The organism is Vibrio sp. 10N.222.55.C6 (genome assembly GCF_041473395.1).
GTDB lineage: Bacteria > Pseudomonadota > Gammaproteobacteria > Enterobacterales > Vibrionaceae > Vibrio > Vibrio crassostreae_C.
In genome coordinates this window covers 1-45,336 of the sequence record NZ_JBFRSD010000017.1, presented here as the reverse complement: position 1 = coordinate 45,336, position 45,336 = coordinate 1, and the positions used below count along the sequence as shown (strand labels likewise).

Sequence of the window (45,336 nt, the reverse complement as noted above, 5' to 3'; positions counted from 1 at the left end):
GTAGAAAATGACGGGAGAAACACCGGTTTTGTCCAAAACCTTCACAGGCTGAATTTTTACCTATGGCACTTTCTAACTCGAAAGTGCCCTTTTCTGCGTTAACGTAATTACTCAGTAGCAGATCACGCTACTGAAATCACCGTACTTTTTCTTATATGCCAAAAGTGTTAAAAAGATAAGAGAACATCGAATGATGCTCTCTTAAATATCGGGGAGAGTACAGCTAAATAGTAAACACATTTCAGACGCGAATGAGTGTATACAAAAAGGCCGCAATCAGCGGCCTAGTTTAAAATCTACTAATTCAAAGTTAAAGCATCAATTTGAAGCTCTTTAAGTGTGAGATGAAGCTTGGGAGTCTCTGCTTTTGTAAGCAAGCTAAGAACTCATCTTGGCTCATTGGTGGCCTTTTTAATGAAGCTCTTTGTTGCTGAGCAGCCTTAACGCATGCGCTACTGTCCAATTCGAACATATCACACAGGAACTCGTCTGGATGTATTGCTGTTAGACCTAAAGGCTCGAGTTCGCAAGAAGGAAAGTCTTTTAGGTTGAACGTAATGATAGACTCAGCCTGACCTTTAATGGCGGCAGCTACAACATGTCTATCATCAACATCGGGTAAAGTAAGGCCATCAATTAAAGACTCATACCCTTCAATCAAGCAGTCTGGAACATTTGCGTTCATTAACTGTCGAGTTCTTTGCAGTTGTTCTGCATTTAGCTCTGGCCTATTTTTCAGTAGATTTCGAGTCCATTCATCATGTATCTGTTCTGTCCATCGCGCTCTAAACAGGCCAGTATTGGCCAAGTACATTAGGTAGCTTCGGAGTGGAGCTGGGTACATTACACATGCGTCTAGAATTACCGTATATGACGCCATTAATATCCCATATCCATTTCTTGGTCTAATGCAGATAGTTCAGCAAGAGCAGCTAGTCTGTTCTCTTCTAGGCAGTTCTTGTACTCCATAAGATCAGTATAAGCTACCTTTCTACGGTTGCCAGTACGGCTAAACGGAATATCACCTGAATCAAGAAGCTTAATGAAAGTAGGACGAGACATGTTTAGCATATCAGCACCTTCTTGCGTTGTGAGTTCCGCATGAATAGGTGTGATGCTAACAGAGTTGCCTTGACCTAATTGAGTAAGCATCTCGATCATCATATTTAATGCGCTTGCTGGAATAGTTACTTCGTGAGTCTTACCAGACTTATCGACAACGTTAATCCTTTGAGCTTCACCATTAATTTCTATAACGGCTGACAACTCTTGGCTACCAAGCTTAGCCAGTGCCATTTCTTCAGCGCTTGGCAATTTTGTAGCAGTATTCATCGTGTTTCTCTCTAGTTTTTAGTTTCTGATGTCATGGTATACAAATCTTCTCACCATGACATTATCCGAAATATTCGAAAAAAGTCAACATTCGAAATATTCGAAAGAAAGAGAGTGTCACATTATCGTTGGACTTAGTGCTCATAGGCGGCCTAGTTCAAGGTCTATCAACGCATGCTTAACTATCTTTAATCATAGTACTTCAATATGTAGTGTATGAGAGGAATTGGTCAGCCAGATGTAGGCTAGCTGAATGATTATAATATTAGAAGTAATTCGAAAGGTCAGAGTGTTCTATGATTCATAACTCGGAATTGTCCGAAGATTAGTTTCAGTTATATCTGTCATGTTAAAGCATGCGGCAATCGTTTACGCCTCGTTATTCATTCGTAACTTGCCATCTTTCTTGTTGTGCCTGTGAAGTTGTCTGATACTTCGATACGTTTCATTTCGATGTTCATGGTGGGTTCGATTTTTTTAAGACGTGCTATATCACTGGCGATTCGTTTACAGCCTAAAAACAAGATGCCATCGAGTGGTGTTATGACATCTCCAGCCTTGAGGCAATCAACGAGGGAGGTGGCAGAGAGTGGTGTTTTTGTCCCAGCAACGTAGCGGGTTGCCACAAACTCATTCGTATAGTGGATTTCTCTTGGTAACATTTGTTCGCTTTTGGCGTAAATCATTCCGCTTTGTTTACCATTAATAACTCGATGCTCTTTATACACTCGTGTTTCCTCGCCTATGGTGGCCATAGCTTGTGGTGCGCGTGTGATGAATAAGCGAAAAGGTAGATCTTCACTTGTGATGTAATCGACAAGGTTAAACGCTAATCTTGCTCTCGCGATCTCTCCGAGTGGTTTGTCACGACAGATTTGTAGAACCTGATCCCATTGGCTGGTCAGTCGAGTGCTTTCTTTATCGCTTCTAACTTTAACCTTGAGAATATCGTAGTGAATTATCTTTTCCATGGTTAATTTGGCCTTCCGTTTTGCTTGCTTCGTTAAATTCCAACCTAACATTATTTTTTATAACAAATTAAAGCAGTTATCCACAAAGTTGGGGCGTAACCTGTCTAAAACCTTCGTCGGTTGAGTTTATGCTCATGGTACCAAATAGATCGAAATCACCTAAAAATGCCGATAATTGTTTTCAAATTGAAGTAAAAAGCGCCAATTATAAAACTTATCGCGACACTAAGAGGCGGGTATATTCGTTGACTTCTAAAAGAGCCCAATGATGGTTACTTTGCAATTGGAGTAGATTACCGCCAGTGCTCCTTGAATCGAAAATTAGAGCAACTGCCATTGATTTCTTGAGAGGTCATGGGGGTTGGTTAATCTCTGCACCCTCGTTAGGGTACCAATAGGCGGATACCTACTTATAAGCTCTCATCCTATCCAAATTCACGAGTTGTGATCTGATTTAACTTTTTGGTGAAATTACCTCTGTTAATCCCTAAAACCCTAGCAGCCTTAGACTGATTACCGCGCGTATGAGTTATCAACTCAGTAAACAATATTTCAAACACAGCAGGAGTCACCCAAGACATATCAGGGCTAACTGATTGTTTATCAAACCATGTCGGTTCCAGTTCTGCTCGGATAAGTTTTTTTAAATGGTCTTTGTTGATTGGGGTTAGTTGGTCATTCATAGAAGTTGAAGGTCATTAAGGAACTTTATCATTCTGACAAATTTACCATGAAATCGCCTTGAAATCAGCCGACGCGGGAAAATACGAATACGATGGATAACTGTCCAGCGCAATAAGCAACGAGGACATTTTTAATCATAAGCTCAAAGCCATTCGTTTCTAAAAACACTCGACCAATCCCTGTCCGGTGATGCCCATCATCAACATAAAGCTCACCATCTCTATTACACAGAGACCAATTTCGCTTTTCTTCTTAAAAAGAGTAATCAGGATTGCTTTGAAGGTTTCGAGCATAACGCTGACCACATTCGAGACCGTGAGGATTATCAGCGCAAGGAAATAAACCACCCAAGTTTTGCCAGCATGTCGGGGCTCTAGACCCCCACCCCGTCGGAGAGGTGAACATCCGTGACTTACCTTCGGCATGCGTAAATTTTTTTCATATCAGAGCCCTACACCGCAATACCATTAGCCAACAACCGTTCAATTGTTGGCCAGCTCATCTGCATACGCAGGTAATTACCTAAAAAAGCACTGCATTTCACTCTCAAGGAACCACGATGCCTAGACCTAAACGCGCGTCCGGCAACCACTTTACCCGTGGCGGACAAATTACTTTTCACTCCATTCGGATGTTCTTTCAAGTCAACAATACCTTAGTCTACGCCGCCATTTGGTCGGTGATAGCGCTCACTGGCGTTCTTACCTGGCTACGCGCGCCCGATAACGCCTTTTGGTCTGTGTTCTACTACTGGCGCAATCATATCTATGCCAGCTTTGGGCACAATCTTAACAGCGAAGTCACGACGTTCTGGAGTGGAAAACGCTACGTTGGCACGCTCGCCTCCCAACTGGAAAATACCCAACTCATCAGCCTTTATGATGACGTCATTCGCCAAGCACAAATCAACTTCTTAATTGCCATCTGTATTGCCTTCGCTATTTTGATGCTCGCCATGAGTTTCTTTAAACGACAAGGCGAAAAGCAAAGTGAAGATTTCCACGTTCGAGGCTTTCAATACGCAGAACCCAAAGTGCTCACAAATGATTTGAAAAAACGGGCAAAGAAACTCAAAAGACAGGGTGTAGGCAACGGACGGATTTCTGATTTCAAAGTGGATGGGCTGGCCTTGTTTAAGCGTGAGTTTGAAGTTCAGCATATGCTCATCGACGGCACCACAGGGGCAGGTAAATCCGTCATGCTTCGTAAACTCCTGCGCTGGATACGTAAACGTGGGGATAAAGCCATTATTTATGATAAAGGCTGCACCTTTACCAGTAAGTTCTTTGACCCTAGCCAAGATACCTTACTCAACCCCTTCGATGAACGCTGCGCCAATTGGGATGTCTGGTGTGATGCTAAGGATGCCCCTGATTTTGAAAACATTGCGAACGCGCTTATCCCGCAACATGGTGAAGGTGATCCGTTCTGGGTTGATTCCGCACGGACTATCTTTTCTAGTGCGGCGTATCGCATGAGTAAAGATAATAAGCCCTGCTCGACCGCTCGATTGCTCAGCCTAATTTTAACCTCAGAGCTCGAAGCGTTGGGTAACTTCCTGCAAGGCACAGAGTCTGCTTCCCTAGTCTCCAAGGACATCAAAAAGACCGCCATCTCGATTAAGTCCGTTTTGGCCACTTACATTAAGAGTCTGCGCTTTTTAGATGGACTGGATGAAAAAGACGGTCAAGGTCAACCCAAACGCAAGCCGTTTTCCATCACCGCTTGGGTACAAGATGATAAACAAAAAGGCTTTTTATTCTTATCCAGTAACGCGCAGCAACACGCTTCACTGCGTCCTTTAATTTCAACTTGGCTTGCCATTGCCTCTAACGCTATTTTGGGACTCAAAGCCGATGAAGACCGCCGTATCTGGGTGATTATGGATGAGATGCCTAGTCTGCATAAACTGCCTGAGCTGGATAACATCATTTCAGAAGTGCGTAAGTTTGGGGGCTGTTATGTGATTGGTCTCCAGTCTTATGCGCAGCTCGTGAAAACCTACGGAAAAAATACCGCGGACGTTATTTTTGATTTACTCAACTCTCGCTTTTACTTTCGCGCCCCATCAGCGCAGATGGCGCAAATCTCATCCAAAGATTTGGGTGAGCAAGAGGTGGACGTCTCAAGAGAGAACATTTCTTACGGTGCAAATGCGTTGCGTGATGGGGTATCGATTGGTCACCAAACCGTCACCCGCCCTGTTGTCTCTAGCAGTGAAATCCAAGCCATGGATGATTTACAATGTTACCTTCGCGTACCAGGAAGCAGCTTTATCACTCAATTAGAGTTGCACTTTGATAAGATGCGAGATGTGACACCAGCCTTTATCAAACGTGAACACACCCTATCTCCAGCGATGATTAAAGCATACCAAGAAGCCGTTTACTGTGAGTGTGTTGCTCCAGGGCTTTTCCTTAGTGAAGAAGAGCGTAATGCTCTCTCAACCCGCCAATCAGAGCAATTTGACACTGCAGAAGAGATGAAGCTCGAGACAGCCCAAATCAAAGAAGCCACGCAAAGCAAAACGGTCAAAAATCTTGTCAATGATGATGCAGAAAATCTCAAATCAGACGGTCACTATCAAAAGCGCGCTCAACAAGATCTCGAAGAGTCGGCGATATCTCAAGATATCGGGATGGACGATATATCTGAATGATGAAAGGGAAAATAGCTAAATATTACCATGAGATGATAGAAGAGCAATTTATATAAATAATGAATAATTTAATATATAAGATTATTTTTAAGGCGTCTACTAAATAGGGGTAATTATATTTTCTATAAATCATAAACCACCTTAAATCTAACCTCAGTCAGAGTACAGGGTAAATTATAGAGAGGTCTTTATATGGAAAAGCAAAGAGAACGACGTCAATGGGGAACTTGGATAAAGAGTGTTTTCATCTTTTTTATCGGAGGGTTAATTTTTAGTTCACAAACCTATGCCCAAGGGAAAAAAACCTACACTTGGTTTATCAATAAGCCAAATAATGCAACCTCGTCAGCTCCTTCCTTGAAGGATCTAACTGTAAATGACATCTTGAGTGATGAAGATTACTTGAGTAAAAATACGAAAGAAAGACAGACTGGTATTCTCGTTGATGGGGTTATTCAACCTTGGGTTTATCATTGGGCTAGAATAGAAGATCGTCTAGATCCAGATACTGCCTTAAACAAGCTAAATCATCGTTATACCGCCCTAGTCCGTCCTAGGGCTACATTAGAAAGAATTCCTGACGCTATCACTAGCCCTGACCGTGTTCGATTTGATTATTGGGATTATCTTGAAGGAATGGTCTTTTGGGGAGGAAGCTCTCAAGAAGGCACAATTTTAGCCCCTGACCCTCAATGGATTGAAGAAGCTCATGTGAAAGGAGTCAAGATTTATGGCAGCGTCTTTTTGCCTAGTCTCTCCCATGGAGGAAATTTTCAAGATTGTCGAGATTTAGGGACAGTCAGTTTGATGACAAAGCTCATTGAATTGGCTGACGGACTGAATTTTGAAGGATGGTTTTTAAATGTTGAAAGTTTTTCTGGGGAGCAACAGCGAGAAACCTGTATTAATCAAATTGATTCAGCGCTAAGTGACAGTAGGATTACTACATTACAACAAGAAAAAAATATAGAATTTATAAAATATATTGGTTCAGAGGGCTATAGTGGTTGGATATCAGACGCCGATATTACTCCAAATGGCTTTATAGAACCAAGAATGAAAGCATCTCCTCATAGTAATGAAGTCGATTATTATCTCATTAGTGAATATGGTGCAGAAGCTTTAAACGAGATCAGAAATCCTGCTAAGTTCAATTCAAATAAGCAATATCTTATGTTTCCCAATGCTTCTTATTGGGGGCAGTTAGATCAGACAACTAAGTATACTATAAAAGTAGGTGCCCGAAACAATGCGGAACAAGTCGCCAAGCAATATTGGGAAGGAATGTTGGGTAACGATGAGCGTAAAGAATCAGAGGAGTATAATTGGAATGGTGTTTCTCAATATACTAAGAAGCGGAGTACAGATGCCCAGCTAGAACGTTTTCCTGTTCTTGCCTATCAGGATATTAATTTTCAAGGATCCTTGACCCATCTTAATTACGGAAGGTCTTCTGCTGAAGAGATAAATGCTATAGGAGAGATTTCGTCGATTAAGGTAGGGCCAAAAAGTTACGTTCGCTTATGTAAAAGTACTGATTATTCAAATTGTTTGACTGTATGGGGGCTGGATCTTGATTTTGTGGGCGAAGAAATGAACGATTCTATTGTCCATCTTGAGGTTGGTCCGCTTGAACTATACCCAGAAAATGTTGTTTTCTATACTGATCAGTACTTTCAAGGCCAAAAGTTGACTCTTGATCGAACTAACGCATTCTATGATACAACTGACATTTACGACAGGGCATTCTATCGATCAATTTCATCTTTGGTTGTGCCTCCAGGGAAAAAAGTACTCCTTTGTAATACAAGGACGGAAGACAGTTGTCAATTTCCCTATACTGGTACGGTAAAACTCGTAGCTGCCTCTGACAATGACGTCACACGTGGGGTTAAGATAATTGACCAACCGCAATTAACTTTAGCGACACTCTTTGCTCATCGAGACCAACAGCCTCCATTGTTTGAAATGCTCCAGCTTAACCATGTTTACAATGCTTCAGAGCTAGGGGATGTAGGTATTACTAGTTCTTCTCTTAGGTTGCACGATAAACAATATCAAGTGAAAGCTTGCCTTCAATCTAACCTAGGGGGCACATGTGATATCTACTATGCTGATAGTAATTATTTTGGTGATTTAAGAAATGACTCTTATCGCTCTTTTGTTATTGAAAAGCGTGATTTGAATAATGTTATAGGCCTCGCTTACATGGACCTTCAGTTACATGGACCTCAATATCCTTTGCTGACAGGGACGAATGAGAACTTCCCTGATATTTTTAGGGGAGGGATCTCTTCAATAAAGCTGCTCCTACCCGGCTATGAGTTTTCTTATTGCCTTACCGATAATCAACAAAATTTGGAATGTACTGGTTATAGGAGCAATGATTCTCTTGGTTTATCATCTGATTATGATGATAACAGAACCTTATCTATACGTATTCGTGAATAATTTTTTTAGGGTCAAGAAGGACTTTAAATTGAAATTTAAGGGATCCCAATAAGGTTAGCAATTTCGCCTTATATCCTCGCTCGATCGGGCGGGGATATAAGGCGTCAGTCGCGATAGCGGCTTAATCTGGTGTTAGGTGTTATTGGCTTTCTACATATGCTTTAAGAGTTTCTATTGTTGCCCCTCCTGCTGTACAAGCAAAGTAATATCGCGACCATAAGCAGCGCTTTTGCTTTGCCTTGTTAGGTGGGTATCCTGCAATCTAAGCATTCTTGATGATATGGATTTGAGGTTATTCACCATCACGCTAATTGACAACTTTGGCGGATATGATAACAAGACTAATAGGGAAAATTTGCAGAATGGAACGATCAAAACACTGCATTTTAATAACTTAAATTTCCAACGCTAGTACTACTTGGAGAGCCTCACCCACTCTTGCCTCACGTTGTTTCCCTCAATGGAGAGCACCAATGAAACCAAGATTCCGACACAAACGTCAACACAGTGCGCGATTAAAAAACTAAAACACCCACCATGATATGTCCCCTGAAAAACAACCCGAATCACTCTTTGTTCTCGATATGCTCGACGGCAACGACTGGTGACCCCTTGTACTCACTAATCCAGCTTACGCAACATAGAGGTTACACCCTAGAGCCTTATCATCACGATTAATCACTCAACCCCCGTCCCAAGCCTTGCCATTGCAAGGCTTTTTTACGTTCATTTATCAAGGAATTACCATGTCAAGTAAGACCATCTTGAATTCTGACCATTTACCGATATTAAAAAAACAATTACACACTATTCTCAATCAACTTACCGATGCTGAAATTATTTCAAACAGCCCAATTAAAAAAAACACATGGTTATCGATTTGTGCTCAAGCGATAGGTTATAGCGACTGGGACGACTTAAAAGCGCAGACAGTAACGCACCACGTCTCAGCCCATAACATTGTATTTAACCAAGTGTCCATTATCCCTTTTATTCAGAGCGTGAGGGTAAGTCTAGGAGAGCACATCGACAACATTGAAGGATTTGCCTGTGTCATTCTAAGGAACTTAACTCCCGAAGAGCGAAACGCCATGAACGGCAAGGAAGGTGATCTTCCACCCTTACCCAAAGCCCCGACGTCCTATACATTAGAACTAGGTCCCAATACTGTTTATGCTTCCGACCTTTTAGATTGGCTCTGGCCTACCACCAAAAATCACCAAGTGGCCCCTATAAATAATCACTATTTAGAGCACGTGAAAGAAAAGCGAATTAACTTGAGTAAGCCACAAGTAAAAAAGCGCTCATTAGATGTTTACCCGCGCTCTGGCATGTTAGTAAGGGACATCTTAGGACAACTGGTTTCAGAGGGGTATCTAGAATTCAACGACACGCAAACATGCGTATCTTTTACACAAAAAGGTTTCAATTATTTAAATGGAAAAATGACCAACGAATATGACTCTGAATGGAAAGGATGGTTTAAGGCGTTTGTAGCTCATATCAAAAAAATCCCATACCGATACATCAAAATAGATTGGACACCCTATATCTATTTATATTCACGTGGAATGTCCCCCATTGAGGCGGCAAAAAATCTTGAATGGTCAGAATGCTACACTCAAGCGCACTCTGAGATCCGCTCCGCTCTTAAACACCAACTCAACATCAACTTACCTCTGTATCCCAAAGAACGATACCTGCAATTTACGCCCAGAATATTTCTGACACCTGAGCTTACCAGCAACAAGGTAACAGACATTCATTTTGAATTTATAGGACCCGACTGGGCTAAACCAAACGGCAATCCAAAAACAAAGCGCTTTTGGCCAAACAAACGCTACGTGTCTGTTTATTTAGATACCTCCCCCAAAAGTCGAGGTTGGTATGCCGTCATTCCCGATGAGGTTGATTGCTTTCAAGTGAGCTACAAATGGACAAGCCGGTCCCATTCTTTTTCAAGCGTCACCCATCATATGACTTACCAGTTAGAGCCAAATATAGAGTGTGCTCAAGATTGGCTGTATGGCAATGAGTGCATGAAGCATTCTGATTCTTCGAAACCAGCAATGGCCGCCGATGAATATAGCTTTAACCGTCTAGAATGCCTGACTCATGGCAAGCATTTAACCAAGGAAGAAATAATAGCGTTAGACCGATTTAAAGCGGGCATTACGTCCATTCACATTGATGAAAATGGCGTCACCATTCACGAAGAAAGAACGTTAACCGCTAGCAATTCATTTGCTTGTGTTGGGATCATTTTGTAACCGCAGTAACAGCACCCACCACTCAATTCATCGCCATCATTGGTGATTGGCATTACACAAGGGAACACCGTCATGCTTTCTATCAGCCCTCTTAAATCCGCTTCTGGCGCTGCAAAGTACTACCTAAGCGAAGAAACCCCCAAAGACCTACCTGACGTCTCTTTAGAAAAAGATGCCGGTGATAACTATTACCTCAAAGAAAAAGACCAAGAAGAAAACACCTTCTGGCATGGCAAGCTGGCCATCGAAGCGGGACTGGCTGGCAAACCCGTAGAGCAAGCCACCTTAGAATCGGTCCTCTCAGGCAGTCTTGGTGATGAAACTATTAAAGGGAAAAGGGGGAAACACAAATCAGGCTTCGACCTGACGTTTTCTGCGCCTAAATCCATCAGTGTTCTCGCGCTTATTGGCGGGGACACCCGCCTAATAGAAGCGCATAACAACGCAGTGAAGTTCGCCTTAACAGAGCTTGAAAAAGACGTTGCACAAGTCAAAGTCACTCATAAGAAAGGCGTTCAAGAATACGAAAATACGGATTCGATGATATTTGCGGTCGTGCGCCACAAGACCAGCCGTGAAAACGACATGCAAGTGCACTCGCACGCTCTCGCAGCTAACATGACTCGAGACCAAGAAGGGGATTTACGCGCTTTATCAACCAGCTTAAAACAAAAAGGGGGCGTCATTAACGGCACAGGCGAGCGCATCTACAACTTCCAAAAATACTACGGTATCTTGTACCAGAGCCAATTAGCTAAGGAGGCAGAAACCCTCGGTTATTCCACGCGAGGCGTCGGCAACGGTCAGTTCGAAATCAGCGGTGTCCCTCAGCCTATTCTTGATGCATCGTCCACTCGCAAACAGCAAATTGATCAACGCACACTCGATTTAGGCTTTGACTCTCGCGCCGCGCGAGATGTCGCGACCCTCGACACTCGTAAAAGCAAAACCCACCAGAGTAACGACAACCTCAACAAACAGTGGCAAAGCACCGTAAAAGACCAAGGGTATGAACCCGCAGAGCTTGTCACCATGGCGCAACAAGTAAAAGAAGCGCAAAACACCCCACCACTTGGTGAAACCAAAGCCGCCATCAGCAGAGCCATTGACCATCTAGGGCAATACAGCACCGCGTTACACCTTGAAAAAATCATTGAACTCACCGCCTCAGAGTTCACCAAAGGCGGCGTGCAACTCAACGCCCTTGATATCAAAAAAGTCGCGGATGAAATGATTAAGCAGGGCGACTTGATAGGACTCAGTCACAAAGGGCAATACACCACCAAAGGCTTAATTGATAACGAACAAGCGCTTATCGACAGCACCCAAGGTCGTGCGCATCACATGCGCACCCACGTTGAATCCAGCACGCTCAACAAGCTCGCTATCTCTGAAAACCAGCAGCGTATACTGACCGACCTGTACCACTCCACCAAACAGTTCCACGTGGTCAATGTGCATGGCTCATCACAAGATATTGCGCAGCAACTACTCAATGTAGGTAATCACAGCGGTAAACGTGTCCAATTGGTCTCCCAAAGCGTGAAAGCCAAGGCTGATAGCATGGAGAGCGTACAGCGCAAAAGTCAAACACTCAGCGCTTGGGTTGGTCAGCTCTTTTCAGAAGAGCAGCGCCACACCACCCACAGCTTATTGCAAAGCGATACGCCGCTGACCAATAAAGATGTCTTGCTCATCGATGACGCCAATAAGATGAGCGCCAATGAATTGTTGGCCCTCACCGATAAAGCCAAACAATCGAGCAGTAAAGTGGTGATGCTTAACCGCGTATCAAGCCGTCAGGGATTTAAAGCCAATAACGCTATCTCGCTGTATCAAAAAGGCAATGTGGAGAGTCATTCTTGGGTTGGCAAGCGAGCCAGCAACACCAACGTAAAACTGCATGACAATGATACCGATAGGATAGCGCGGGTGTACGCCGACCTCCCCGATAAAGCCAACACGCAAGTGATTGCCACTTCCAGCGTCGAGCAGCGGCGGTTAACCGAAGCGATACGGGGCCAGCTCAAAAATACCGGCGCCCTCGCCAGACACGAAACCACCCTATTCACTCAAACCCCTCACCACCTCTCTAAAGCGCAACAACCCCTCGTTCAACACTACAAACCAGGCATGACACTCACCCATTGGGAGAAAAACAAACCTCAGAGTTTTGTCATCGCCAGTATCGACAAAGAGAGCAACACCATGACCGCACTCAGCAAACGCGATGGACAATCACACACCTTTGACCCGTCCAGTCGCGCCTTTAAGCACATGAAGATGCAAATCAATAAACCGCAAAGTCTCAATATCGCCCAAGGCGAACGCCTTCAAACGCTAGGCAAACACTTCCCTGCTGGCTTGGACGCGAACCAAAGCTACCTTGTCACTCACATTGACAAAGAAAGCCTCACGCTTGAGAGCAAAGGGGAAACGCAGCGCGTCAACTTAGAGAGCCTAAAAGACGCGCCGCTGCAATACGACTACGTTCATAGCGCCCACCATATTGAGCCAAAAGCCCATACTTTACTGTCAGGCAAAGCATTTACCCTATCTAAGCCCCTGATAAGCGACCTGACTGAAAAAATAGAGCGCCTTGATATCTTCACCGACAAACCAGACAAAGCCCAAAGCGCACTTGAAAAAGAGCAGGTCTCCCCGTCAGCCATTGAGCGTGTACTGCAGACGCAAAACGTCAACGACCGCTACCTAAACGACGCCACCCAAGATTTGCTAAAGCAGGATGTCAGTCAGGCACTGTCAGCACTAGCCAAAGCGCAAAACGCCCCACTCATCGAAAAAGCGGTCAGCTTTGCCCTGAACCACCTCTCAGAGCGAGAAGCGGCTTTTAGCCAAAAAGCCTTAGTAGTGGAAGCGGTGCGTTACGCCTTTGAAGAAGCCGGAGGCTCTATTACCAAAGAGCAGGTTGAAACAGAGCTGAATAAACGCAGCAACACCCTCTCTGCAGAGTACAGTGACGGCACACGCTGGACGACGCAAGCCGCGCTGGAGACTGAAAAGCGCATCTTACAAAACATCGATGATGGTAAAGGCCAACATCAACCTTTTGCAACGCCTAAGCAGGTGCAAGACTTTTTCGATACCAAGCCTCGCTTAACCCAAGGGCAAAAGGACGCCATCACCCTTATCTCAACCACCAAGGACAGCTTTGTGGCCATCCAAGGGTTAGCCGGTACAGGTAAGTCCACCATGCTTGAATCCAATATTGAACTTATCCAGTTAGTCAAAGAAGCCAGCCAGCAGCCAGAGCAAAGCGTCATCGGTCTTGCGCCCACTCACGCAGCGGTAGCAGAGCTCGAAAGCAAAGGCGTGAAAGCGCAAACCCTGGAAAGCTTGCTCTCTGACATCCGACAAGGCAATCGAGAAGCCAGTGACTATCAACACACCTTGTTCTTTCTCGATGAAAGCTCCATGGTCAGCAACAAGCAAGCCGATGAGTTCACAAAGCTGGTCAATGACAGTCAGTCCAAAACAGCCAAATTGGGCGATAAAGAGCAGCTTTTATCACTCAGTGCCGGTAAACCCTTTGAGCTGGCCATAAGCCAAGGCCGCATCGATACCGCTTACATGACCGATATGGTACGTCCACAAAATGACACCCTGCACAATGCACAGCAAAACACCATTGATAAACAGCCACTCAGCGCCCTAGATAAACTCCAGCAGCAAGCCCCTGATACTCAAAGCAACAGTCAACATGTCATTTCCACGTTGGATGAAAACGACAAAGACCGACGCAGAGCGCAGCTCACCGCCACAGAGAAGCTGCCCTACATGGTCGCCAAAGACTATTTAGAGCGCACCCCCGAAACGCGAGACAACACACTGATTATCGCGTACACCAACCAGGAGCGAGACACCATCACCGAACACATCCGTGTCGGTTTGATGAAACAGAGTGAGTTAGGCAAAGAGAACGTCGTCGCAACCCGGCTACGCTCAATCGGCGCCACGGGTGAAGAGCTCACTACCATGATGCCGTATCAAAAAGGCTTGATATTGAGCACCAGACCCGGTGAGTACGCGACAATCACTCACGTTGACTCAGAGCATGGCGTGGTGACACTTCAAGACGCAGCGACAGGTAAGACTAGGCCATTCTTACCGCGCAACCGTGACCACCGCTTCACCACCCTGTTCTCTACGTCAGAAAAACCACTCTCAACGGGCGATAAAATCATCACCCGTTTTACCGATAAAGAGCGCAGTATCAAAGCCAACGTGGAGTACCGCATCACGCAAGCGACTACAGACCGTGTTATCGCTCAATCTAAGACAGGACAAACACTCAACCTTAACCCTAATGCGCTTAAAGACGGGCACTGGGACTACGCTTACAGTCGAACCGCAGACATGGCGCAAGGGTCCACCTATCAACACGTCATTAGCGCGATACAAAGCAAAGGCGCACTGACCAACTTAAGACGCGCCGGTATCGATGTGACTCGTGCCAGTCAGCACATTCGGCTCTATACCGACAACACAAAACAATTGGTCAAAAGCTGGCTTTCTAAAGAGAGCCATAAAGCCAGTGCGATAGAAACCCTCAACCAAATTCCACCCAAAGACACCACCTACTTTAACCGTAATGCACTCCCTCATGAGGACGTCCGGTTCCAAAATAAAAGCGGTGACTTTGACTACAACACATTTAGGGAGCACATCAATACGCAGCTACCAAAATACACCGAAAGCCTCGCCATTCAGTTATTAGGCCAGCCGAATCAATCCAAATCAGACCGGGATTATTTAACCTTTGGTATTGGAAAATCGGCCATTAAAGTCACCTTAACTGGAGAGCATCGCGGGTATTTCAAAGACTACACCACAGGCGAAAAAGGCGCATTGATTAACCTAATCATGAGTCATAAGGAAATGAATTATAAAGCCGCGATGAATGAAGCGCACAAGATGATCAACGAACCGGAAAAATATCAACTGGAGGAAAACAGTAAACACGACAAATTACTGAGCACCACCCCAAGGCATATTGCGCAGTTTGAAGAACGGGCTAAGGATTATATCAATCAAAGCTTACCGATGGATAACACACTGGCCCAAACGTACTTAAACAAGCTCGGTGTCAATAACATTGAAAACAACCATGTAAAATTCCACCCGGCGGTCTATTCATCCGAAGATAGATCCCTTCACCCTGCAATGCTAACCAACATCCACAATAAAGAAGGCGAAACCAAAGCCATTGAAGTGACCTATTTAGACACTCAAGGAAATAAAGATACCTCCCTAGACATTAACCCAAGAACCCTAGGGACGAAATCCAAACAATTAACAAGATTCCATCAAGGGGAGAATTTAAACACCACCATCATCAGCACATCGATTGAACAATCGTTTCTAATTCGAGACCAAACCCAAGGACAGATTGATATTATTAACCTCAATCATAAGAACGACATTCAAAACATCTCTACCGATGAACTAAGACAGAACATCATTATTGTATTAAATCATGGCAATCACGATTTAAACCCGAACAACATTGAAAAAATCGTCGAGAACTTTAATGGCCGAGACATCCAATTCATGTCAAATGATAACCTTAAAGAGGACATCAAATCGTGCATTGATAAACTAGAGCGAGATAACAGTGCACATAACCTTGAATTAAGTGAGCCGCACACGTCTCATCAGGAGAGGGAATTAGACACCTTCAACTATAATGAGAAAACAGAACTCGACAGCCAATCATTCGACCACTTTGAGCCAAAAGAATATTCACCTCAACAAGAGATGGAATTTAATCAATCAGAGAAAGAGAGACATTGGGAAGACAGAGAAATCGACAGAGAGTTAGAGCGATAATAAGAGGGTAGCTGCTGCTACCCTTTTTTTTCGCCTGCAAGATAAGCATCCACTTTTTTATCCACATCAGCGGAAACCAAATTACGCATTTCTACTGCATCTTTTTTATTTTCATGGAACGCGACACCATCAAAACTTTGTGTGTGGGTTAAATTACCCGTCCCTTGGATCATCCTGATCCGTCGATACATCTCTTCCATCAACTCGCGGTTAGACGGCCGCTCATCTTCCTTATCGTTCAGTTTGATCCTCAATGCCAGCGTGAGAAGTTGCCTGACGGCTTCCGCATCACCTAACTTTTCTCTGTCTCTGAACACCTTAAAATCTTGCTCCAATTCACCCCGAATGTAACTCTGTACAGAAAAAGCTTTCGCCATAATCCCACCATCCTTTCTTAGATTTCCCTCTAAACAACACTTTACCTACATTACAATTAAATCACATGCTTGCAAAAAAGCTCACTATTTATCATTAAAAACATCGAGTTAATTGCTAATAAATCACTAGTACATCACTTCCACTTTAAACAAGCTCTCAGACCTTTCTCGAAAAGGGATTAAGTACAATTGATGCATTTATGATGTAAATCTACATTGGATTTCAGCGGCTAATTAGTTGAAATTTTGAAAATTTCCCCCCCAAAATATTCACTCTTCTATTTATATCATAAGTTATTGATTGTATTGTCTTTATGTTTAAAGCAGACAACCATTTAAATCGTTTTCGATTTAGCGTGGTGTGTGGTCACCAACTCAACTAACCAACAACTCAGAACGAATGATCTGAGTCCCTAATCAAAGCGACGGGAAAAACTGACAGCGAAAGACAAAAGCCGACCAGGTGGCGAATGAATCTGACGAACGAGGGATGCGGGGGATCTGGAAATTGAAGGAAGAAAGCAAGAGGAAAAGCTGAAGGCCTCGCACCATTATGGTGCAAGGCCTTTTATTGAACGTTCATCTTAAAATAAACCGATTGGACTTTTTGGATGTATATTTTTCTGGCGTTCTCGGTGCGTTTGGAAAAACCCGCATTATACGCGCCGACGCTGTTCCAGTTATAACCATGACTAGAAAAATTAGAACTTAATACCCACGCGCCAAGATGAACATTAAAGCAAGGATTATAGATGTTTGTTTCATTCACATTAAATTCGGATAGTCGATCAAACCAATGGGAATTAATTTGCATCAATCCAAAGTCACGACTAACCACCTCACCGACTCTATTTTTATTTTCATTGTACGCGTTCGGTTTTAAGCTGCTCTCTACCGTTGCAATGGATTTTAAAAGCTGTGGATCGACATTATAAAATCGCCCTGCCTCATCAAAGCAAAAAGCCCAACTGAAACACGGAGATAACAACGAAAGATAAAGTAATGGTTTCATCATAAAAAAGAGCCCTAATAATAGGACTCTCATTTTATGCCATCCCATTAAGATATCAATATTCACAAGGTAATAAAATTGTGGTCACGCTGCGGTCACGTTCAGTTATTATCCAAACCGATTGATCACAAATCGTATAATTCGATATCACTCTCTCGCCTGTTTTGGTTGCTTCGTCATTGGTGATTTTATCTTCAATGCAAGTCTCTCCCCAATCTCCACTTTGGTGACGCTGCAAATAAATCGACAAGTTAGCACCGACATGACTATCTAATAACTGCTCAATACCTTGCGTATAGACCACTTTACCCAACGAAAACGGCACGGCCGTACAAAAGTAATATTTTGCTTTCGTTTCTTCTCTATCTTGTGTAGCATTCAGAATGTTCATTAAATCTAACTCCGATGTAATTGAACATGCCTTGATATTTGAGACAGCAAATATCAAGGCGCTTTAATTTTCACGCTTAATAAACGTCTTCCGTTTTACGAATATGATTAAACACTTCATGAATTTCATCGTAAGTGATGCCATACCCTTCGAGCTTTTCCACACAATCACAAATATCATTGGTGTAGAAACACTCATGATTAAATAACTCACGACGAATGATCGCCTTTTTCCCGTTCTCTTTGATATCTTCGGCGATCCCTTCTTGAGCGATAGAATCCAAACGGATCATTAATTGCTTCGCGTTATCGGTGGGGCAAATTAACCCCATACCTAGCGACGCGTATTTCACGCCCTCTTTTTTTTCCTCATCGAACTGTTGATTAGAAAAAGCAAAGAACGCCCCTGCCTCATTAAAAGCCTGAGTTTGTTTGTCTTGAATATAGTGTGAGAGATATTTCATTATTTAAGTCTCCATTTTATAACTAAGGGGTATCAAGTCTTTATACTTCGATATATTGATGGCTATCTGTCACCCACCCCATGACGACAGCACGACTATTCAGCCCTACTTTATTCGTCTCAGTAATCACATGACCTCTCGCAATGCCTTGCCCCCAGTACGGCTTATTGAGTTCTGTTTCTGGGAATAAAACCGTCAGTTCTAGCCAAACACTGGAATGCCTGGCTCTTGCTTTTACATGAGCGGCAATCACGATAATATTTTCCACAGAGGTTGTTCCTGATAGGACAACATCACGACTTAGCCCTACTGGGTGCACGCGCTTAGAGATATCATTTTTTGGTGAGCTTTCGTGCTCCAGCGGCGAAACGCTGGTCACTGAATTTGAATTAGAGAGAGTTAGGTTTGAATTTTGTTGCGCCATGAGGATTTTCCTTTTGTTTGAGTATCACTTTTCGGAGCCGCTTGGCTGTCCGCTCTCTCACCATCGTTCTGCTTTGCAAGGGCGCGCAGCGTTCATTTACCCTTGCAAATCAGGTTGTGGGGAGAGACGGTTAACAGCCTGCGAGCCCGTAAATGATGCGAGTGAAAGGAAATCGGCGCATAAGAAAACAAGCCTTACTCGAACTTATTCAAAGGTAGGGAAAGCAACGAGGAGGTACGACGAGGCGTAGCGAACGCAGTGAGAGGAGTGCGTTCAGGATTGCAGCGATATCCTTTTAGATAGGGGCTGTAGAGAGGCACATCCTGGGGCGGCACGCAGTGACTCACCAGGGTGATGTCACTCTTAGGCCATAGATAAAAGATACAAGCGAAAAGCCTTGCCCGAAGGGTAACGCCCAAGTTAAGCCCTTATCACGACGCTGTGCTTCAAATCCGCTTTAAACTATCATCATAAAAAACTCGTCAATTAAGCCCTATCAGCCACGCAACCACAAATTGACATCAATACACTGCAATACAATCAAGCATCGAGTCAATGGGCCTACAGTCCTCCTGAGAGCCAGCTAGACGACCGCTTGCGGTCGAGCCTTTGGCTCAACTTCTTTTAGCGCGACCACAGCGTTCAAGGAAATCACCAAGGAAACTAAGGCCTCCAGGCTAAGAGGCATCTCATTCGGTTTTAATCGAATAAAGTAATGAGTCTTTTTGTCACAAAGACCGCGTTGGGCGTCAGTTTACGCACCCACGCTTTAGAGTATCGTGACCATTTAAAACCGTTACTTTTTAATTTTTTGCGCACCTCTTCGGCTGGAATACCGTCAAATGAAAACTTAATGCGGCCCTCTTCTTCGTACAGCTCCCAAGCCGTCCCCATTGCCTCGCCGTTACCCTGTAATGGCGCTTCGTTGTGCAACGCTTCCAAGTGCTCTAAACGCTTTCTAGTTGTTCGGATATTGGCATTACTATTCTGTAGTGCGTATGCATCAAAGCCAAACTTTCCAAAAAACTCACACGGGCGTAATAATTTTTTTGCTCTTTCTTCTGTCTGTCCGTGTGTATTAACCAAATATTCGATCTTGTCTTCCTCGGTCATATGACTAGAGCGAACGATCTTATTAACGGCTTTCATGAGTTCATGACTTTTAATCAAACCCTCGAGCTTTTTCTTCAATTTTTCAACCGCTTCTGGGTCGTCTGACGCGATACCGGCAGAGCCTACACTATCAGCGCGACGGCTCAGATATTCCGCTTTATCCTGAGCCTCTACGCTTTTACGCATGTTGGTATTGATGCTCTCCGCGTGTTTACGGTGCTTCGCTTCTGAATGGTGACCAACCAGGATTGGCTGACCGAACGGTAACATTTTCCCTAATGTACTCGCGGTATTAAATCGCTCATTAGAGACCGCTTCAGCTTTAGCGGCACGCTCTTCTAATCTATCGCGCTTCGCTTCTTGTCGCTCTTGATAGTCTCCCAGCGCTACCACTTTTCGGGTGTTATCTTGTGGTGGCGGTGTTGGCTTTTTCTCATCACTGTTAAGCGGGGAAAGATAACCGTCAATCAATGCCTTTGTCACTTGCTCAAACGTAAAGCGCACTTTAGACAAGCCCATCAATTTTGTCTCAGTCACAGCAGCGTAATAGTGGTTCAGCGTTGGGTGATCCGCATCAATATCATGTCTAAATCGCTCCAAGTCACCATTATCAAACTCGATATACATCATCGTCTTGGTGTAACCGTTATTGCGGCCCACTTCCATAGCTTCTTGACTTGCTTTTTTGTTGTAATCATCAAGGGTGTACGCATTGCCATCAGATAATAAATTGGATTCACTCCAATCAATAATCACTTGCTTCACAACGGCGGTCTTTTCCAGGTGTACGTATTGGTCGAACGGGGCAAGCTGCACCGGCTCTTTCACTTCTTCGGTGCCCTCCACTTCTGAGCATTCCCCCTCAATAATCGTGCTTTGCGGTTCCTCTCCATCCAAAGAGAATGTCATCACCACATCATTAGAAAAATGATAGATACAATCACAGACCTGCACTTTCACTAGAGCGCCTTCACGGATGGTTAATAAAATAACCATGTCGCTGTAGTTCTTTTCGTACCAATCCCAAAATTCGGATTTATCCATCGTGACAAGCTCATTACTTCTAAAGCAATCATCCATCCCCATTGACTGAGTTTTTAAGATCAACGTGTCAGCATATTCCAACAGCTTCGTAATTTTAGCCTTCGCATTTTTACGCAACTTATGACCAGAGAAGCGCTTCAAAAATTCATTCTTGGATGAGCCTGACGGCTCAAACGGGGATACGTTTGTCGCGGATTGAACGTTAGAAGCTGTTGATGGATTAAGGATTGAGTCTGTCATAAGTTTTTCCTTTGATTAATTTTCATTCCCGTTGTCGCCTGACTGCTCGACCCAAAATCACGGTTCATCAAAACAAGGGCGCGAAGCGTTCATATACCCTTGTTTTGGGGGTTCTGATTTGGGACGTTAAGCAGGAAGACCGCGACACGGTAATGAGAAATCAAAGGAAAAAGGACAGGCGAAAAACAAAATCCATCTTACAGATTCTTTCGTTCAGTCAGTGAAAGGAGTGAGGAGGCACGACGAGCGGCAACGAGGAAGAATGACGAGGCGCAGGCGTTCAGGATTGCAGCGATATCCTTTTAGATAGGGGCTGTAGAGAGGCACATCCTGGGGCGGCACGCAGTGACTCACCAAGGTGATGCCACTCTTAGGCCATAGATAAAAGATACAAGCGGAGAGCCTTTCCCGAAGGGTAACGCCCAACTCAAGCCCATATCACAACGCAACCTTAAATCTATTTCATCAAGAATGTTGAGGCTGAAAAATACGCACCTTACAAGGCAAAGTAAAAGCGCGGCCTTATGGTCTCGTTCTTACTTTGCTTGTACGGCTGGCGGTGCGACAATTGAAACGTTAAAGGCTTATGTAGAAAGTCCGGCGATATCAAGTTAAAGCTCTTCGAGCTTTACGCCTTATACCCCCGCCCGATCGGCAAGGGTTTACGGCAAAATGGCTAAATGCCATTAAGCTCTTTAGATTGAGAGGCTTCTGCAGCACTAGAATCCTCCCCCTTCTTTGCGTTGTTAAAGGATAAATTCAATCTTGGTCATTTTTTCGCTCTTACTTACTTCTAAGAGCGACGGATAGAGATTCACGCTCTCTTTCTGATAGAGACAAATCACTTTGTAATTGGGAGATCTGTCTTTGCAACTCAACCAACTGCCCTTGCGCGGAAGCTAATTGTTTACTGTCAGATTTAATCTCGTTCAACTCGCCAGTTAAGCGCTCTATTTCTGATTGACGGTTTTCTTCTTGAGTGCGTAACTGAACGACCGTTGTTCGCTCATTAGCCAGTTGGTTTAGCGTTTCAGTATGCTGCTCTTGTGTTTTTTCATGTTGAGCTTGCTCTATTTCTCTTTTCGCTTGATCGACAGTGAGTAGCTTAACCTGCTCTCGCAAACTTGCGCTTTCTTGCTCCGCTTTATCCGCTCGACGGTTAGCCGCGCCCACAAGACTCTCAGCTTCACTTTTTGCGTTAGTCACTAAAAGATCACATTTCTGCTCATTATCAGACATTGATTTGTCGGCTTCTTTCTTTACTTCTTCGCTCAATGCTATAGCTTCAGTTGCTTTTTGTTCGGCACTGTCCACACGCTCTAATGCTTTAGCCGCTTTATCATTGGCTTCATTAATGAGTTGAGCGGCTCTGGCCTCTGCCATTTCAATACGGTGCTGACTGTCTTTTTCTTTTTCTTCTAGTAGCTCTATAGCTTCATCTAACTGGGCTTTTTGGTCGGAAATCATTTGCTGAAGGCTCGCGGTTTTTCGCTCGACAACGCTTTGCATTTCATCCGCGAGCAATTCAGCGATCTTACTGCTGCCTAGCTCATCAGCCATTTTAATGACTTCTGCATTACGCTTGTCGTGAAAGTCACGTAGAAGCTTAGAGACGGTTTCTGTTTTACCACCGGTTACCTGCATAACATTACGAACTGAGGGTTTAGTACCTTGAGTTAGCATTGCTGTAGCAGCTTTTGATACTTGTTCAAAGGTCACGCCAGATTGTTCCGCCATTGTTCAACACTCCAAATAAACTTAACTGTACAAATTATAGCCCAACAGGAAACGGGTAACAACCGTTTCCATAAAATAACGTTTCCCATTTATACCTAAACAAATAACCAACTAGGCGTTTAATTCAGAATCACTTTTCCCTCTTACCTTAACGAGTTGATACTCTCTCACTAAAGCTATCATTCATTCCCATCGACTGAGTTTTTAAGATCAATGTGCCGGCATACTCCAACAACTTCGAGATTTGAGCCTTCGTTTTTTACGCAGTTGATAACCAGAGAAGCCTTTCAAATATTCATTTCGTTCAGTCAGTGAAAGGAGTGAGAAGGCACGACGAGCGGCAACGAGGAAGAATGACGAGGCGCAGGCGTTCAGGATTGCAGCGATATCCTTTTAGATAGGGGCTGTAGAGAGGCACATTTTGGGGCGGCACGCAGTGACTCACCAGGGTGATGCCACTCTTAGGCCATAGATGAAAGATACAAGCGGAGAGCCCAGCCCGAAAGGTAACGCCCAACTCAGGCCCCTATCACAACGCAGCACTTAAAATCAGCTTTAAACCGTCATAATAAAAAAACCGCCTATCAAACCCTATAAGGAAAAAATCCACAAAATGACACCATGACAAAGCATTAGAATCAAACACAGAGCAAATGGGCGTACTGTGGTACTAAGAGCCGGTTTGACGACCGCTTGCGGTCGAGCCTTTGGCTCAACCTCTTTTAGCGCAGAAACCCAAGCGTACACAGCAATCACGAGGTAAAAAAAATGCCTCTAGGATAAGAGGCATTTCAGAAAACATATTTGAACATTAAACGTTGATATGACTACCAACCCAAAACGCCGCACCGGCTACAGTCGCAATCATAGCGAAGGCAGTAACAATAATGAGGTTTTTAAGGGAACTCACTTCATTACGAACCCCCAGGACCTCATTCCGTACCCCTTGAATATCAGATTTCAGCTCATTACGAACCGCTTCAATTTTATCTGAAAGGTCATGACGAACCGCTTCGATCTTCTGATCGAGTTCTTTACGCGTATCATTTAACTGCTCTTGAGTGGCAGCATGAGCGGTTAGGTTGATCAGCTCTTCAACGCTTAATGTGACTTTGCTTGATTCAGACATAATAGAAACCTTATTTAATTGTCTTTAGTTTACTGCATTACGTTACCGAAGTCATTCACGCCAGAATAGGCGTGAATGAGAAACATTTTTCACTAACTAATGGCTATATCCAACCACGCTCCGCAAATGACACCACGTCTTCAAAAGACACCACGAAGTGATCGAGTACTCTAATATCAACCAAGGCTAACGCGTCGGTCAGTCGTCGAGTAATACGTCGATCGGCTTGACTGGGTGTGGCATCACCGCTGGGATGGTTATGATAAAAAATGACCGCGCTTGCATTTGTGGCCAGTGACTCCTTGACCACTTCACGCGGGTAAACGGATGCGGCGTCAATGGTGCCGTTAAAGGGGTCACACGACGATTCGGAAAATATTGTACGCTAAGAGCGTAACTTATTATTTTTATGGGAAAAAATCAGTTCATGTCCTTCTTTATTACAAAGTAAAGTCCTTATCGGACTGCTCCAGCTTTTTTGACCTTTGCGATCGTTGACCGACTACAGCCTAAAAGGTGTTGAATTTGAGACCAGCTTTTTCCCTCACTAAGTAAAAGTGCCACATTTTCTCGCAGTTGGAGGTCTGGTTTTCTTCCTTGATATTTACCCAAAGCTTTAGCTTTCTGTATTCCTTGTGCCTGTCTTTTACGTCGAGTTTCATAATCATCCCTGGCCATTGCCGCAGCGAGATCAATCATGAATTCAGTCAGCACTTTTGAAATCATCGAATTTTCCAAGTCACCGCTGAGAGCGGGATGAGTCATAGGTTGGTCAAGAACGACAATATGTAGACCAGCATCAATTAATTGATGCTTGAGCAGCTTCCACTGTTCGTATGGTAATCTAGACAGCCTGTCTACCTTTTCGATAAGCAAGACATCATTTTTATGTGAGTCATCTATTAGTCGTGAAAGTTCAGCTCTTTCTAGCTTTGAACCCGACTGGTTCTCAGTATAAAAGCTAGCGATACGAACACCTTTTTGTTCTGCAAATAGCTCCAAGTCGGCTTTTGCACGATTAGCATCCTGTTCATCTGTTGATGCTCTGAGGTAACCACGTATGAACACTTTCGTAATTCTAGTCTGTTATAGGTATGGTATTTGATAATAGTTCGCGTAGGGTGCAAAAACAATAATAAGCGAACCAACTTTGAAGATACATCACATGGTTTGCATAAGGTATACTCTATTAGAACCATTTATTGGTAAAATTTTAATATAGATTGCACTCTATATAGATTGCAGTCTATAATTTCTTCAAATATAAATTAAGCGTCAATTATGTGGACAATACTCAACCGACCACTCTTTGTTGATTGGTTTAAAACGTTAGATAGTAAAGACAAGGTTAGTGTCAGGGCATCCCTTGGATTACTACAAGAAAGAGGCCCTACTCTACCTCGACCATACGCTGACACTTTGGAAGGCTCCAAAATCAGCAACCTTAAAGAGTTACGTGTGCAAAGTAGTGGGAAGCCTATCCGGGTTTTCTTTGCTTTTGACCCTGAACGCCAGTGTGTTGTCTTGTGTGGAGGGGATAAAACTGGTGAGAAACGTTTTTACAAGAAGATGATCCCTATCGCAGAGAGTGAATTTGAGGAGCATATAAAGGAGTTAGACAATGAAAAGTCAGCCACTAAGCGCACTTGATGATCTAATGACAGAGGACGAATTGAGACAAGCACATCAGAAAACTTCTGAGATGTTGCTGGAGCTCAATCTGGCTGAAATCCGGCATAGTGTTCAAATGTCACAAGCACAAGTTGCTAAAACTATGGGTATTAAACAACCCACCATTGCCAGCCTGGAGAAGAATGGCAAAGACGTAAAGTTGCTTTCCCTAAAGCGATATGTGGAAGCTCTCGGCGGTCAGCTACGCATAGATATTGAGATGCCTGATGGTCATCATTTTGGTATGAAAGTATAACTTCCCACTTCTCTAGGAAATGGTTCTGAATTGATAAGATAAGCCAGTGACCACTGCTACTGGCTTGTTTTTTCACACCCGAATGGTTCATAAGCTCTATGTAAGTTATGTCGGGTGGACGACACTTGTTACCAAGTGCCGTCTCCCTAAGAACCTAGCGTGCAACTTTCACTGCACTAGGCTCAAGCCTCCACGAAGGCATCGTTTGATACCCAGCAACTTATAAAGCAGTCGAAGCAGGTTCGTTCCAAGAGTTACGAGCTAGCCTTTTAGATTTTCTCTTTACCAAGTATTCTTGGTAAAGAGGGTCAAAGGGTGTCGCTGCACTTCGGATTTTCACATGCCTTTCTATTGGCACTTTGGCTATTTGGAAGAGATTGAACTGGCAATCCATATCCATGACCTTCTGCCAACCGTGAAACTGCCATTGGCCTTTTCGGTTGATGAAGTATTTTAGGGCAATCCAAGTTTTAGACTTTGTTGGATGACGCCTTTTAGCCCAGTGCCATAACGTATGGAATAACTTGTGACCTACATATCCGAATACCTGTTTAGCTACGCAGTGCCGATAATAGTTCGACCATCCCCTGAGTTTAGGATTTATCAGTTTGATAAGATCATTCACTGGAAGGGTTACGTGCTTTTTGATGAGTTCACGCAGATTGCTTAAGAACATCAACGTATTGGATTTACTCGGCTTGATGAGCAGTTTCCCTTTGTACTTCCTATGGTTGAACCCAAGAAAGTCAAAGCCATCGTTGATATGAGTAATGTGCGTTTTCTCTTCGGATAATGTTAAGCCTCTTTCCGCTAAGAAATCAGCAATCAACGGTTTGATATCGTTCTCGAGTACTTCCTTTGAAGCGCAAGTGACGACGAAATCGTCGGCATATCCAATAAAGTTAGCTCTTGCTCCTTTCTTAAGCGCGGTAGACTTAATGCGCTGTTCGAGACCCGATAACGTCATCAACATCAAGGTGGGGGATATAATTCCGCCTTGAGGAGTGCCTTCGTCGGTGTCGTAAAACAGCCCTTTGTCTACAAAGCCTGACTTTAGCCATTGCTCCAACATCCGTTTATCGATGGCGATGTTATCCATAAGCCATTGATGCCCGATTTTGTCGAAGCAAGCTTTAATATCTCCTTCAAGAACCCATTTAGCCGATTTCTTTAAAGCCAAACACTTGAAGCACTGGTCGACAGCGTCAGCCGTGCTACGATTTGTTCTAAAGCCATAACTATTCGGGTCGGCAGTTGTTTCTGATATAGGCTCTAGCGATAATAGGTGTAGCGCTTGTTGTGCTCTGTCTATCATGCATGGGATGCCCAGAGGTCGAAGCTTGCCATTCTTTTTGGGGATATAGATACGCCTGAGTGGTTTCGCTTGGTAAGCTTTCCGACTCAGTTGATTTACTGCTTTCATACGACGCGTGTCTGTATTCCAGACAACGCCGTCTATTCCAGGCGTTTTACTGCCTTTATTTTGAGAAACTCGCTTAACAGCAAGAAGTTTTGCTGAGCGAGAGTGAGTCAGTATCCACTGCAATGCTTTTGCTTTGCCGTGTTTACCGTCTCTAGTTGCCTTTGCGATACGCATTTGAAGCTTTAAGACGTTCGCCTCTGCGGCCTTCCAGTTAATGGATTGCCACAGTGCACTGTCAGAAGATGCACTAATCTCATTCGAAATCGTCATTTGCTTTTCTTCCTTAATAAAGTTCTTCAAACTCTCTCGCAACGAGAGACCAGTTGGAAGTGGGCTCACTTTCGTGATCAGGCACAAACCTGTATCTGCGTCATTACAATGCAGCCTTTGCTTTTTCCAACCTCCTCTACCCGCATCACTCTCGGCCACAGGGGCTTTCCCGTAGGGAGAGATACAGGCTTACCGTGTTCCGTATGTCACGCAATGTCAGTTTAGATGCCCGCTATGGTGCGGAGAGTTCAATGATCACGAAAGAGCATGGGGCAATCTCTTTCCGACTCTCGTGCCTTTTGGCTACAGCGTATTAACCACTTCCGCTGTTTCACAACATAACGCACCTTACGCGGATTCACTTCTGTTCATCATGCTGACTACCTAGCACTCACCCGATGTTGTGGTTATCAGGAGGATCGTTCTCTCACGATTTCAATCCCGATTGGAAAATACCAACCTTCGTTACATTGTCAAAGCCGCTACTTTATTCAGGCTCCTAGGTTCATCTGGTGATACAGATGGTTCACTCGTTTAGCGGTGAACAGCGCTTCATACGACTTCACGTCGCACGCCCCAAAGTGTGTCACGACCGATGATTGACTAATTAATGGTGAGTTGATTTTGTAATACATATGCTAACTAACAACCCTAGAGTGCAGGTGTTTTTTTCGTAACCCATCACTCGTGTGCGTACAAAAATCACATAACCACCATATATGGCTTGAGTTGCTTAAAAAGGTTGAGCAAGATGGACAGAAGCAAATGACTATATCCCGACTGAAAAGCGTTATGCATAGGGGCAATTAATGACGAAAGCGAAACAAGCGTTAAGCATAAAAGGTGATACGTTTAACCCATTTCCAGAGCCATTTAAATCTCGCCTTGGTCAATCTGAATGCAGAAGTTTAGGTGATTCTTTTGGGCTCACTCAGTTCGGTGTGAATCTGGAAGTATTAGAACCGAATGCGCAGTCGGCTCTTCGCCATTGGCACACAAGGTCAGATGAGTTTCTTTATGTACTCGGTGGTGAGCTATGTTTAGTCAGTGATGACGGTGAGCAGACATTGTTTGCAGGAATGTGTATTGGCTTCCCTGCTAGGGTCGAAAATGGTCATCATTTAATAAACCGTAGTAGCGAACAAGCTAAATTTATAGTTATAGGGAGCCGAGTTGCAAAAGACGAAGCCCATTATCCAGATGATGATTTCAAATGGGTTGTTGAAAGTTCTGGTGAATGGACTCCCTCTAGAAAGAACGGCACACCATACTAGTGATTGGTAAGTAGTAGGAGGAAGACTATGATTCCAACAGCGATTCTTATTCATGTTCAAAATGTCGCATTGGGCATCGAGTGGTATCAAAAAGCCTTTCCTACAGCAGAATCTGTTTATCATCCTAGTTTCGACTTTACCGTGCTCAATTTAAACGGTTTTTCTCTTGAGATAGTGCAAGCAGACGAAAAAGTAGGCTCGGGTAAATGCGGGACAGTTTTATATTGGTCGGTAAACAACTTGGATAAAGCACTGGATCATTTTGAAGAACTTGGTGCAAAACTGTATAGAGGCCCAATGGCAATTGAAAATGGGCTTTTTATGTGTCAAATCGAAGATCCATTTGGCAACCTAATTGGCTTGCGTGGGGCGACGACGTTGCAAGTGGTTTAAATGGATTATAAAGGCCTTATATGCCATATCAGTTTAGGAGGTAAAATGGACATTTTGATCGAACAAGAAATAGAACTCCATCAATACCAAACTCGTCAGAACAAAGCTGACCTTGATCGTTTAATACACCCTAGTTTTACTGAAGTTGGTAAGTCAGGAGATAGCTACGATTTTACATCCATTATTCAAATGATGGATTTGGAAGAGCCTTCAGATATCCGCGTTCATTCTCAAAAGTATGAATGTATTCAACTTGAGCCTTCTATACAGCTTTTAAAGTATGAGTCTGCTCTTGTAAGTGAATCTGGAGAAGTTAGTGACTATGCCAAACGCTGTTCAATTTGGACATTTACGGGCACTTGTTGGAAGCTCAGGTATCATCAAGGTACGCAATGTAAACCTTTCAAACTCAGTTAGTAGTGATTATCCGAAATCTAATTATCTACTGAAGTTTGTCATTACGGGGGAGCTTAAAGTTTGTAACACGCCTCTGCCCCAATATAAGCTTAATTAATAACACTGTGGCTTTCATTATCACAATTTTGGCCGACTTTTTCTAATACGAGCCTTATGAATTACGGTGTAAGCTCAAACCAGCCCATAACCCAGAAATAAGAGGCGATTGCTAACCTCTTATTCGGTAAAACGGGTGATTTTAATTAAAGTAACTTGGTTACACTCGATTGATTAGTACTATCGTTAACTTGATATCCCAAAGCTCGAATTTGCTCTCGGATTGTGTCTGCTTCATCATATCGCCCCTGTTCTTTCAAACATTGACGTTGTTCAGCGAGCTGTTGAACTTGTTTGGGGATTGTTAACTGTTCAACCTTATCAAGGTTAAGGCCAAATACTTGATCAAAATAAAGTAGTGTCGCTTTTTTATTGGCAGGCTCTATGGAACTATCAGTGACCTCCCATAATAAGGCGAGTGCTTGCGGCATATTTAAATCGCGGTTGATACGTGCAAGAAATTCAGCTTTGAACTGGTTGTCAACGTTACCACCGTCAGGCATATCAGTGATTTTCTTTCTTAATCTACGCAGTGCCTTTTGTGCGCCATTCAACCCTTCCCAAGTAAAACTGAGCTGGCTACGATAGTGACTGGTTAAGGTTAAATAACGATAAGCTAAAGGATCATAACCTTTGTCGATTAGGCTTTCTAAACACAGTGTAGAACCCGACTTAGATATTTTCTCATTGTTAATATTTAAGAAGTAACCATGCAACCAAAAGTTTGCTTGTACATGTCCGTTTTTAGCTTGGCATTGTGCAATTTCATTGGTGTGGTGTATAGGAATGTGATCTTCACCACCGATATGTATATCGAAGGTTTCTCCCAAGTACTTCTCTGCCATCGCTGAACATTCAATATGCCACCCTGGGAAGCCATTTCCCCATGGACTTGTCCACTCCATTTGCCGTTTCTGTTCGCCAGTGAATTTCCATAGTGCAAAATCTGTAGGATGCTTTTTCTCCGCCATATCAACGCGAATGCCAGCTTCCAAACCTTCCATATCTAATCGCGCAAGCTTTCCGTAGTCGGGTAACTTCTCTGTATCAAAATAAATACCATCACTGGTTTGATAGGTATAGCCTTTAGCTTCGAGTGACTGAATAAACGAAATCTGCTCTTGAATATGATCAGTTGCTCGGCAAGTGATAGAAGGTTTGAGAATGTTAAGCCTTTCAAGATCAGTAAAAAATGCGTCTTCAAAAAAAGTAGCAATATCCCAAGCTGATTTTTCTTGTTTGCGTGCCCCTTTCTCCATCTTGTCTTCTCCAGTGTCACCATCTGATACTAGATGTCCGACATCGGTTATGTTCATGACATGATTAACTTGATACCCATTGATCTGTAGTACGCGTTTTAGGACGTCAACGAACAAATAGGTACGTAGATTACCGACATGTGCATAGTCATAAACGGTTGGGCCACATGCATAAAGGCCAACCTTACGGGGTTGAATCGTATAAAACGGACTCAGTGTTCTATTAAGGGTATTAAAGAGCTGGAGTGTCGGTTGGGTCATAAATCATATCCTTATAAATACAAAAAGGCCGTGGATGAAAACATCAACGGCCTAGGTAATAGTGCGATAGGTTTGCTACGTAATAGCTACACGAAAACGGCCGTAAATAAGGTATTTACAGCAACAACATGGAGTTTGAGTGGAAGTAGTTATTAGCGTCATTTTTTTAAATTAAAATAGATGATTAACAAAAGCAATACATTTATTCGATGATTATGTTGAGCATCATCGTTGGTAGTAATGGACGTCACCTGCGCTATCAAAACAGGGGCATTAAACTTAGCTACTTCCCATACTATTAGTTATCCATGAATTGCTAATTTAGCTGAAGCTATAGCTCATTTCTGTCCAACAATGAGTTACGATACCCGTAGACTGTATGTGATCACCAAGCGATCCTGTCGTACTTCACACCTATGAAATCGTGTTGTCAGCATTGAGTTTTAATCGAGGCATTTATCTGGTTAGCTAAGTATGTCTATTTGACATAGCTACCGGAGGAAATGAAATTGCCACGTAAAACCCTCTTGACGTTATCTGAACGTGAAACATTAACGGCATTTCCTCAAGAGCATCATGATCTTGTCCGACACTATCTATTTAACGATGCCGACCTTGCCCTTATTAACCAAAGGAGAGGGAAACACAACAGACTTGGGTTCGCTATTCAGCTTTGCTACTTGCGATATCCCGGAAAACCCATTTCTCCAGATGAAGAACCTCCAGCCCACCTGCTGTCTTTCGTAAGTGAACAACTCGGTGTATTGGTAACACATTGGAAGAGGTATGCGATAAGAAAGACGACCCGCAGGGAACATCTTACTGAGCTGATGAACTGGTTAGGGATGGCCTCTTTTACTCTGCCCCATTTTCGTCTGTCCGTACAATATTTGCTAAAGACCTCGGTCCAAACCGAATCAGGCATGGTGCTTGCCAGAACGTTGTTGGATTATCTACGCACCCAAAAGATAGTTATTCCTGGCATAGACGTATTCGAAAGGATATGCAAGGAAGCGATCACTCTCGGAACGAAGAGAGTATATCGTGCACTGACATCGGAATTGTCTGAGGGTCAAAAAGAGCAGTTGGATCGACTTCTACTGATGCGGAACCAGCAAAGCCAGACGTTTATTAACTGGTTACGGCAGCCACATGGTTTTCCCAATGCAAAGCACGTTCTAAAACATATAGAGAGAATTGAACATATTCAGGCATTATCTCTACCTGATGGTCTAGAAAAGATGGTTCATCAAAATAGGCTCAGAAAAATAGCCCGTGAAGGTGGTCAAATGACACCACAACATCTCAGGGATTTTGAACCGTTAAGACGACACGCAACACTGGCGGCAGTGGTGCTTGATACAAGAGCCACTTTGATTGATGAACTCATATATATGCATGACCGAATCATGGCTAGTAAAGAGAATGTTGCCAGACGAAAACATGCTGAACAGTTTCAAAGCTCAGGTAAGCAAATTAATGAGCAACTAAAGGTACTGTCACAGGCCGGACGCCTTATTCAGAAAGCCAGAGAATCAAAAAGTGATCCATTTGATGCTATTGAGACCTCCATTGGCTGGCAAGTCTTTCTTGATAGTATCAAAAGCGCAGAGCAATTTAGCCAACCAGAGTTTGATCACCTTATGCTCATTATTGATGCGTATCCTCAGTTACGCCGTTACACTCCGGCGTTTCTTGATGCACTGGAATTAAAGGCGGCTCCAGTCTGCCAGTCTCTACTTGATGCGGTTAACATCCTTCGTAAACTGAACCTGACCAAAGCTCGTAAGTTACCCGAAGGCGTACCGACTGATTTTATTCGAAAACGATGGGCCTCCCTTGTCTTTACTGAGGAAGGGCTAGATAAAAAGTATTATGAACTTTGTGTCCTTTCAGAACTGAAAAATGCGCTTCGTTCGGGGGATATATGGGTTCGTCATTCCCGACAGTTTATGGACTTTGAAGATTACCTGCTTCCGCTTGACAAATATCGCGCGCTATTTAGCCAACAAGAGTTAGGGCTGGATATTGAAACTGACGGTGAATTATTCCTTGAACAGAAAAAGAACCAGTTGATCACCGCATTGAAACGTGTCGAACTCCATGCTGCTGATAACAACCTTCCCGGTACAATAGTGACTGCCAGCGGAATGCGTATTACGCCGTTGACGAACTCTGTTCCAGAAGAGGCAGAGAAGTTGATCAGGAAGGTATCAGCACTTATGCCTAAAGTGAAAATAACCGAACTTCTGCTAGAGGTGGACAGATGGACAGATTTCTCACGCCATTTTACTCATTTGAAAGGAGGACAACCCGCACCTAACCGCGTAATGTTAATGACCGCTGTTCTTGCAGACGGAATCAACTTAGGTCTGACAAAAATGGCCTCATCCTGCCCTGGTACTTCCTACGCTAAACTCTCTTGGTTATAGGCCTGGCATGTTCGAGACGATACTTACAGTAAAGCATTGGCTGAGCTGACAAATGCACAGCATCAACATCATTTTTCTCAATGGTGGGGGGATGGCACGACATCCTCATCTGATGGGCAGCGATTTAAGACGGGAGGTCGGGGAGACTCCAAGGGACACTTTAATGCTAAATATGGCTCAGAGCCGGGAAGCATTATTTATACTCACATTTCAGATCACTATGCGCCGTTTCATACCCGGATCATCAATTCCCCAGCGAGAGATGCCACCTTTGTACTGGATGGCCTTCTTAATCATGAATCTGAACTCAATATTGAAGAACATTATACGGATACCGCCGGATTCACTGATCATGTATTTGCACTCATGCCTATATTGGGATTCAAATTTGCTCCACGAATACGTGATCTTTCAGATAAGCGTCTTTATATAGCCGGTAACAAATCGAATTATCCGACATTAGGAGGGCTAATTGGCGGGGATGTGAACTTTGATTATATCGCCTTGCATTGGGACGATATTCTCAGATTATCAGCTTCAATCGGAAAAGGAGTGGTAACTGCTTCTCTGATGTTGAGAAAACTCGGTAGCTATCCCCGTCAAAACGGATTGGCACTGGCATTACGGGAGTTAGGGCGTATAGAACGCACTTTATTTACTCTGGAGTGGATGCAAGACATTAATCTTAGACGTCGAGTTCAGGTCGGCCTTAACAAAGGTGAAGCTAAAAATGCTCTTTCTCGGGCGGTTTTCTTTAACCGATTGGGAGAATTAAGAGACCGGAGCTTTGAAAACCAACGTTACCGAGCCAGTGGGCTTAATTTAGTTGTTGCTGCAATTATTTTATGGAATACCGAATACACCAGTCAGGCAGTAGAAACACTTCGCAGCCGTGGGGAAATCATCGATGATGCATTGCTTAGCCACTTATCTCCTTTAGGGTGGGAACATATAAATTTAACGGGAGATTATATTTGGCCAGATCTAGAGGAATAATTCTTAAAGTCATGATGTTATGTTCTTAGCGTACAATATTTTCCGAATCGTCGTGTGACCCCTTCTCGGTGCGTTTTGAAAAACCCGCATTATAAGCGCCGACGCTGTTCCAGTTATAACCATGACTAGAAAAATTAGAACTTAATACCCACGCGCCAAGATGAACATTAAAACAAGGGTTATAGATGCTTGTTTCATTCACATTAAATTCGGATAGTAGATCAAACCAATGGGAATTAATTTGCATCAATCCAAAATCACGACTGATCACTTGACCGGTTTTGTTTTTATTTTCATTATACGCATTCGGTTTTAGGCTGCTCTCTACCGTTGCAATGGATTTTAAAAGTTGTGGATCGACATTATAAAATCTCCCTGCCTCATCAAAGCAAAAAGCCCAACCGAAACACGGCGATAGCAAAGAAAGGTAAAGTAATGGTTTCATCATAAAAAGCCACCTATCAGCCACAAACCCACAAAGTGACACCATGAAAAAGCAATAGAATCAAACATCGAGCAAATAGGCGTACTGTGGTACTGAGAGCGGTATTGGCGACCGCTTGCGGTCGAGCCTTTGGCTCAAATTCTTTTAGCGCGAGCGTTGAAGCGTTCGGACAAAAAAAAATGCCTCTAGGATAAGAGGCATTTAAGAAAACATATTTGAATATTAAACGTTGATATGACTGCCAACCCAAAACGCGGCACCGGCTACCGTCGCAATCATAGCGAAGGCTGTTGCAATAATGAGATTTTTAAGGGAACTCACTTCATTACGAACTGTGTCGATTTTATCTGAAAGCTCATTACGAACTGTGTCGATTTTATCTGAAAGCTCATGACGAACCGCTTCGATCTTCTGATCGAGTTCTTTACGCGTATCATTTAACTGCTCTTGAGTGGCAGCATGAGCGGTTAGGTTGATCAGCTCTTCAACGCTTAATGTGACTTTGCTTGATTCAGACATAGTAGAAACCTTATTTAATTGCTTACAGTTTATAGCATTATGATGAGGAAGTCATTCACGCCAGAATAGGCGTAAATGAGAGACATGTTTCACTAATGGCTATATCCAACCACGCTCCACAAACGACACCACATCTTCAAAAGACACCACGAAATGATCGAGAACTCGAATATCAACCAAGGCTAACGCGTCGGTCAGTCGTCGAGTAATACGTCGATCGGCTTGACTGGGTGTGGCATCACCGCTGGGATGGTTATGATAAAAAATGACCGCGCTTGCATTTGTGGCCAGTGACTCTTTGACCACTTCACGCGGGTAAACGGATGCGGTGTCAATGGTGCCGTTAAACATCTCTTTTGTGCGTAAAACTCGATGCTGACTATCAAGAAAGATCACCCCAAACACTTCGCTTTCATTGGAAGCAAGTGAAGCCTGACAAAATGACTTCACCAATTTAGGGGAATTGAGTGGCGTCTGCTCTGACACAAACAACTTAGATTTTAAAATGCTCGCGGCATGGTGCAAGATATCTTTTTCTTCTACAGAGAAAAGGCTGTGATTAGAGTAGTTAGCAAGTACAGACATAATAGATCCCTTTTAATATTTAAAGTCGTGATGGTCGGCGCTCAGTCCGTGTTATTGGCCATACAAGATAGTCAGAAGATCTTTCGCTCTCGCTTGATGCTTAGCGGTCGTTTCAACGTTTCTCTCTTCTTTTTTCGCATAGGCGTAATCTTCTCGCATCTGTTTCACAGTCGTAGCTCTATCACATACGCCAATACTCACCCCTTTTCCTTTATTTCCTTCCTCCAAGATCAAAGAGTCGGTATAACCAAACTCATTAAGTAAAATCTCATGCACTTTAACCGCTCGAACGCTCGAATTAAAGTCCGTTGAATTCACCCAAATAAGTCCCTTTGAAACAGTCGCGGAAACGGTCGAACGCACTGCACGTTCAACGACCTGGCAGGAGATATCATTTTTTGGTGAGCTTTCGTGCCCAGCGGCGAAACGCTGGTCGCTGAACATCGATTTAGAGAGAGTTGGGCTTGAGTTTCGTTGTGCCATGAGGAGTTTCCTTTTTGTTTGAGTATCACTTTTATGGAGCCGCTTGGCTGTCCGGCAAGCGCTCATGGTTATCAATAACAAGGGCGCGAAGCGTTCATATACCCTTGTTATTGGGGCTCTGAGCGAGCACGGTAAACAGCCTGCGAGCCCCATCAAATGATGCAAGTCGAAAGGGAAATCGGCACATAAGGCAACAAGCCCTTACTCGAACTTAATGGAGGTCAGTGAAATGAGTGAGGAGGTACGACGAACAGCAACGAGGAAGACTGACGAGGCGCAGGCGTTTAGGGTTGTATCGATAGGAGCTTGTAGAGAAGCACCTTCTGGTGCGGCACGCAGTGGCTCACTAGGGTGATGCCAATCTAGGCCATAGATGAAAGCTCCAAGAGAAAGCCTTGCCCGAAGGATCACGCCTAAGGAAAGAGCACCTCATTATTTCTCACCCCACGTAAAAAACTAAGAAGCAATAAGCTAAGAGATAAGAAGCCAAGAATGAGGATTCTTTAAATACATTTACCCGTAAGTAAGTCACTAGAATGGGTATATCGATACTGCCACCTTGCTCACTGTAACCTCCCTTTTGAGAGCCAAAGGTCAGCGTCCCTTTTTCAAAACGAGCATTAATGGTCTCAAGCGCTCGATTAAGCTCTAACTTGTTAGAGTTAGCCCCAAATCAGTCAAGCCAGTTTCTAAGTTAATGTATATACGTCTATAAGTAAGGCAAACACTTGTCGTATTTTTCAGTAGGAATAAAAACAGATATCGTCCTTACCTCACTTTTTTGAGACCTCACCTTAGTCATCACTTCAGCGCAGTGATGTACTATTTCTCCAAATAGCACATCCGTTTCTCTTAATCGGTTCCGATAACTTAGTTCAACTGAATTACGCAACAAAGAAATATCAAAATCCTTCATACGTGGTGCGAGCCATGTAAATCCAAATCAAACGGTGATGAAAACCGTGCGGTGCTTTATTAAATTATTCATATGTGTGCTCTACCCTTTGCCACTTAGAGTAGTTATATCAAGATATTTAGTTATAGTGCGTTAAGGACACAATGCCTTTCTAGCGTAAATCAATTTTAATTAAGCCAAGAAATTATTTACACCTTCGCAATAATTATTGGCTTTGTTGCGTAATTCAGTTTAGAAACAGAGTCTCCCCGTTTCTCATGCTTTTTAGTCAATACGACAAGTTTCAGGCATACCTAACCCAGTAAGCTTGTTCAACGGTTTTATCATCGCGTAAGTTTCACCCACCTGTGAATTGTAATTTCTTAAGCTCAATCGCCCTCCTAACAACTGTTTTACTCGATACATCACTGTTTCTGATAGTGAACGTCTGTGGTATCCATACCGCTCTTTCCAATACTTATTTGAGCCGTATAACTTCTGGCAACCCACGGCGAGATTTCGAGGGTGACCACGCTCCCAGAAGGCTGCTCCTTCTCTTGGGGGAATAAGCGCAACGGCTCGCTTAATCTTAATAGCAGCGTGGCACACTCTCGTGTCGTACGCGCCATCGCCAGACTCTACGCTTGCCATCCGTCTCGTGTTTTTTGACTTTTCATGAGTGCTGTCGTGATAGCTAAATCACTGAATCGACGTGGCCTACCGCGCTTATTCTGTTTGCTTTGCGCCCAACCGCTTATTGCCTCTTCATCAATCCAAAAAGTCAGAGAGCCACGGTGAATGAGCGATTGGTTGTATTGCTTCCTGTTGGTTGTTTTGTAACGAGGTTTAGACATAGAGCTACGAGAGAGAGTGGACGTAGCTGATCATATCGTAGGTTCTTGATTTAGTTCCATTGAATTACGCAACAACAAATCCACCTAACTTTATTATTTATATTTAATAGATATAAATAATAAATATATATCTTTTCAACCCTAGAACCATTGTTACATTATAACAATTAGTGTTCTATTTGAGGTCGAGGGAATGAAAGGACACCTTTTAAAAGTAAAAGCACTTTTTTTGGCAACTTTGGCTTTGGGTGACATGGCCTCTGCTTCTACAGCTCTTCAGTTCAAAGACGTGCTCGGTAGAAACATCTCTTTAGAAAAGCCGGCAGAAAAAATTTTCCTAGGTTTTTATTTTGAGGATTACCTAGCGATCGCTGGACCAGATGCTTACAAAAAAGTGGCTATTTTCCCAAGACATTCTTGGAAAGATTACCGTCAATCTCAATGGACCACCTATAAAAAAATCATTCCTGAGTTAGAAACGATTATTGATTCAGGTTCTCTTTATACAGGTACTTTTGATTTCGAAAAACTCTTGTTAACTAAACCTGATGTTGCACTTCTTGCGGCGTGGCAATATCAATCCCTTGGTGAAAAAGTTGAAATACTTGAAAAGAATGGTATCAGAGTTGTCGTTGTAGACTTCAATGCTCAAACGCTTGAAAAACACGTCATTAGCACACGTGTTATAGGCAGAGTAATGGGGACAGAAGGACGCGCTTCATCGATTGCAACGGAATACGAAAACACAGTAAACATGGTTAAACAACGTGTTACGAGGCATCTGGAAAACCACGCGGCACGCCGTGTGTATGTGGAAGCAGGTACAGGTGGACCAAATGAATACGGTAAATCTTACTCGACGACAATGTGGGGCAACCTTTTGACAATGGCGGGGGCCGATAACCTTGCCCATGGGATGTTTGAAGGTTCTGCCCACCTAACGCCTGAATATATCTTGAGTCAAGATCCAGAAGTGATCTTTATATCCGGTGCTCACTGGGTTAAACATAACGACAGCGCCCTGCTTGGTTTCAACAGCACAATGGAAGAAGCGCAAACTAGATACCGCCCCTACCTAAATCGTGCTGGCTGGAATCAACTGACGGCAGTTAAAAATGGTGACGTCTACGGTATATACCACTCAGGAACACGTACTATTTACGACCACGTTTTCTTGTTGTATCTAGCAAAGTCTATTTACCCAGAAGCATTTAAAGATATTGAACCTAAGAAATTGCACCAAGAATTTTTTAGGAACTACATGCCGCAAGCGCTCAAAGGCACTTTCATGATTCAGGTGGGCGTAACTCATGAATGAAAGCATGAAAGCATCGTCTGACCTGAATCATTCCAGCGGCGCTATTTATCAAAGAATGCAGAAGCAAAGAATTAAGATTTTGCTAGGCGCTTTTCTGGCAACGAGTTTTTCCGCTTTATTCGATCTTGGTACTGGCTCATCGTGGCTAGGCATTGAACAAGTTGTTGAAGCCCTCCTAGGTGGTCCCTCTGGTGACAGCTTATCAACACTTATTGTCTGGCAACTTCGGTTACCCATCACTCTCACCTGTCTTATGGTTGGCGCCTCACTCGGCCTCGCTGGCGGTCTAATGCAAACCCTCTTAGCCAACCCACTTGCCAGTCCGTATACCCTTGGTATCTCTGCTGCTGCTGGATTTGGTGCAGCCATAGCTTTTTTAACCGGTTTTTCAGTATTTGGTTTGCATTGGTTAGGCGTGCCGTTTGCCGCTTTCTTGACATCTGGATTAGCGAGTATGGCGATCTATATAATTGGTCGCAGCCGACATATGGACGCAAAAATCCTGATTTTGGCAGGTATTGTCGTTCTCTTCTTTTTCCAGGCTTTACAGTCATTAATTCAATATTTGGCATCACCAGAAGTGCTGCAGCAAATTGTTTTTTGGTTATTTGGCAGTCTACTGAAGGCGAGTTGGTTGTCCTTCTTTGTTTCAGGAGCCGTTTTCCTGTTCGGTTTGGTCTTTGCGTTATCTAAGGTATGGGCACTCACCGCCCTCACTTTAGGCGAAGAGCGTGCACTCGCCTTGGGAATAAAGACCAGCAAGTTAAGACTACAGATGTTTTTACTGTGTTCCTTATTAACTGCAGGAGCAGTGTCGTTTGTCGGAACCATTGGTTTCATTGGTTTGGTTGCTCCTCACCTAGCAAGAATGCTAATAGGCGAAGATCAGCGTTTCTACTTACCTTTGGCGGCATTAATGGGAGCGTTGCTTTTATGTACCTCGTCTCTTGTTGCTAAGTTGATTGTCCCAGGCACTATCATACCAATTGGTATCGTCACCTCCTTAGTCGGTGTGCCGATCCTTCTTTATTTTCTGATAAGCAGGAGGTTTATCTAATGACGTCGCTTTCAATAGAAAATCTTGCCGTTCCAATTGGAAGAAAACTCGTTTTAAAGAAGGTAGATGCCCAATTTTTGGGTGGCAAATTTACCGCCATTTTAGGGCCCAATGGCGCAGGAAAAACGACATTGCTCAAAGCTATCATGGGCATCATTCCTTCTGATGGGAAGATTAATTCAAGTGGGGAGGACGGGCTGAGATTACCGCTACAATCCTTCTCGTACCTATGTCAACTCAACAAATCTCCCTGTCAATTAACGGTTATTGAGTTTGTCTTACTGGGCTTGGTTCATCAACTGAGCTGGAACATCACATTTGAACAAGAACAAAAAGCAGACGCCATCCTTGATTATCTAGGTTTGAGAAATCTCGCCCTTAGACAGTTTTCTCAACTAAGCGGTGGTCAGCAACAGCTGGTTTCACTGGCGCAATCTCTTGTTGCTGAGCCCAAGGTATTGCTCTTAGATGAACCAACAAGCGCCTTAGATCTCAAGCATCAAGTCCAAATTTTAGACCTTGTTCGTCAATATACCCGAGCCAAAAATATCATCACAATTGCGGTCCTACACGACCTCTCTCTCGCTGCTCGATACTGCGACCATCTTCTCTTAATGAATGATGGTGAAGTTCAATATTGCGGTAAACCAGAAGACGTGCTCGATTCTGAAAGGCTGGGGAAAATCTATCAGATTCATGTGGACGTAGGTTGTTGCGTTCATGGACATACCCACGTCACCCCAGTTCGAGCCCTTAAAACAGATTAGGCATTCTTATGGCAATGAATAAAAGGCAATATCACTTATTAGTTTCTCTATCCACGTTTGAATCTCAAATTCAAACCCTGACTCATTACAGCCTTGAAAATTGTGAATGTTTTGTCCTTTTGCAAGAAAAAATTGATGAGTTTTGCGCTTGGATTTTGCAAGAAAATTTTAAAACCATTAGCGATGATTTTGATATGACCCCTGAGTACGATCGTTTAATCAAGCAGCTTCGTGAAACTGCTGTAAAAGCTCTGTGTTTATTGGAAAAACATCAGTCTCAGTGTGCCAGAGAGCATCAAATCGACATCAGCGAATATTTATACCAACTTTCTGAAAACACAAAAATTGAACTAAAAAAAGCAGGAATTGAAAGCAACTCTCGAGTCCTGTTTATTGGCTCAGGGTCCTATCCGGTTTCTGCTTTCACTATATCTCAGAGCACAGGCGCTCTCGTGCACGGTATAGATCTTGATGAGCAGGCAGTGAAAATGGCCAACCAACTCAACTTGTCAACCACTTTTAGCTGCAAAGATCTAATCACTGAGTTTGCCTCTTTCCGGCCAACTCATGTTGTAGTAGCCTCTTTAGTGGAACATAAATGGGAACAACTCAGACAGCTTAGACCTCATCTTAACCACTCTCACCGAGTATTAGTTCGATTCGGTAATGGTTTAAAGTCCGCCTTCAATTACCCTTTCAACCCAAACCTAATGGATGGGTGGGAAACACAACAGATCCATAACGATGCAGCGATATATGACACCGTCTTGATGGAGCGCGCAAAATGACTCTTTCATTAGGAAAAGTGTTAATCGTTGGCACAGGGCCAGCCGCATTTCAGACAGCAAAAATCATCAGAAACCAGTGCGAGCAACTTGGGTTAGTAAACCGCTCATCAGAGCGCTGGCAGCCGATGTTCGAAAGCTTACACAACGAACGTATTGCGCATATTTTCGCTGCCAAATCCTCTTTGAAGCGAATGGCTGGGCAGGTGATATTTGATGCGGTTTTTGAAGATTTACGCGATGTAAGCGGACAATGGGATACGTTGGTTCTGGGCACCCCATCTCATGCTTATTCAGCGGTTCTATTGGCTTTACCTAAATCGTGTTTGAGTTCCACAAAAATAGTAGTCCTCATTTCATCCTTATTTGGTGGGCACCGGATTGTAAAAGGCTTGTTTTCAGAACTGAATTTAACCCCCAACGTACTGATATTTTCCAATTACTTTGCGGCCACTAAATTTATAACGGAACAAGCTGGCGTTCGTGTCCTTACCAAAGCGGTTAAAAAACGTATTTATGCTTACTCAAGTAAAGAAAAATGCCCTGTCCTAGAGCTACTGACTCAAACTTTAGCGGATATCGGTGTTGAAGTTGTCGAGTTGGAAAATGGGTTTAGCGTAGAAGGACGAAACATTACCTCTTTCGTTCATCCCGCATTTTTTATGACCCCTTTCTCGCTCAATCATATCTTAAGTGAGACGAGAGAAGTTAAGTACATGTACAAACTTTTCCCTGAGGGACCGATCACAACCGAAACCATCCACATTTTGGTTGAGCTATGGCGCGATATATCAAGATTGATACTTCACTTTAACGGAACACCATTTAACTTGTTACAATTTCTCAATGATGACAACTACCCTGTGCATCCAGAAACCATTCGTCGTCGTCAAATTGAGCAGTTTATGTCGCTCACTCCAATAGCGCAGGAATATTTGGTTTACGTACGATACAGCGCGATTCTGATCGATCCTTTTTCTAAGCCGGATGAAAATGGGTGCTACTTCAACTTCTCTGCCGTGCCCTATGCCAAAGGTAAGGTGGAAAAAGGCAAGTTGTCTTTACCTCGAATACCTAAAGAAGATATACAGAATCTTTACTGGCTTCAAGTCTTAGGCAGAGCGCATGGGATTGCATTACCGAGCGTTAACCGTGTGCTAGGTATATTCGAATCTTGGTTAAGTAGCTCTCAACTCCCTCACCATTTGATTGAAGAGTCCCGCACTCAAGCGCACCAATACCTTGGTTGGGTGCGTCTATCATACGACCTTTAAAGAAACCCATCATGAACAACGGTGTAGCGTTAACTATATTTTCTGCGTTCATTTTTAGTGTCATGAACGCACTTATTAAAGCGGCCAGTTTGACGATTCCAAGCTCTGAAATTGTCTTCTTCCGAAGCGCAATAGGAACCGTTCTGATTTTAGGTTTAATGTGGAAAGCGAGTATCAGGTTTTCTACCACGGGCATACCAATGCTTTTGCTTCGTGGCCTGTTTGGGGCGTTTTATCTGCTCGCTTTTGTGTACGCGATTACCCACATGCCGCTAGCGGACGCCGTGATTTTGGCTTACCTGTCCCCGTTCTTCGTTATATTACTTTCCAACCTAATTTTGGGAGAAAAAGCCCCTAAAAAAGTAGCATTCCTTTTTCCGCTCACTTTGGTTGGAGTTACCCTAATTGTAAATCCATTTAGCTTCGACACATTTAATTTGTATGCCCTCTCAGGGGTGGCGAGTGCTTTTTTTGCGGCGGCTGCCTCTATCACTATTCGCCACCTGAGTAAGAGGCACCATATTTACGAGATTGTGTTTTATTTTCTTTTCACTTCGATGTTGGTATCCGGTTACTTGATGAGGGATGAGTTTGTGGTTCCACAGGGAATTGCGTGGATTTATCTAATTGCCATTGGTCTTGTTTCGCTCATTGGGCAAATTTTCCTAACAAAGGCATTCAGTCATGAAAACGCCGCTGTAGTTGCAGTCACCCGCTATATCGGCTTGGTCTTCAATATACTTTGGGGGGTTATTTTTTGGTATGAAATCCCTAGTTGGATGAGCACATGTGGCGTTCTTATAATAATAACAACATCTATTTCCCTCTCGCTAAAGAAAAAAAATATTATTCAATGATCTGAGTACCACCTAGAAAACAAACTAATCAAAGAGAGTAGGGAAGGCTTTGTTGCGTAATTAAATTTAGAGATAGATGCACCCCGTTTCGCATACTTTTTAGTCAATACGACAAGTTTCAGGCATACCTAACCCAGTAAGCTTGTTCAACGCTTTTATCATCGCGTAAGTTTCACCTACCTGTGAATTGTAATTTCTTAAGCTCAGTTGCCCTCCTAGCAACTGTTTAACTCGATACATCGCTGTTTCTGAGAGTGAACGTTTGTGGTATCCATACCGCTCTTTCCAATACTTATTTGAGCCGTATAACTTCTGGCAACCCACTGCGAGATTTCGAGGATGACCACGCTCCAAGAAGGCAGCCCCTTCTCTTGGGGGAATAAGCGCAACGGCTCGCTTAATCTTAATAGCAGCGTGACATGCTCTCGTGTCGTAAGTACCATCACCAGACACCTCAAGGATACTTCGGCGTGTTTGTTTCAGTAAGTTCGAGAGTACTTCCCCATCTCTAACCGTCGATAAACTTAGCTCGGCTGCAATAATTACATGAGTGCTTGTATCGACGGCAATATGAAGCTTTCGCCAGACTCTACGCTTGCCAT

General features: G+C 43.5%; 36 protein-coding genes and 5 pseudogenes. 17 read left to right on the top strand and 24 right to left on the bottom strand.

What is annotated here, in order from left to right; genetic code table 11:
• Positions 1-310: 310 nt before the first annotated feature.
• The 4 genes from AB4486_RS13140 to AB4486_RS13125 form a co-directional block, all read right to left on the bottom strand.
• Entirely contained in the window at positions 311-880 is a 570-nt protein-coding gene (locus tag AB4486_RS13140; protein ID WP_017098631.1) for a PIN domain-containing protein, read from the bottom strand.
• Positions 880-1,332: a helix-turn-helix domain-containing protein gene (locus tag AB4486_RS13135; RefSeq protein ID WP_048667525.1), complete on the bottom strand. Its 453-nt coding sequence runs from the start codon at positions 1,330-1,332 to the stop codon at positions 880-882. Before AB4486_RS13135 ends, AB4486_RS13140 begins: the two co-directional genes overlap by 1 nt.
• Positions 1,333-1,715: 383 nt before the next feature.
• Positions 1,716-2,303 (bottom strand): hypothetical protein, encoded by a 588-nt coding sequence (locus AB4486_RS13130; RefSeq protein WP_229648121.1) that lies wholly within the window; start codon positions 2,301-2,303, stop codon positions 1,716-1,718.
• Between the two features lie 425 nt (positions 2,304-2,728).
• Complete coding sequence (locus AB4486_RS13125) at positions 2,729-2,986, bottom strand: helix-turn-helix domain-containing protein (protein WP_016800114.1); 258 nt, start codon at positions 2,984-2,986, stop codon at positions 2,729-2,731.
• 560 nt (positions 2,987-3,546) lie between these two features.
• Here AB4486_RS13125 and traD point away from each other — a divergent pair.
• Both traD and AB4486_RS13115 read left to right on the top strand, forming a co-directional pair.
• Positions 3,547-5,646 (top strand): type IV conjugative transfer system coupling protein TraD, encoded by a 2,100-nt coding sequence (gene traD, locus AB4486_RS13120; RefSeq protein ID WP_102561054.1) that lies wholly within the window; start codon positions 3,547-3,549, stop codon positions 5,644-5,646.
• A 192-nt stretch (positions 5,647-5,838) separates the two neighbouring features.
• Positions 5,839-8,097: an endo-beta-N-acetylglucosaminidase gene (locus AB4486_RS13115; RefSeq protein WP_102428832.1), complete on the top strand. Its 2,259-nt coding sequence runs from the start codon at positions 5,839-5,841 to the stop codon at positions 8,095-8,097.
• 139 nt (positions 8,098-8,236) lie between these two features.
• Here the strand turns inward: AB4486_RS13115 and tnpA are convergent.
• Positions 8,237-8,439: pseudogene (gene tnpA, locus AB4486_RS13110) on the bottom strand (IS200/IS605 family transposase); the annotation flags it as partial.
• Between the two features lie 404 nt (positions 8,440-8,843).
• Here tnpA and AB4486_RS13105 point away from each other — a divergent pair.
• Positions 8,844-10,367, top strand: a complete 1,524-nt coding sequence (locus AB4486_RS13105) for a hypothetical protein (RefSeq protein WP_102533714.1) — start codon at positions 8,844-8,846, stop codon at positions 10,365-10,367.
• Positions 10,368-10,439: 72 nt separating this feature from the next.
• Positions 10,440-16,217, top strand: coding sequence for a conjugative transfer relaxase/helicase TraI (traI, locus tag AB4486_RS13100; protein WP_372107103.1), 5,778 nt, complete (start codon positions 10,440-10,442; stop codon positions 16,215-16,217).
• Positions 16,218-16,234: 17 nt separating this feature from the next.
• Here traI and AB4486_RS13095 read toward each other — a convergent pair whose 3' ends face one another.
• The 6 genes from AB4486_RS13095 to AB4486_RS13070 form a co-directional block, all read right to left on the bottom strand.
• A complete protein-coding gene (locus AB4486_RS13095) occupies positions 16,235-16,594 on the bottom strand; it encodes a hypothetical protein (protein ID WP_016800120.1) in 360 nt (119 codons plus the stop codon).
• A gap of 568 nt (positions 16,595-17,162) precedes the next feature.
• Positions 17,163-17,606: a lytic transglycosylase domain-containing protein gene (locus AB4486_RS13090; RefSeq protein ID WP_029189388.1), complete on the bottom strand. Its 444-nt coding sequence runs from the start codon at positions 17,604-17,606 to the stop codon at positions 17,163-17,165.
• Between the two features lie 55 nt (positions 17,607-17,661).
• Complete coding sequence (locus AB4486_RS13085; protein WP_372107105.1) at positions 17,662-17,997, bottom strand: type I restriction endonuclease subunit M; 336 nt, start codon at positions 17,995-17,997, stop codon at positions 17,662-17,664.
• 76 nt (positions 17,998-18,073) lie between these two features.
• Positions 18,074-18,460: a hypothetical protein gene (locus tag AB4486_RS13080; RefSeq protein ID WP_371997830.1), complete on the bottom strand. Its 387-nt coding sequence runs from the start codon at positions 18,458-18,460 to the stop codon at positions 18,074-18,076.
• A gap of 40 nt (positions 18,461-18,500) precedes the next feature.
• Positions 18,501-18,884, bottom strand: a complete 384-nt coding sequence (locus AB4486_RS13075) for a hypothetical protein (protein ID WP_076678492.1) — start codon at positions 18,882-18,884, stop codon at positions 18,501-18,503.
• 699 nt (positions 18,885-19,583) lie between these two features.
• Positions 19,584-21,281 carry a DUF3560 domain-containing protein gene (locus AB4486_RS13070; RefSeq protein WP_372107106.1) on the bottom strand — a complete coding sequence of 566 codons (1,698 nt, stop codon included), beginning with the start codon at positions 21,279-21,281 and terminating at the stop codon, positions 19,584-19,586.
• Positions 21,282-21,728: 447 nt separating this feature from the next.
• On the opposite strand from AB4486_RS13070, the pseudogene AB4486_RS13065 reads away from it, so the two are divergent.
• Positions 21,729-21,896, top strand: a pseudogene (locus AB4486_RS13065) (transposase); the annotation flags it as partial.
• Positions 21,897-22,064: 168 nt separating this feature from the next.
• Here AB4486_RS13065 and AB4486_RS13060 read toward each other — a convergent pair.
• The 4 genes and pseudogenes from AB4486_RS13060 to AB4486_RS13045 all read right to left on the bottom strand — a co-directional run bounded on the left by AB4486_RS13060 (position 22,065) and on the right by AB4486_RS13045 (position 25,215).
• Positions 22,065-23,018, bottom strand: a complete 954-nt coding sequence (locus AB4486_RS13060; protein ID WP_076678494.1) for a DNA-binding protein — start codon at positions 23,016-23,018, stop codon at positions 22,065-22,067.
• 811 nt (positions 23,019-23,829) lie between these two features.
• Positions 23,830-24,147, bottom strand: coding sequence for a hypothetical protein (locus AB4486_RS13055; protein ID WP_017098633.1), 318 nt, complete (start codon positions 24,145-24,147; stop codon positions 23,830-23,832).
• Between the two features lie 103 nt (positions 24,148-24,250).
• Positions 24,251-24,499 (bottom strand): annotated as a pseudogene (locus AB4486_RS13050) (JAB domain-containing protein); the annotation flags it as partial.
• Between the two features lie 104 nt (positions 24,500-24,603).
• Positions 24,604-25,215 (bottom strand): recombinase family protein, encoded by a 612-nt coding sequence (locus AB4486_RS13045; protein WP_372117333.1) that lies wholly within the window; start codon positions 25,213-25,215, stop codon positions 24,604-24,606.
• 213 nt (positions 25,216-25,428) lie between these two features.
• On the opposite strand from AB4486_RS13045, the gene AB4486_RS13040 reads away from it, so the two are divergent.
• Both AB4486_RS13040 and AB4486_RS13035 read left to right on the top strand, forming a co-directional pair.
• Entirely contained in the window at positions 25,429-25,797 is a 369-nt protein-coding gene (locus AB4486_RS13040; RefSeq protein ID WP_372117331.1) for a type II toxin-antitoxin system RelE/ParE family toxin, read from the top strand.
• Positions 25,769-26,074, top strand: coding sequence for a helix-turn-helix domain-containing protein (locus AB4486_RS13035; RefSeq protein WP_088879100.1), 306 nt, complete (start codon positions 25,769-25,771; stop codon positions 26,072-26,074). Before AB4486_RS13040 ends, AB4486_RS13035 begins: the two co-directional genes overlap by 29 nt.
• 220 nt (positions 26,075-26,294) lie before the next feature.
• On the opposite strand, the gene ltrA is transcribed toward AB4486_RS13035, so the two are convergent.
• On the bottom strand, positions 26,295-27,767 hold the full coding sequence (ltrA, locus tag AB4486_RS13030) for a group II intron reverse transcriptase/maturase (RefSeq protein ID WP_237297782.1): 1,473 nt from the start codon (positions 27,765-27,767) through the stop codon (positions 26,295-26,297).
• 809 nt (positions 27,768-28,576) lie between these two features.
• Between ltrA and AB4486_RS13025 the strand changes: the two genes are divergently transcribed.
• From AB4486_RS13025 to AB4486_RS13015, 3 genes are read left to right on the top strand one after another with little or no spacing between them, the layout of a single operon-like run.
• Complete coding sequence (locus AB4486_RS13025) at positions 28,577-29,041, top strand: cupin domain-containing protein (protein ID WP_017097733.1); 465 nt, start codon at positions 28,577-28,579, stop codon at positions 29,039-29,041.
• Positions 29,042-29,068: 27 nt separating this feature from the next.
• Entirely contained in the window at positions 29,069-29,434 is a 366-nt protein-coding gene (locus tag AB4486_RS13020; protein ID WP_017097734.1) for a VOC family protein, read from the top strand.
• Positions 29,435-29,479: 45 nt separating this feature from the next.
• Positions 29,480-29,851 (top strand): DUF4440 domain-containing protein, encoded by a 372-nt coding sequence (locus tag AB4486_RS13015; protein ID WP_017097735.1) that lies wholly within the window; start codon positions 29,480-29,482, stop codon positions 29,849-29,851.
• A 242-nt stretch (positions 29,852-30,093) separates the two neighbouring features.
• Here the strand turns inward: AB4486_RS13015 and cysS are convergent, their stop codons facing one another.
• Entirely contained in the window at positions 30,094-31,467 is a 1,374-nt protein-coding gene (gene cysS / locus AB4486_RS13010) for a cysteine--tRNA ligase (protein WP_372117328.1), read from the bottom strand.
• Positions 31,468-31,976: 509 nt separating this feature from the next.
• On the opposite strand from cysS, the pseudogene AB4486_RS13005 reads away from it, so the two are divergent.
• A pseudogene (locus tag AB4486_RS13005) lies at positions 31,977-34,895 on the top strand (Tn3 family transposase).
• Positions 34,896-34,920: 25 nt separating this feature from the next.
• On the opposite strand, the gene AB4486_RS13000 reads toward AB4486_RS13005, so the two are convergent.
• The 6 genes and pseudogenes from AB4486_RS13000 to AB4486_RS12975 all read right to left on the bottom strand — a co-directional run bounded on the left by AB4486_RS13000 (position 34,921) and on the right by AB4486_RS12975 (position 38,676).
• Positions 34,921-35,343 carry a lytic transglycosylase domain-containing protein gene (locus AB4486_RS13000; protein ID WP_372117326.1) on the bottom strand — a complete coding sequence of 141 codons (423 nt, stop codon included), beginning with the start codon at positions 35,341-35,343 and terminating at the stop codon, positions 34,921-34,923.
• A gap of 219 nt (positions 35,344-35,562) precedes the next feature.
• Positions 35,563-35,859, bottom strand: a complete 297-nt coding sequence (locus AB4486_RS12995) for a hypothetical protein (protein ID WP_016800122.1) — start codon at positions 35,857-35,859, stop codon at positions 35,563-35,565.
• Between the two features lie 99 nt (positions 35,860-35,958).
• On the bottom strand, positions 35,959-36,444 hold the full coding sequence (radC, locus tag AB4486_RS12990) for a DNA repair protein RadC (protein ID WP_371997718.1): 486 nt from the start codon (positions 36,442-36,444) through the stop codon (positions 35,959-35,961).
• Positions 36,445-36,495: 51 nt separating this feature from the next.
• Complete coding sequence (locus AB4486_RS12985) at positions 36,496-36,927, bottom strand: hypothetical protein (RefSeq protein WP_102258042.1); 432 nt, start codon at positions 36,925-36,927, stop codon at positions 36,496-36,498.
• A 201-nt stretch (positions 36,928-37,128) separates the two neighbouring features.
• Entirely contained in the window at positions 37,129-37,338 is a 210-nt protein-coding gene (locus AB4486_RS12980; RefSeq protein ID WP_133154775.1) for a hypothetical protein, read from the bottom strand.
• Positions 37,339-38,107: 769 nt separating this feature from the next.
• Positions 38,108-38,676, bottom strand: a pseudogene (locus AB4486_RS12975) (transposase).
• Between the two features lie 193 nt (positions 38,677-38,869).
• Between AB4486_RS12975 and AB4486_RS12970 the strand changes: the two are divergent.
• Genes AB4486_RS12970 through AB4486_RS12945 form a run of 6 tightly spaced genes read left to right on the top strand, consistent with a single transcriptional unit; the run spans position 38,870 to position 44,734 of the window.
• A complete protein-coding gene (locus tag AB4486_RS12970) occupies positions 38,870-39,994 on the top strand; it encodes an ABC transporter substrate-binding protein (RefSeq protein ID WP_372014511.1) in 1,125 nt (374 codons plus the stop codon).
• Positions 39,987-41,051: an iron ABC transporter permease gene (locus AB4486_RS12965; RefSeq protein ID WP_016800126.1), complete on the top strand. Its 1,065-nt coding sequence runs from the start codon at positions 39,987-39,989 to the stop codon at positions 41,049-41,051. The genes AB4486_RS12970 and AB4486_RS12965 overlap by 8 nt, the downstream gene beginning before the upstream one ends.
• Positions 41,051-41,818 carry an ABC transporter ATP-binding protein gene (locus AB4486_RS12960; protein WP_372117325.1) on the top strand — a complete coding sequence of 256 codons (768 nt, stop codon included), beginning with the start codon at positions 41,051-41,053 and terminating at the stop codon, positions 41,816-41,818. The genes AB4486_RS12965 and AB4486_RS12960 overlap by 1 nt, the downstream gene beginning before the upstream one ends.
• A gap of 8 nt (positions 41,819-41,826) precedes the next feature.
• A complete protein-coding gene (locus AB4486_RS12955) occupies positions 41,827-42,606 on the top strand; it encodes a hypothetical protein (RefSeq protein ID WP_016800128.1) in 780 nt (259 codons plus the stop codon).
• Complete coding sequence (locus AB4486_RS12950; RefSeq protein ID WP_017100974.1) at positions 42,603-43,877, top strand: opine metallophore biosynthesis dehydrogenase; 1,275 nt, start codon at positions 42,603-42,605, stop codon at positions 43,875-43,877. Before AB4486_RS12955 ends, AB4486_RS12950 begins: the two co-directional genes overlap by 4 nt.
• A gap of 11 nt (positions 43,878-43,888) precedes the next feature.
• The gene (locus tag AB4486_RS12945; RefSeq protein ID WP_016800130.1) at positions 43,889-44,734 is read left to right on the top strand and encodes a DMT family transporter; all 846 of its coding nucleotides are present in this window, start codon (positions 43,889-43,891) and stop codon (positions 44,732-44,734) included.
• Between the two features lie 99 nt (positions 44,735-44,833).
• Here AB4486_RS12945 and AB4486_RS12940 read toward each other — a convergent pair.
• The coding region (locus AB4486_RS12940; RefSeq protein WP_372117323.1) for an IS5 family transposase at positions 44,834-45,336 on the bottom strand (503 nt) is incomplete at its 5' end.

Coding starts and splice junctions, on each gene's coding strand:
- AB4486_RS13140 (WP_017098631.1), bottom strand. CDS start 880: ATGGCGTCATATACGGTAATTCTAGACGCATGTGTAATGTACCCAGCT.
- AB4486_RS13135 (WP_048667525.1), bottom strand. CDS start 1,332: ATGAATACTGCTACAAAATTGCCAAGCGCTGAAGAAATGGCACTGGCT.
- AB4486_RS13130 (WP_229648121.1), bottom strand. CDS start 2,303: ATGGAAAAGATAATTCACTACGATATTCTCAAGGTTAAAGTTAGAAGC.
- AB4486_RS13125 (WP_016800114.1), bottom strand. CDS start 2,986: ATGAATGACCAACTAACCCCAATCAACAAAGACCATTTAAAAAAACTT.
- traD (WP_102561054.1), top strand. CDS start 3,547: ATGCCTAGACCTAAACGCGCGTCCGGCAACCACTTTACCCGTGGCGGA.
- AB4486_RS13115 (WP_102428832.1), top strand. CDS start 5,839: ATGGAAAAGCAAAGAGAACGACGTCAATGGGGAACTTGGATAAAGAGT.
- AB4486_RS13105 (WP_102533714.1), top strand. CDS start 8,844: ATGTCAAGTAAGACCATCTTGAATTCTGACCATTTACCGATATTAAAA.
- traI (WP_372107103.1), top strand. CDS start 10,440: ATGCTTTCTATCAGCCCTCTTAAATCCGCTTCTGGCGCTGCAAAGTAC.
- AB4486_RS13095 (WP_016800120.1), bottom strand. CDS start 16,594: ATGGCGAAAGCTTTTTCTGTACAGAGTTACATTCGGGGTGAATTGGAG.
- AB4486_RS13090 (WP_029189388.1), bottom strand. CDS start 17,606: ATGAAACCATTACTTTATCTTTCGTTGTTATCTCCGTGTTTCAGTTGG.
- AB4486_RS13085 (WP_372107105.1), bottom strand. CDS start 17,997: ATGAACATTCTGAATGCTACACAAGATAGAGAAGAAACGAAAGCAAAA.
- AB4486_RS13080 (WP_371997830.1), bottom strand. CDS start 18,460: ATGAAATATCTCTCACACTATATTCAAGACAAACAAACTCAGGCTTTT.
- AB4486_RS13075 (WP_076678492.1), bottom strand. CDS start 18,884: ATGGCGCAACAAAATTCAAACCTAACTCTCTCTAATTCAAATTCAGTG.
- AB4486_RS13070 (WP_372107106.1), bottom strand. CDS start 21,281: ATGACAGACTCAATCCTTAATCCATCAACAGCTTCTAACGTTCAATCC.
- AB4486_RS13060 (WP_076678494.1), bottom strand. CDS start 23,018: ATGGCGGAACAATCTGGCGTGACCTTTGAACAAGTATCAAAAGCTGCT.
- AB4486_RS13055 (WP_017098633.1), bottom strand. CDS start 24,147: ATGTCTGAATCAAGCAAAGTCACATTAAGCGTTGAAGAGCTGATCAAC.
- AB4486_RS13040 (WP_372117331.1), top strand. CDS start 25,429: ATGTGGACAATACTCAACCGACCACTCTTTGTTGATTGGTTTAAAACG.
- AB4486_RS13035 (WP_088879100.1), top strand. CDS start 25,769: ATGAAAAGTCAGCCACTAAGCGCACTTGATGATCTAATGACAGAGGAC.
- ltrA (WP_237297782.1), bottom strand. CDS start 27,767: ATGACGATTTCGAATGAGATTAGTGCATCTTCTGACAGTGCACTGTGG.
- AB4486_RS13025 (WP_017097733.1), top strand. CDS start 28,577: ATGACGAAAGCGAAACAAGCGTTAAGCATAAAAGGTGATACGTTTAAC.
- AB4486_RS13020 (WP_017097734.1), top strand. CDS start 29,069: ATGATTCCAACAGCGATTCTTATTCATGTTCAAAATGTCGCATTGGGC.
- AB4486_RS13015 (WP_017097735.1), top strand. CDS start 29,480: ATGGACATTTTGATCGAACAAGAAATAGAACTCCATCAATACCAAACT.
- cysS (WP_372117328.1), bottom strand. CDS start 31,467: ATGACCCAACCGACACTCCAGCTCTTTAATACCCTTAATAGAACACTG.
- AB4486_RS13000 (WP_372117326.1), bottom strand. CDS start 35,343: ATGATGAAACCATTACTTTACCTTTCTTTGCTATCGCCGTGTTTCGGT.
- AB4486_RS12995 (WP_016800122.1), bottom strand. CDS start 35,859: ATGTCTGAATCAAGCAAAGTCACATTAAGCGTTGAAGAGCTGATCAAC.
- radC (WP_371997718.1), bottom strand. CDS start 36,444: ATGTCTGTACTTGCTAACTACTCTAATCACAGCCTTTTCTCTGTAGAA.
- AB4486_RS12985 (WP_102258042.1), bottom strand. CDS start 36,927: ATGGCACAACGAAACTCAAGCCCAACTCTCTCTAAATCGATGTTCAGC.
- AB4486_RS12970 (WP_372014511.1), top strand. CDS start 38,870: ATGAAAGGACACCTTTTAAAAGTAAAAGCACTTTTTTTGGCAACTTTG.
- AB4486_RS12965 (WP_016800126.1), top strand. CDS start 39,987: ATGAATGAAAGCATGAAAGCATCGTCTGACCTGAATCATTCCAGCGGC.
- AB4486_RS12960 (WP_372117325.1), top strand. CDS start 41,051: ATGACGTCGCTTTCAATAGAAAATCTTGCCGTTCCAATTGGAAGAAAA.
- AB4486_RS12955 (WP_016800128.1), top strand. CDS start 41,827: ATGGCAATGAATAAAAGGCAATATCACTTATTAGTTTCTCTATCCACG.
- AB4486_RS12950 (WP_017100974.1), top strand. CDS start 42,603: ATGACTCTTTCATTAGGAAAAGTGTTAATCGTTGGCACAGGGCCAGCC.
- AB4486_RS12945 (WP_016800130.1), top strand. CDS start 43,889: ATGAACAACGGTGTAGCGTTAACTATATTTTCTGCGTTCATTTTTAGT.